The 54,286-nt window shown below is 58.5% G+C and carries 61 protein-coding genes and 4 pseudogenes (2 of these 65 running past the window's edge); 30 read left to right on the top strand and 35 right to left on the bottom strand.

The window, feature by feature from the left end; all coding sequences use genetic code 11:
• Positions 1-348: the start of an SDR family oxidoreductase gene (locus AB3226_RS24790; RefSeq protein WP_367374996.1), read on the bottom strand. Its footprint begins 732 nt before the window's first position; 348 of the gene's 1,080 nt are visible here — the first part of the coding sequence; it begins with the start codon at positions 346-348; its stop codon lies off the left edge, out of view.
• 74 nt (positions 349-422) lie between these two features.
• Here AB3226_RS24790 and AB3226_RS24785 point away from each other — a divergent pair, with 74 nt between their 5' ends.
• A complete protein-coding gene (locus tag AB3226_RS24785; RefSeq protein WP_367374995.1) occupies positions 423-812 on the top strand; it encodes a MerR family transcriptional regulator in 390 nt (129 codons plus the stop codon).
• A gap of 67 nt (positions 813-879) precedes the next feature.
• Here AB3226_RS24785 and AB3226_RS24780 read toward each other — a convergent pair.
• From AB3226_RS24780 to AB3226_RS24765, 4 genes and pseudogenes are all read right to left on the bottom strand, one after another.
• A pseudogene (locus tag AB3226_RS24780) lies at positions 880-1,140 on the bottom strand (hypothetical protein); the annotation flags it as partial.
• A gap of 182 nt (positions 1,141-1,322) precedes the next feature.
• Positions 1,323-2,018 carry a tRNA (adenine(22)-N(1))-methyltransferase TrmK gene (locus AB3226_RS24775; RefSeq protein ID WP_367374994.1) on the bottom strand — a complete coding sequence of 232 codons (696 nt, stop codon included), beginning with the start codon at positions 2,016-2,018 and terminating at the stop codon, positions 1,323-1,325.
• Positions 2,019-2,137: 119 nt separating this feature from the next.
• Positions 2,138-2,379 (bottom strand): annotated as a pseudogene (locus AB3226_RS24770) (helix-turn-helix transcriptional regulator); the annotation flags it as partial.
• A gap of 90 nt (positions 2,380-2,469) precedes the next feature.
• A complete protein-coding gene (locus AB3226_RS24765) occupies positions 2,470-3,477 on the bottom strand; it encodes an aldo/keto reductase (protein ID WP_367374993.1) in 1,008 nt (335 codons plus the stop codon).
• A gap of 92 nt (positions 3,478-3,569) precedes the next feature.
• Here AB3226_RS24765 and AB3226_RS24760 point away from each other — a divergent pair, with 92 nt between their 5' ends.
• Positions 3,570-4,472 (top strand): LysR family transcriptional regulator, encoded by a 903-nt coding sequence (locus AB3226_RS24760; protein ID WP_367374992.1) that lies wholly within the window; start codon positions 3,570-3,572, stop codon positions 4,470-4,472.
• 92 nt (positions 4,473-4,564) lie between these two features.
• On the opposite strand, the gene AB3226_RS24755 is transcribed toward AB3226_RS24760, so the two are convergent.
• Positions 4,565-5,152 carry a TetR/AcrR family transcriptional regulator gene (locus AB3226_RS24755; RefSeq protein ID WP_367374991.1) on the bottom strand — a complete coding sequence of 196 codons (588 nt, stop codon included), beginning with the start codon at positions 5,150-5,152 and terminating at the stop codon, positions 4,565-4,567.
• A gap of 189 nt (positions 5,153-5,341) precedes the next feature.
• On the opposite strand from AB3226_RS24755, the pseudogene AB3226_RS24750 reads away from it, so the two are divergent.
• Positions 5,342-5,941 (top strand): annotated as a pseudogene (locus tag AB3226_RS24750) (alpha/beta fold hydrolase); the annotation flags it as partial.
• Positions 5,942-6,018: 77 nt separating this feature from the next.
• Positions 6,019-7,017, top strand: coding sequence for an NADP-dependent oxidoreductase (locus tag AB3226_RS24745; protein WP_367375843.1), 999 nt, complete (start codon positions 6,019-6,021; stop codon positions 7,015-7,017).
• 228 nt (positions 7,018-7,245) lie between these two features.
• Here the strand turns inward: AB3226_RS24745 and AB3226_RS24740 are convergent, their stop codons facing one another.
• Positions 7,246-8,175, bottom strand: coding sequence for a LysR substrate-binding domain-containing protein (locus AB3226_RS24740; protein ID WP_367374990.1), 930 nt, complete (start codon positions 8,173-8,175; stop codon positions 7,246-7,248).
• Positions 8,176-8,281: 106 nt separating this feature from the next.
• On the opposite strand from AB3226_RS24740, the gene AB3226_RS24735 reads away from it, so the two are divergent.
• The 4 genes from AB3226_RS24735 (at position 8,282) to AB3226_RS24720 (ending at position 10,273) form a co-directional block, all read left to right on the top strand.
• Complete coding sequence (locus AB3226_RS24735) at positions 8,282-8,437, top strand: DUF3077 domain-containing protein (RefSeq protein WP_367374989.1); 156 nt, start codon at positions 8,282-8,284, stop codon at positions 8,435-8,437.
• 106 nt (positions 8,438-8,543) lie between these two features.
• A complete protein-coding gene (locus tag AB3226_RS24730) occupies positions 8,544-8,819 on the top strand; it encodes a hypothetical protein (protein WP_367374988.1) in 276 nt (91 codons plus the stop codon).
• Between the two features lie 135 nt (positions 8,820-8,954).
• Complete coding sequence (locus AB3226_RS24725) at positions 8,955-9,713, top strand: sulfite exporter TauE/SafE family protein (RefSeq protein ID WP_367374987.1); 759 nt, start codon at positions 8,955-8,957, stop codon at positions 9,711-9,713.
• A 254-nt stretch (positions 9,714-9,967) separates the two neighbouring features.
• Positions 9,968-10,273 carry a panthothenate synthetase gene (locus tag AB3226_RS24720; protein ID WP_367374986.1) on the top strand — a complete coding sequence of 102 codons (306 nt, stop codon included), beginning with the start codon at positions 9,968-9,970 and terminating at the stop codon, positions 10,271-10,273.
• Positions 10,274-10,443: 170 nt separating this feature from the next.
• Here AB3226_RS24720 and AB3226_RS24715 read toward each other — a convergent pair whose 3' ends face one another.
• On the bottom strand, positions 10,444-10,833 hold the full coding sequence (locus tag AB3226_RS24715) for a cytochrome c family protein (RefSeq protein ID WP_367374985.1): 390 nt from the start codon (positions 10,831-10,833) through the stop codon (positions 10,444-10,446).
• 133 nt (positions 10,834-10,966) lie between these two features.
• On the opposite strand from AB3226_RS24715, the gene AB3226_RS24710 reads away from it, so the two are divergent.
• Together AB3226_RS24710 and AB3226_RS24705 are read left to right on the top strand one after the other, a co-directional pair.
• Positions 10,967-11,764, top strand: a complete 798-nt coding sequence (locus tag AB3226_RS24710; protein ID WP_367374984.1) for an alpha/beta fold hydrolase — start codon at positions 10,967-10,969, stop codon at positions 11,762-11,764.
• A 171-nt stretch (positions 11,765-11,935) separates the two neighbouring features.
• The gene (locus AB3226_RS24705; protein WP_367374983.1) at positions 11,936-12,406 is read left to right on the top strand and encodes a GNAT family N-acetyltransferase; all 471 of its coding nucleotides are present in this window, start codon (positions 11,936-11,938) and stop codon (positions 12,404-12,406) included.
• Between the two features lie 17 nt (positions 12,407-12,423).
• Here AB3226_RS24705 and yfcF read toward each other — a convergent pair whose 3' ends face one another.
• Both yfcF and AB3226_RS24695 read right to left on the bottom strand, forming a co-directional pair.
• A complete protein-coding gene (gene yfcF / locus AB3226_RS24700; protein ID WP_367374982.1) occupies positions 12,424-13,056 on the bottom strand; it encodes a glutathione transferase in 633 nt (210 codons plus the stop codon).
• Positions 13,057-13,168: 112 nt separating this feature from the next.
• Positions 13,169-14,134 (bottom strand): GlxA family transcriptional regulator, encoded by a 966-nt coding sequence (locus AB3226_RS24695; RefSeq protein ID WP_367374981.1) that lies wholly within the window; start codon positions 14,132-14,134, stop codon positions 13,169-13,171.
• Positions 14,135-14,245: 111 nt separating this feature from the next.
• On the opposite strand from AB3226_RS24695, the gene AB3226_RS24690 reads away from it, so the two are divergent.
• The 3 genes from AB3226_RS24690 to AB3226_RS24680 are packed head-to-tail and all read left to right on the top strand — an operon-like array spanning position 14,246 to position 15,901.
• On the top strand, positions 14,246-14,806 hold the full coding sequence (locus tag AB3226_RS24690) for a thioesterase family protein (RefSeq protein ID WP_367374980.1): 561 nt from the start codon (positions 14,246-14,248) through the stop codon (positions 14,804-14,806).
• Positions 14,807-14,863: 57 nt separating this feature from the next.
• Positions 14,864-15,367 (top strand): SLATT domain-containing protein, encoded by a 504-nt coding sequence (locus tag AB3226_RS24685; protein WP_007904837.1) that lies wholly within the window; start codon positions 14,864-14,866, stop codon positions 15,365-15,367.
• Positions 15,368-15,415: 48 nt separating this feature from the next.
• On the top strand, positions 15,416-15,901 hold the full coding sequence (locus AB3226_RS24680; RefSeq protein WP_253549600.1) for an adenosine-specific kinase: 486 nt from the start codon (positions 15,416-15,418) through the stop codon (positions 15,899-15,901).
• Positions 15,902-16,070: 169 nt separating this feature from the next.
• On the opposite strand, the gene AB3226_RS24675 is transcribed toward AB3226_RS24680, so the two are convergent.
• The 3 genes from AB3226_RS24675 to AB3226_RS24665 all read right to left on the bottom strand — a co-directional run bounded on the left by AB3226_RS24675 (position 16,071) and on the right by AB3226_RS24665 (position 18,550).
• Complete coding sequence (locus AB3226_RS24675) at positions 16,071-16,892, bottom strand: MinD/ParA family protein (protein ID WP_367374979.1); 822 nt, start codon at positions 16,890-16,892, stop codon at positions 16,071-16,073.
• A gap of 368 nt (positions 16,893-17,260) precedes the next feature.
• On the bottom strand, positions 17,261-17,647 hold the full coding sequence (locus tag AB3226_RS24670) for a cupin domain-containing protein (RefSeq protein WP_367374978.1): 387 nt from the start codon (positions 17,645-17,647) through the stop codon (positions 17,261-17,263).
• Positions 17,648-17,737: 90 nt separating this feature from the next.
• Positions 17,738-18,550: an AraC family transcriptional regulator gene (locus AB3226_RS24665; protein WP_367374977.1), complete on the bottom strand. Its 813-nt coding sequence runs from the start codon at positions 18,548-18,550 to the stop codon at positions 17,738-17,740.
• Positions 18,551-18,802: 252 nt separating this feature from the next.
• On the opposite strand from AB3226_RS24665, the gene AB3226_RS24660 reads away from it, so the two are divergent.
• On the top strand, positions 18,803-19,663 hold the full coding sequence (locus AB3226_RS24660) for a CAP domain-containing protein (RefSeq protein ID WP_367374976.1): 861 nt from the start codon (positions 18,803-18,805) through the stop codon (positions 19,661-19,663).
• 435 nt (positions 19,664-20,098) lie between these two features.
• Here the strand turns inward: AB3226_RS24660 and AB3226_RS24655 are convergent, their stop codons facing one another.
• From AB3226_RS24655 to AB3226_RS24645, 3 genes are read right to left on the bottom strand one after another with little or no spacing between them, the layout of a single operon-like run.
• Entirely contained in the window at positions 20,099-21,331 is a 1,233-nt protein-coding gene (locus AB3226_RS24655) for a nucleoside permease (protein WP_367374975.1), read from the bottom strand.
• A gap of 54 nt (positions 21,332-21,385) precedes the next feature.
• Positions 21,386-22,489 (bottom strand): sugar phosphate isomerase/epimerase family protein, encoded by a 1,104-nt coding sequence (locus AB3226_RS24650; RefSeq protein WP_367374974.1) that lies wholly within the window; start codon positions 22,487-22,489, stop codon positions 21,386-21,388.
• Positions 22,486-23,625 carry a Gfo/Idh/MocA family protein gene (locus AB3226_RS24645; protein ID WP_367375842.1) on the bottom strand — a complete coding sequence of 380 codons (1,140 nt, stop codon included), beginning with the start codon at positions 23,623-23,625 and terminating at the stop codon, positions 22,486-22,488. Before AB3226_RS24645 ends, AB3226_RS24650 begins: the two co-directional genes overlap by 4 nt.
• Before the next feature lie 227 nt (positions 23,626-23,852).
• Here AB3226_RS24645 and AB3226_RS24640 point away from each other — a divergent pair, with 227 nt between their 5' ends.
• Complete coding sequence (locus AB3226_RS24640; RefSeq protein WP_367374973.1) at positions 23,853-24,854, top strand: LacI family DNA-binding transcriptional regulator; 1,002 nt, start codon at positions 23,853-23,855, stop codon at positions 24,852-24,854.
• 10 nt (positions 24,855-24,864) lie between these two features.
• Positions 24,865-25,362, top strand: a complete 498-nt coding sequence (locus AB3226_RS24635; RefSeq protein WP_367374972.1) for a heme-degrading domain-containing protein — start codon at positions 24,865-24,867, stop codon at positions 25,360-25,362.
• A 265-nt stretch (positions 25,363-25,627) separates the two neighbouring features.
• Here AB3226_RS24635 and AB3226_RS24630 read toward each other — a convergent pair whose 3' ends face one another.
• The 5 genes from AB3226_RS24630 to AB3226_RS24610 form a co-directional block, all read right to left on the bottom strand.
• On the bottom strand, positions 25,628-26,281 hold the full coding sequence (locus AB3226_RS24630) for a peroxiredoxin (protein ID WP_367374971.1): 654 nt from the start codon (positions 26,279-26,281) through the stop codon (positions 25,628-25,630).
• A gap of 162 nt (positions 26,282-26,443) precedes the next feature.
• Positions 26,444-27,856 carry a cytosine permease gene (locus AB3226_RS24625; protein ID WP_367374970.1) on the bottom strand — a complete coding sequence of 471 codons (1,413 nt, stop codon included), beginning with the start codon at positions 27,854-27,856 and terminating at the stop codon, positions 26,444-26,446.
• 207 nt (positions 27,857-28,063) lie between these two features.
• The gene (locus AB3226_RS24620; protein WP_367374969.1) at positions 28,064-28,804 is read right to left on the bottom strand and encodes a TorF family putative porin; all 741 of its coding nucleotides are present in this window, start codon (positions 28,802-28,804) and stop codon (positions 28,064-28,066) included.
• A 110-nt stretch (positions 28,805-28,914) separates the two neighbouring features.
• Positions 28,915-30,657 (bottom strand): amidohydrolase, encoded by a 1,743-nt coding sequence (locus tag AB3226_RS24615; protein WP_367374968.1) that lies wholly within the window; start codon positions 30,655-30,657, stop codon positions 28,915-28,917.
• Between the two features lie 18 nt (positions 30,658-30,675).
• Entirely contained in the window at positions 30,676-32,544 is a 1,869-nt protein-coding gene (locus AB3226_RS24610) for an amidohydrolase (RefSeq protein ID WP_367374967.1), read from the bottom strand.
• A 575-nt stretch (positions 32,545-33,119) separates the two neighbouring features.
• On the opposite strand from AB3226_RS24610, the gene AB3226_RS24605 reads away from it, so the two are divergent.
• The 3 genes from AB3226_RS24605 to AB3226_RS24595 all read left to right on the top strand — a co-directional run bounded on the left by AB3226_RS24605 (position 33,120) and on the right by AB3226_RS24595 (position 34,685).
• A complete protein-coding gene (locus AB3226_RS24605; RefSeq protein ID WP_367374966.1) occupies positions 33,120-33,479 on the top strand; it encodes a DUF6124 family protein in 360 nt (119 codons plus the stop codon).
• A 133-nt stretch (positions 33,480-33,612) separates the two neighbouring features.
• A complete protein-coding gene (locus AB3226_RS24600; protein ID WP_367374965.1) occupies positions 33,613-34,188 on the top strand; it encodes an antitoxin Xre/MbcA/ParS toxin-binding domain-containing protein in 576 nt (191 codons plus the stop codon).
• A complete protein-coding gene (locus AB3226_RS24595) occupies positions 34,188-34,685 on the top strand; it encodes an RES family NAD+ phosphorylase (protein ID WP_217857131.1) in 498 nt (165 codons plus the stop codon). Before AB3226_RS24600 ends, AB3226_RS24595 begins: the two co-directional genes overlap by 1 nt.
• A gap of 165 nt (positions 34,686-34,850) precedes the next feature.
• On the opposite strand, the gene AB3226_RS24590 is transcribed toward AB3226_RS24595, so the two are convergent.
• From AB3226_RS24590 to ggt, 3 genes and pseudogenes are all read right to left on the bottom strand, one after another.
• Complete coding sequence (locus tag AB3226_RS24590; protein WP_367374964.1) at positions 34,851-35,855, bottom strand: helix-turn-helix transcriptional regulator; 1,005 nt, start codon at positions 35,853-35,855, stop codon at positions 34,851-34,853.
• A gap of 114 nt (positions 35,856-35,969) precedes the next feature.
• Entirely contained in the window at positions 35,970-36,503 is a 534-nt protein-coding gene (locus tag AB3226_RS24585; protein ID WP_367374963.1) for a cysteine hydrolase family protein, read from the bottom strand.
• 136 nt (positions 36,504-36,639) lie between these two features.
• A pseudogene (ggt, locus tag AB3226_RS24580) lies at positions 36,640-38,371 on the bottom strand (gamma-glutamyltransferase).
• A gap of 151 nt (positions 38,372-38,522) precedes the next feature.
• Here ggt and AB3226_RS24575 point away from each other — a divergent pair.
• Entirely contained in the window at positions 38,523-39,038 is a 516-nt protein-coding gene (locus tag AB3226_RS24575) for a methylated-DNA--[protein]-cysteine S-methyltransferase (RefSeq protein ID WP_367375841.1), read from the top strand.
• Between the two features lie 171 nt (positions 39,039-39,209).
• Here AB3226_RS24575 and AB3226_RS24570 read toward each other — a convergent pair whose 3' ends face one another.
• From AB3226_RS24570 to AB3226_RS24555, 4 genes are all read right to left on the bottom strand, one after another.
• Positions 39,210-40,028, bottom strand: coding sequence for a helix-turn-helix transcriptional regulator (locus tag AB3226_RS24570; RefSeq protein WP_367374962.1), 819 nt, complete (start codon positions 40,026-40,028; stop codon positions 39,210-39,212).
• Between the two features lie 5 nt (positions 40,029-40,033).
• Positions 40,034-40,573, bottom strand: coding sequence for a kinase inhibitor (locus tag AB3226_RS24565; protein ID WP_367374961.1), 540 nt, complete (start codon positions 40,571-40,573; stop codon positions 40,034-40,036).
• A gap of 117 nt (positions 40,574-40,690) precedes the next feature.
• Positions 40,691-41,284 (bottom strand): NUDIX domain-containing protein, encoded by a 594-nt coding sequence (locus tag AB3226_RS24560; protein ID WP_367374960.1) that lies wholly within the window; start codon positions 41,282-41,284, stop codon positions 40,691-40,693.
• 277 nt (positions 41,285-41,561) lie between these two features.
• Entirely contained in the window at positions 41,562-41,999 is a 438-nt protein-coding gene (locus tag AB3226_RS24555; RefSeq protein ID WP_367374959.1) for a hemerythrin domain-containing protein, read from the bottom strand.
• A 147-nt stretch (positions 42,000-42,146) separates the two neighbouring features.
• Between AB3226_RS24555 and AB3226_RS24550 the strand changes: the two genes are divergently transcribed.
• Positions 42,147-42,569 (top strand): GNAT family N-acetyltransferase, encoded by a 423-nt coding sequence (locus tag AB3226_RS24550; protein ID WP_367374958.1) that lies wholly within the window; start codon positions 42,147-42,149, stop codon positions 42,567-42,569.
• A 147-nt stretch (positions 42,570-42,716) separates the two neighbouring features.
• On the opposite strand, the gene AB3226_RS24545 is transcribed toward AB3226_RS24550, so the two are convergent.
• A complete protein-coding gene (locus AB3226_RS24545) occupies positions 42,717-43,067 on the bottom strand; it encodes a hypothetical protein (protein WP_007904889.1) in 351 nt (116 codons plus the stop codon).
• A gap of 162 nt (positions 43,068-43,229) precedes the next feature.
• On the opposite strand from AB3226_RS24545, the gene AB3226_RS24540 reads away from it, so the two are divergent.
• The 9 genes from AB3226_RS24540 to AB3226_RS24500 all read left to right on the top strand — a co-directional run bounded on the left by AB3226_RS24540 (position 43,230) and on the right by AB3226_RS24500 (position 48,398).
• Positions 43,230-43,484 (top strand): hypothetical protein, encoded by a 255-nt coding sequence (locus AB3226_RS24540; protein ID WP_008008546.1) that lies wholly within the window; start codon positions 43,230-43,232, stop codon positions 43,482-43,484.
• A 2-nt stretch (positions 43,485-43,486) separates the two neighbouring features.
• Complete coding sequence (locus AB3226_RS24535) at positions 43,487-43,816, top strand: DUF6388 family protein (RefSeq protein WP_367374957.1); 330 nt, start codon at positions 43,487-43,489, stop codon at positions 43,814-43,816.
• A gap of 28 nt (positions 43,817-43,844) precedes the next feature.
• Complete coding sequence (locus tag AB3226_RS24530; protein ID WP_367374956.1) at positions 43,845-44,549, top strand: YoaK family protein; 705 nt, start codon at positions 43,845-43,847, stop codon at positions 44,547-44,549.
• A 374-nt stretch (positions 44,550-44,923) separates the two neighbouring features.
• Positions 44,924-45,316, top strand: coding sequence for a sulfurtransferase complex subunit TusD (tusD, locus tag AB3226_RS24525; RefSeq protein ID WP_367375840.1), 393 nt, complete (start codon positions 44,924-44,926; stop codon positions 45,314-45,316).
• 1 nt (position 45,317) lies between these two features.
• Complete coding sequence (gene tusC, locus AB3226_RS24520) at positions 45,318-45,680, top strand: sulfurtransferase complex subunit TusC (RefSeq protein ID WP_367374955.1); 363 nt, start codon at positions 45,318-45,320, stop codon at positions 45,678-45,680.
• Positions 45,680-45,973 (top strand): sulfurtransferase complex subunit TusB, encoded by a 294-nt coding sequence (gene tusB / locus AB3226_RS24515; protein ID WP_367374954.1) that lies wholly within the window; start codon positions 45,680-45,682, stop codon positions 45,971-45,973. Before tusC ends, tusB begins: the two co-directional genes overlap by 1 nt.
• The gene (locus AB3226_RS24510; protein WP_367374953.1) at positions 45,970-46,305 is read left to right on the top strand and encodes a TusE/DsrC/DsvC family sulfur relay protein; all 336 of its coding nucleotides are present in this window, start codon (positions 45,970-45,972) and stop codon (positions 46,303-46,305) included. The genes tusB and AB3226_RS24510 overlap by 4 nt, the downstream gene beginning before the upstream one ends.
• On the top strand, positions 46,302-47,303 hold the full coding sequence (locus AB3226_RS24505) for a glycosyl transferase family protein (protein WP_367374952.1): 1,002 nt from the start codon (positions 46,302-46,304) through the stop codon (positions 47,301-47,303). The genes AB3226_RS24510 and AB3226_RS24505 overlap by 4 nt, the downstream gene beginning before the upstream one ends.
• 90 nt (positions 47,304-47,393) lie before the next feature.
• Positions 47,394-48,398 carry a glutathione S-transferase family protein gene (locus tag AB3226_RS24500; protein ID WP_367374951.1) on the top strand — a complete coding sequence of 335 codons (1,005 nt, stop codon included), beginning with the start codon at positions 47,394-47,396 and terminating at the stop codon, positions 48,396-48,398.
• Positions 48,399-48,533: 135 nt separating this feature from the next.
• On the opposite strand, the gene cysG is transcribed toward AB3226_RS24500, so the two are convergent.
• The 6 genes from cysG to AB3226_RS24470 form a co-directional block, all read right to left on the bottom strand.
• A complete protein-coding gene (cysG, locus tag AB3226_RS24495) occupies positions 48,534-49,928 on the bottom strand; it encodes a siroheme synthase CysG (protein ID WP_339526181.1) in 1,395 nt (464 codons plus the stop codon).
• Complete coding sequence (gene serS, locus AB3226_RS24490) at positions 49,929-51,209, bottom strand: serine--tRNA ligase (RefSeq protein ID WP_367374950.1); 1,281 nt, start codon at positions 51,207-51,209, stop codon at positions 49,929-49,931.
• A 15-nt stretch (positions 51,210-51,224) separates the two neighbouring features.
• A complete protein-coding gene (crcB, locus tag AB3226_RS24485; protein ID WP_367374949.1) occupies positions 51,225-51,599 on the bottom strand; it encodes a fluoride efflux transporter CrcB in 375 nt (124 codons plus the stop codon).
• The gene (locus AB3226_RS24480; protein ID WP_367375839.1) at positions 51,599-52,921 is read right to left on the bottom strand and encodes a replication-associated recombination protein A; all 1,323 of its coding nucleotides are present in this window, start codon (positions 52,919-52,921) and stop codon (positions 51,599-51,601) included. Before AB3226_RS24480 ends, crcB begins: the two co-directional genes overlap by 1 nt.
• A 180-nt stretch (positions 52,922-53,101) precedes the next feature.
• On the bottom strand, positions 53,102-53,725 hold the full coding sequence (gene lolA, locus AB3226_RS24475; protein ID WP_007904916.1) for an outer membrane lipoprotein chaperone LolA: 624 nt from the start codon (positions 53,723-53,725) through the stop codon (positions 53,102-53,104).
• A 68-nt stretch (positions 53,726-53,793) separates the two neighbouring features.
• A protein-coding gene (locus AB3226_RS24470; protein ID WP_367374948.1) for a DNA translocase FtsK crosses the window boundary here: on the bottom strand, positions 53,794-54,286 show its final stretch. The gene runs 1,913 nt beyond the window's last position; only the last 493 of its 2,406 coding nucleotides appear in the window; the start codon falls outside the window, past its right edge; it ends in the stop codon at positions 53,794-53,796.

The following is a 54,286-nucleotide window of genomic DNA, read 5'->3' as shown; positions in this document are numbered from 1 at the left end:
AGCCGCCAACAGCGCCACGCGCTTTGCCCCTTCCACATTCACCGCACGAGAATGCTCCACTGAAAGTCCCCAAGCGAAGTGAGCGCCCAGGTGGAATATGACTCTGGCGTGCCTTAACACTTCTCGGTCAGCAAGACTCAGCCCGAGGTTGTCCCGTTCCAGATCGCCAGCTACGGCAAATACCCGGGTTGCGCACCCTCCCAAATTATTGACTTGCTCGCGCAACGCAGCCAGTCGCTCCGGGCGACGCATCAACACCCGAATGGTGTGGCCTTTTGCACTCAGGTTCGCCACCAAATGTTGACCGACGAAGCCGGTACCCCCCGTGACAAAGCACTCCACGCTCATTTCCCTGTTCCTTGTTGAAGGTGAGAAATCAAGCGTAAACTATCGACCAAACTCTACAGTCAAGCGGTGTTTTCATGAAAATCGGCGAACTCGAGGCCCGCAGCGGCGCCAGCCGCCATACGCTGCGTTACTACGAGCAAATCGGCCTGATCTCACCGCTGCGGCAAACTAACAACTATCGCGTTTACACAGTGCAAACTCTGCAGGATCTGGACTTTATCCAGCGCGCGCAAAGCATGGGGTTTTCTCTGGGGGAAATAGGCGAGATTCTGGATGCGCAGCGGAACAAGCTGATCGATTGTGTTGACGGCGCGAAGCTGATTGAAAAGAAGATGGCAGAAATCAAACAGAAAATCGCCAACCTCCAAAGCATTTATCGGTATCTGGATGAAGAGCGTGCAACCCTCGAAGCCAGTGCTGCCAAGCAACTTGAGCTTCAGCAGCAGAGCAACTCTTCCAACTGAACTGTCAGCATCGGGGAAACGGTAGCTGCCGCCTGCCTCCATTTTCAAACCCTTCGCTTACGCATTTCTAAAAACTTGTAGCCAGGCCCTGGACGGTAAGCGTCCGCCCAAAAGACCTTGCGTGGTTAAACAGGCGCCCGTCTACGCGGCAGCTACTCGATAATCTCATGCGCATGAGAACATCCTCCAGATACGCGTACAGATTATGACCATTCAGCCGCGCAGACTGGATCGAGTTCATTATCGCCGCCGCTCGTTTGCCGCTGCCTAAGGAGCCGGCGAATAGCCAGTTTGAACGCCCGAAAGCCCATGGCCAGATTTGATTTTCACATCAGTGAATGGCTCCGGATCCTCTAGACACATGATGTCCACTTTGGGTCGATTACTGCCTGTCGCGAAGGGCTGAAAACAACCCTTCGCGGACAACTCGCTAAACGCGCGTTCCACCGACAATGAATGGAATCCGCTGAATCTCCCTCGGGGGTCTCTAAAGCGTCTAACACCGTAAACTCAAGCCAGCAGCTCGCTGATCCACCGGGCCTGTTGGGCGACATCTTGCACCTTCTCTTCGGGCACGGCCTGCCGGGCTTGGGCGAAGTTGGCCAGGGTCTGCTGCTTATGGCGCAGCATGCGCTGCCACTTGGACAGGAACGCCGGGCTGCGTGCCTGCATCTGCAGCGGGCCGAAGTACAGTTCCTCGGCGGTATACATCACCGGCTCGGCGCGCTCGGCGACGATGATTTCGTAGTAGAAGCGATTTTCCCGCAGCAGCTCTTCGCAGAGGATGCGGTAGCCATTTTCCATCAGCCATTGGCGCAGTGGCTGCTCGCCACCGTTGGGCTGCAGGATCAGGCGCTCCTGGCCGTTCAGGCGCGCCTTGCCGCTGTCGAGGATGTCGCGAATCGTCTCACCGCCCATGCCACAGATGCTGATCGCCGTGATCCCGTCTCCTGGTTCGATCGCCGCCAGGCCATTGGCCAGGCGCACGGTGATCCGCCGCTCCAGACCGCTCTCGCGCACGGTGCGTTCGGCCGAGCGGAACGGGGTCGATGCCAGCTCGCCGGCCACTGCCGCCGCGATGGCGCCACGGCGCATCAACGCCACCGGCAGGTAGCCGTGATCCGAGCCGATATCGGCCAGGCGTGCGTCTGCGGGTATATGCGCCGCCACGCGCTCCAGGCGCATGGACAATGTCTGTTCGTTCAACTGCGGTTCCTTTTTTCACCACGAACGTCCGGCACCTTTGGCCGGATTGGGGAGAGATTCTGTCGAGCAACGCCGTGCATTTCAAATTTACGCGACCAGGCGATGACTCGGCCCAACGATTACTGGATCGCTACGTTGGCGCCCTGCTGGAATTCACGGGGGTACAGCCAAACTCGCGGCGGAACACTGTGTGCAGATACTGCGCAGATTTGAAGCCGCAGTTGTACGCAATGTCTGCAATCGCCGAATCGGTGTTTTCCAGCCCGTTGGTCGCTGCCGTCAGTTTGAAGCGCAGGATCTCGTCATGCACGGTGCAGCCTCGTACTTTGCGAAAGTGCGACTCCCGCGATGAGCGCGTCACGCACCCGAACCGGGCGTTATTCGACCAGCCGATGATCGGGCTCATGAACAACAAGACTGGCCGGCGAACGCTCACCTCTGTTCAACAGTGTCAGGCTGCGCCGGGGACATTTGTTCCCATGCCCGACGGCAGGAACGGTCGAATTTCGTCGATTTCCGCGGCGCTAAGGCGCAACGCCGAGGCTGCAATCAGTCCGTCTACTTGTGCTGGGTGGCGGGCTCCGACAATGGCGCCCGTCACTACTGGTTGGCGAAGTACCCAGGCGATGGCGACCGCCGCAGCGCTCACCCCGTGCCTTGCTCCAATGCGTGACATGACGTCAACCAATGTCAGGTTCGCACTCAAACGGGGCTCCTGGAAATCAGCACTTCGGGCCTTGCGCCAATCGTCTTCGGGCAGTTGCGAGATGCGTTCGCGCGTCATGCTGCCGGACAGTAGCCCCGATTGAAGTGTGGAATAGGCAAGGACACCCAACCCGGCCTGCTCACAGAATGGCAGGACGTCTTTCTCGATGTCCCGCATCAAGGCGGAGTACGGCGGCTGAAGCGAAACGATCTCTGTCACCGCCTGCGCCCGCTTGAGTTGAGCGACATCGAAATTCGATACGCCGATCGCGCGAATTTTTCCTTGATCGCGCGCGGCGGCCAAAGCCGAAAGCGCCATTTCAATACCTTCACTGCTTGCGTCCGCAGGAAAGGCAGGCCAGTGGATCTGATAAAGATCGATAGTCTCGACTTGGAGCCTGCGCAAGCTTGCGTCGATCTCGGCGAGCAAGGATTGGGGGGCCAGTGAGTGCGAAATCTGCTTCGTGACCGGGTCCCAGACCAAGCTGCCTTTGGTGAACACCAAAGGACGCCGAGAGACTGGCACCCGACGCAGCAATTGCCCCACTAATTGCTCCGCATGGCCCAAGCCATAAACCGCAGCGGTATCAATCCAGTTCACGCCGCGTTCGACGGCATATTCAAGTGCACTCAGGCTGTCCTTGTCATCCTGCGCTCCCCAACTGTACTCCCAGCCGGTGCCAGCGATTGCCCACGTCCCCAAGCCAATAGGCGAAATCAGAAAATCCGACGATCCAAGACGATTCTTTTGCATAGCGATCTCTCCACAGATGATGTGAGAAGTATCCGGGAGAGATCTGATGGCGATAAGATGGGTAATCGTATTTGAACTACTGAACAGTATTCATGAGTAATCACCCCGATCTCTCTGAACTCGATGCCTTTGCCGCCGTCGCTCGCCATCGCAGCTTCCGTAAGGCGGCCGACGAGCGTGGTGTTTCGGCTTCCGCGTTGAGTCACGCGTTGCGAGCGTTGGAAGCACGCCTGGGCATCAGGCTGCTGAACCGAACCACTCGTAGCGTGACCCCTACCGAGGCCGGCCAACAGCTATTGGCCACGCTGGTACCGACGCTGAACCAGGTTGCCGATGTATTGGCGCAATTGACCTCGATGCAGGAAGTGCCCGCTGGCAAACTTCGCCTTAACGTGGCGCGTCCGGCGGCTCGTATCGTTTTTGCAAAAGTGCTCGCGCCCTTCGTGGCCAGGTATCCCCGTATCCAGTTGGACCTGATCACCGACGATGGATTGACCGATATCGTGAACGACGGATTTGACGCTGGAGTCCGCTTTGGTGAAAGCCTGGCCGGTGACATGATCGCAGTCCCTGTCGGCGCACCTCAATCGTTCGTGACCGTTGCTTCGGATGCCTATCTGGCCGCAAAGGGGATCGCGCACGCCCCCCGCGACTTGCTCGAGCATTCGTGCATTGCCAGGCGTTTTCCCAGCGGCAAACTTTACGCTTGGGAGTATCAAGCAGACGGTCAACCGATACGGTTATCCGTCACAGGCCCGCTCATTCTGGAAGACGATGCGCTGATGATCCAGGCGGCGAAAGATGGCGCTGGGATTGCCTATGTCTACGAGGAGCTGGCGCGTGACGAAATCCGCAAAGGGCATCTCAGAGAGATACTCCAGGAATGGAAAGCACCGCCAAGCCGATTCTTTCTTTATTACTCCAGCCGACGCCATGTGCCGCCGGCCTTGAACGCCCTCATCGAATTCATCAGAGTGGGCGACTTGCGAACCTGATTCAGAACCATCGCGACTGGCAGTCTCGATGACTGCCTCGGGTTGAATCCGTCGAAAGCGGCTCTATTTTGTGGCGCAAATCACCCTCCACCCTACGGTTCACTGGCTGACTGCACAGGCAATGAGGCAGTCATCTGAGCGTGGCAAACCTCGAGTATTTCATCGGCCAGAGACGAGTCATCCGGGCAAGCACGCGATAACACGATCGCGCCGACAGCATGCGCCAACATGTCGATCATCTTCACTCTCGCGTCCCCAGGTGCCGCATCTGGCCCCGATGGATACTTTTCCCCCAGCGTTTGCAGCGTGCGCTCGATACCTTCGGCAAACGCCGCCTTCAGCTCGCAAGGCTGGCGCGCAGCGTCGCCACTCAAAGCAGCCATCGTGCATCCGCTGCCGCGCCCGTCCCGGTGATCCCTCGACACATACAAATCGATAAACCCCTGAATATCGAGCGCTTCAGCACTGGCTAGCGATCGGGAAAGGCTGTGGGCGGAGGCTTCAGCCATCAAATCAGCCTTCGAGCCGAAATGTTTGTAGAAACCTCCATGGGTGAATCCGGCAGCCGCCATGAGGTCCGCCACGCCTACACCGTCAAAACCTCGCTCACGAAACAATACAGAGGCCGTCTCGACGATGTGCTCGCGATTGGCCTGTGCCTGGGCCTTGGTCACTCTCACGTGCAATACCTCGTTTGCGCTTGGAAATCATGCGCCCATGGTACATAGATGTTGAACGCAATCAAATTCATTGACAGCTTAGATTTCGATCATCATCCTAATCCCGAACAACAGCGCTATTCATCAACGGGCAGGGAAGAAACACCACATGACCGACCAGAATCTGTTCACTCCCTACACGCTGGGCTCCCTGACGCTATCGAACCGAATCGTCCTCGCTCCGTTGACGCGCAACCGTGCAGGCGAAGGCTGCTCGGTTTTTCACTCGGCGGATTCGTCGCTCAGGACATCGCCCTGAAGGCTCCCGGACTGGTGCGCAGAATGATTCTCGCCGGGACCGGACCTGCCGGTGGCGCAGGTATCGACAGGGTCGGTTCAGTGGCATGGCCATTGATGATCAAAGGCTTGTTGACGCAGCGAGGTCCCAAGTTCTACCTGTTCTTTACCTCGACGGCCAACGGCCGCCAAGCCGCATCGGAGTTTTTGAAACGTCTGAAAGAACGCCAGAAAGATCGAGACAAAGGCCCAACGCCCACCGCTTTTCTACGGCCGTTGAGAGCCATCGTCGCAGGAGGCAAACAGGCGCCACAAGACCTCGGCCGCCTGCGAATCCCGGTACTGATAGCCAACGGGGACAAAGACCTCATGGTGCCCACAGTCAACTCGATCGCGCTGGCAAACCGCATTCCCAACGCACAATTGATCATTTACGAAGATGCCGGGCACGGCGGAATTTTCCAACATCATGTTGATTTTGTGGAAAAGACTTTGGCGTTCCTCGATGCCTGACAGCAATGAGTTTTATCGCACCAACTTTGCAGGGAACCCTTCCCTCCCTCATTCGAACTGACGAGAGCAGCATCATCATGAAGGCATTTTTTATCGATCGCTACGGCAAACAGAATGGGCATATAGGCGAAGTGCCCGACCCTTCGGTAGGTGTCCATGACGTCCTGGTTCAAGTGCATGCCGCAAGCGTGAACCAGTTGGACTCGAAGATCCGCACTGGCGAATTCAAACTGATCCTGCCCTATTCATTTCCGCTGGTGCTGGGCAATGATCTGGCCGGAATCGTGGTTGGGACAGGCTCGGCGGTGAAGCGATTCAAGCCAGGAGACGAAGTCTATGCACGCCCGCCTGAGGGACGGATCGGGACTTTTGCTGAACTGATTGCGGTGAACGAAAACGCGCTCGCGCTGAAACCCTCAAATATCAACATGGCTGAAGCCGCGTCCATCCCCTTGGTCGCTCTGACGGCCTGGCAGGCGCTGGTTGAAACCGGTCACTTGAAAAAGGGCCAGAAGATATTGATTCACGCCGGATCCGGCGGTGTCGGCACCATTGCCATCCAACTCGCCAAACACCTCGGAGCCTTTGTTGCGACCACCACGAGCACCCCGAATGTCGAGTGGGTGAAGGCACTGGGGGCGGACGTGGTCATCGATTACAAACAGCAGAACTTCGAAAGCGAGTTGCACGATTATGACGTGGTATTGAACAGCCTGGGCGCCGATGTACTGGAGAAATCGCTCAAGGTTCTGAAGCCTGGCGGCCAGCTCATTTCCATTTCGGGACCGCCGACGGCGCAGTTCGCCCAAGAGCAGGGATTGTCCTGGGGGTTGAGGCAAATCATGCGCCTGTTGAGCAGCGGTATTCGAAGAAAGGCACGCAAGCAGGGTGTCGGCTATTCATTTTTGTTTATGCGCGCAAATGGCACGCAACTACAAGAAATCACCACGCTCATCGAAGCAGGCGTTATCAAACCGGTCATTGATCGATCCTTTCCCTTTGAATTAACGGCAGATGCTTTGAGGTATGTCGAACAGGGCAGATCAAAAGGCAAGGTCACCGTTAAGATCAAATAAGTACTTACATAAAATGCCAGTAGACAAAGCGCATCCTGCCAAGCATCAGAATCCGTCACCGGAACCCATTGAGCCGGCCCCGCAAAACCCCAATAAAAAGGAACAGCTGCAACCGAACGTCACGCCTGTAGAACCGCAGACAATCATTTGGCGTAGCTTGATGCTTGAGCAGTAATGAGAAATGGTACGGGCTTCGCCGTTGAACAGGTATTGCAGGGGGTAGTTGCGCTAAAACGTCACCGCATGCTTTCGATCAAGACTGTCGCCAAAGCCACGGATCACTTCCAACAACGACTTCACCCGCAGCGGCAGATTCCCGGCCGGGTACACCGCGTGCATCTGCGGGCTCTCACCGCTGCTGGAGGTGAGCTTGTACTCGGGACACACCCGCAGCAGGCGCCCCGCTTTCACTTCGGGCTCCGCCATCCAGTCCGCCAGGCGGGCGATCCCGACGCCCGCCAGGGCCGCCTGGAATACCGCCAAACCGGAGCTGAAACGAAACTTTGGATGAACCCGAAAGCTGATGGCCTGCTCTTCACTGCGGAAATTCCACTCCTTGAGAATCCGCGGCGCCGTATGCAGGATCAGCGAGTGCGATTCCAGCGCCTCGATGGAGTCGGGCATCCCGCGCCGCTCCAGATACCCGGGGCTGGCATACAGGTAACGTGAATAATTCCAGAGCGGATAGCCGATCAGGTCACTGGATTGCGCAAACGCGCCGCGAATCGAGAAGTCCAGCTTGCTCTTGGCCGGGTCGATGGTCTCATCGGTGAAAATCACATCGACGTTCACGTCTGGATAACGCTCGCTGTACTGCGCGATCAATCGGGGCAATACCCCGTGTCCGAGAAACTCGGGGGCGGAAAAGCGGATCCAGCCATAGGCCAGGCCGCTGAGACCGGCCAGGTCTTCATCCGCCTCACGTTGCAGATCCAGCATTTTGTAAGCGTGAGGCATCAAGCGCTCACCCGCTTCGGTCAAGCTCACGACATTGGAGGAGCGATTGAATAACTTGACCCCGACACTTTCCTCCAGGGCTTGAACGGCACGGGTCAGCGCACTGGGGGAGCGCCCCAGAGTACGTGCCGCCGCGATGAAGCTGCGCTTGCGAGCCACCGTCGCGAAGGCTTCAAGTTCCCCCAACATATTCAATGCCACCGACCACCTCATTGCACTTTTCACAACGTGGCATTGCAACACAAAAAAAGCGCTTCCGTTAACCTTCCCGCTCAACTCACAAGGATGTAAGTGACAGGGGCAGAAAATGACCGAGCAAGCAGGCGCAGCTTTCGCAAGAGACACCGACCGACATGCCTGGGCAGCGCATGATTTAACGGCAATGGGTAAGGCGGCGATTGATGATGGGGAGAAGGCGGTTACGCCAAGACCTGCTCAAACGAAGGATGAAGCCGGGATTTAACATCCATTAACCCTGATATGAGCCCCGCGCTTTCGGAACATCCTGATCTCCATGAGGGTCACTTCCCATGGCGCCGGTGCGGCAAACCCAGGATGGGGCTGAGCCGTTGAGCATTCTCACCGAAGAGTTTTCTGCAAAGCTGGCAGCCTTCAATGCCCTGACTCGCGACATGCGTGAGGCGGGAATTGCAATTAAGGCGTTGGTGCTTGCCGATAACAAAATTTTCGTCGATCAACGAAATGTCGAGCTGTTATCGCTGCAGTTTGGGCACGAGCTTCGCGCAATGCGCTGCAGCGCCGATGGGCGCTTTGCCCGAAATATGGCAAAGATCCGTGGCGTTGGCGTGGTCTGGTTCACTTTGATTAAGGAGCAGAACGATTGACCCAATCTCTCGACGACTCAATTGAGGCTTTACGGGAGGCGGCAGGGTGCGACCAACTGACCCTGATTTGGGCGCTATGAAACACGTTGAAACCGCTGGACCCTCACCACCCTTTCATCATCAGAGCCTGATTTCATGGTCGATATTGTCATCCTTTGCGTATTCGCCTTCGCCGCCGGCCTGATCGATGCAGCGGTGGGCGGCGGCGGACTGATCCAGATACCCGCGCTGTTCAACGTGCTGCCCACGGCGCAACCGGCGGCGCTGTTAGGTACCAATAAGGTTGCGGCAGCGTGCGGCACCGCATTCGCGGCTCGGTCCTTCGTGCGCAAGGTGGTGATCGACTGGGGGCTGGTGATCCCGGCCGCCTGTGCAGCCTTTGTCATGGCCTTCTTCGGAGCGGCCACGGTGTCGTTTGTACCCCAGTCGATGATCCGGCCGGCGGTGCTGGTATTGATCGTGCTCATGGCGATCTACACCTTCTGGAAAAAGGACTTCGGCGCCCTGCACAAGCCCATGCGCATCGGTACCAAGGAAAAACTGCTGGCGATCGTCATCGGCGGTGCCATCGGCTTCTACGACGGACTGTTCGGTCCCGGCACTGGCAGCTTCCTGATCTTCCTGTTTATCCGCTGCTTCGCCTTCGACTTCCTTCATGCCTCGGCGTCAGCCAAGCTAGTGAACATCGCGACCAACGTAGCGGCGCTGATGTTCTTCATTCCGACGGGTAACGTGCTCTACCTGATCGCAATTCCCATGGCGGCATTCAACATCCTGGGCGCACTGACCGGCACCTGGCTGGCGGTTCATAAAGGCGTGCCCTTTGTCCGGGCTCTGTTCCTGGTGTTGCTGGTGATCCTGATCGGCAAACTGTCCTACGACCTGTTCCTGTAAACCTGAGGAAGCATCGGGAAAAATTCTTCAGCCCGCAGACGGAGTTCCGTCTAAGCGTTCAAGACGGATTGCGAGGAGCTGCGAACTCGAAACAGGGGAGAATAACCGTCCGTAACTCTGCCCCGGCAACCTCGAACCCTTCGCTATTCTTAACCACACACCACCGTTGGCACGGCTGAATGCACGGCTGCGGCATCATCGTCAGGAGTAAGGATCCGGGTAAGGAGCACGCCACCTCAACAGAGTATCGAATAATGAAAATGCTACTGATGGTCGAGTTTCCCCATGAACCCTTCAACGCACTTGTCAGGTCCGGAAAAATCGGCGAAATCATGAACCGCGTGCTGGAAACCATTAAGCCGGAGACGGCTTATTTCACTGAGCAGGATGGAATGCGAAGTGGGATTTTTCTGATCGATGTAGAGGACCCGTCCGAAATTCCCGGCTATGCCGAACCCTTCTTTCTCAACTTTCAGGCCAACTGCAAATTCCGAGTGGTCATGAGTGCGCAGAACCTGCAAGACGCGGGTCTGGAGGAGCTCGGAAAAGCCTGGGGATAAGGTGCGATCAATGAATGAAGAACCTGTGGCGAGGGAGCTTGCTCCCGCTTGAGTGCGTAGCACTCACAAAAATCGGCAATTGCTGTCGGATTTTGGGGGCCGCTACGCAGCCCGGCGCAAGCAAGCTCGCTCGCCACACGGCATTCCAAAAACAGGTTGATAAGCACAGATTATTGCGGCTGAAATGTCTGAAGGTAGGCCAACAGGTTTTCGACCTTCTGCGGATCGCTGAGGCCCCAGAAAATCATCCGGGTTCCGGGGACTACTTCTTTTGGCGCTTCGATATAGGCGGTGAGTGTTTCGCGGGTCCAGATGATGCCTGATGATTTCATCGCGGTTGAGTACTGGTAGTCCGTCGTGCTTCCCGCAGGGCGCCCGAAGATCGCATTGAGCTGCGGCCCAAAAGAACCCCGAGCCGAAGTCCCTACTTGATGACAGCCGCCGCAGATACGGTTAAATAGCTTCTGACCGGCTTCAGCATCCCCCGCCGCTTCTGCTTGCAGGCTGAAGAACCCGGTACTGAGCATCAAGGCGAAGATAAGGATGGCGGCGTTTTTCATGTGGTGCTCCAAATCAGGTGTTGCTGACAGCAAAAACGGGCGGCTATTTCATCATGACTGGCTGCTACACCGAAGCCTTGAAGTTAATCTACAACTCTCTTCGTCCCTTTAACGTCATTGCAGGAGAGCCAGTATGAAACCCGTCGAACCCTTTTATCGGGACGCTGGCGTGGGCCCGGGCGTTGTCTGCTTTCACGCCAATGCGAGTCACTCGGTGCAGTGGCGTGGACTGCAAGATCACCTGGCTGCAAAGTTTCGGGTTATGGCGCTCGATTCGTTTGGCGCCGGCAAGAGCCCGGCCTGGCCCACCGATCGAATCGTCACCCTCAGTGAAGAAGCGCGCTTCGCCGAGCCGGTGCTCGCCCGCGCCGGCGAACCGCTCATTCTGGTCGGTCACTCTTATGGGGGGGCGGTGGCGTTGATCGCGGCGTTGCAGAACCCCGGCCGGGTGCGCGCCATGGTTTTATATGAGCCAACATTATTTGCCCTGCTCGACGCCGAATCGCCGCCACCCAATGAAGCGGATGCCATTCGTGAAGTCGTCGCAGACGCCGGGTTGGCACTTAAGGCGGGTAACCTGGACGCAGCAGCCCAGCACTTCATTGACTACTGGATGGGTGCTGGGGCTTGGGCGCAAACCCCGGAACAACGCAAACCCTCCATCGCTGCCGCGGTGGCCAATGTGCAGGGCTGGGCTCACGCGCTATTGAACGAGCCGACGCCATTACAGGCCTTCCGTTCGCTCAACCTGCCGGTGCTTTTCATGGTCGGCAAAGACTCACCTGCATCGTCACGGGCAGTGGCGCGGCTGCTGACCGGCGCACTGCCGAACGTTGAAGTGGTGGAACTCGAGGGGCTCGGTCATATGGGGCCGATTACGCATCCTGAGGTCGTCAATCAGGTCATCGTGCAATTTATTGAGCGCAGTTGATGTAAGCCATGAATTTCTTATACATCCCGGGCTTCAACGCCAAGACACGTGTTGGGGGTAGCCCTGTATCGGACGTTTTTCGCTATGCTGAATCGACTCTGAAACCAAACCGGAAGCGACGTATCTGGCGCTCTATACTGATTCCCCGTGATGATAATTAGAGCGCAGACGATGCCCGTCATACCTGATCAAAATCCTCCAGTCATCCTGGTCGCGGCTCAACAAAGCGATTTGGACAATCTTGTGGCCATTCGAATTGAGGCCATGCGCGAAAGTCTGGAACGCATTGGGCGATTTGATCCTGTGCGTGCCCGTGAGCGCTTTCTCAACGGTTTTGATTCCCGCAACACGCGTCACATCGAGGTGGCCGGTGAGCGGATCGGTTTTGTTGTGGTCAGGCATCACCTGAAAGAACTGCTGCTTGACCACTTGTATGTGAGACCGGGTGCTCAGGGATCAGGAGTAGGTTCTGCAGTCCTCATGCAGATTTTCAAAGAAGCGGACGCTGCCGCGCGCCCTATCAGGGTAGGCGCTCTCAAAGAGAGCGCTTCGAATCGGTTTTACATCCGTCATGGCTTCCAATTCATCGAAAGCGGCGAGTTCGACAATTACTATGTTCGTCCAGTCGCTCCTGCGACTTAAAACAACGCCTACGCCGACTACAGCGCAGGACGCTGCAGTTTGACCCATTCCTGCACCGTAGGCCGCTGCCATTGACGCTGCGCGTATTCCACCAGCGCGGATGGCACGGCGTCGCCGTTGAGTATCAGCCGGTTGAGCATCAAGGCCAGGTCCACATCGGCGATCGACCATTGCCCGAACAGGTACTCGCGACCGTCAGCCAGCAGCGCTTGTGCAGCACTTATCAGCTTGCGCGCGGCCGATTCGGCTGCGGGCGACAAGGGCGCTGATTTGAGGCCATAAAACACCACCAGTGTGGATCGTTCCTGCCGAATGGGCAGCAGGTCACTGCGCAGCCACGCCTGGACTTGTCGTGCCTTCGCACGCTGCATCAACTCTTGCGGGTAGACCGGCGTCTGGGGGAAAACGTCTTCCAGGTATTCAGTGATCGCCGACGATTCAGACAAGGCAAAGTCGCCATGCACCAGCGTCGGTACGCGCTGGGTCAGTGAGAGGCTGGCATAGTCTTCTGACTGGTTTTCGAACGCGTCGAGATCCAGCGGGCTCAGTTCGAATTCGATGCCCTTTTCGCGAAGGGCCACGAAAACCGACATGGCATAAGGGCTGGTGAATTGAGCATCAACGTACAGGCGCAGGCGGGAATCATTCACGGCGGTCATCTCCATATGGTGAGCAGACACGCTACGAGATCCGATGCCATAAAGAAAATGCATGATTTTTATGGGGGCATTCCTGAGCGGAATACCTGCGATTGACAGCAGCTCAGCTCGTACCCGGTTGAAACTTCTTCCGGTAAGCCGCCGGAAGCAGGCCCACTCGCTGCCGAAAAAGCCTGCGAAAGGAATTGCCATCCTCGTAACCGACTTTGTAAGTGATGCTGTCCAGCGTCATTCGTGTTGATTCAAGAAGCTGCTTTGCCCTCTCCACGCGTAGCGCTTGCAGGTAGGTCAGCGGCGTGTACCCAGTGGCTTCCTTGAAACGCCTTTTGAAGTTCCTGACGCCGAACCCGAATCGCTGGGCCACGTCATTGATCAATAGCGGCTGATGAAAGTTATCCTCCAGCCAATCTTGAACGCGCAGGATATCGCCATCCCCATGGTTCTTCGGCAGTGACCACATGACATAGACCGATTGTTCGCTGCGCACGTTGTCGACCAGCAAGTATTTGCCACACTTCTGCGCCAGCTCCAGTGAAGCGAACCGGCGGATGAGGTGCAGCAAAAGATCCATGGCCGCACTCGCGCCCCCGCAGGTGATGACGCGATTGTCCTCGCAAAGGATTTGCTCCTCCTCCAGACAGACCGCGGTATACCGACGGCGAAAAAGATCGGCAAAGGCCCAGTGCGTGGTGGCACGAATACCGTCCAGCATTCTCGCCTCGGCCAGCATGAACGTCGCCGTACACATTGAAGCCACGACGGCACCTTGCGCATGCTGTTGGCGCAGCCACGGCCCATAACCTGCAAATGCAGGCAAGGCATCCTTCAGGGTGAAGAGGAACCCCGGGATTACCACCAGATCGGTTTGGCAGATTTCGGCGATGGATCGGTCTACGCGTAGCGTCTGCCCGCCCCACGCGGCGACATCACCGCCATCCAATGAGGCGACGACCACATCAAATGGCGTGCTGGTGGTGTCGGCGAACAGGTTGGCGGCACTGAGCACCTCCAGCGCCAAGGTGGCGCTGGCGGCGGAACATTGATCAGCCAGTAGCAGAGTAACGTGCATGAATGAATGATCCGGATTGCGCTTTTCGCATGAAAAAAGTCATTTGTGCACCTACCTTATCCGATTTCTCCGCCCTAAAGTGCACCGCTCTACTCAGCCCTCGGCGTACTTATGAATCTCTGGTTTCGACTGTTCCTGATGCTGTTTCGTCGCCCATGGCGCAAGCCGGTTGATGGGCTGGCCACTACCGTCATCCGCATGCGCGTCTGGCCACTCGATCTTGACCTCAACCGGCACGTCACCAATGGCCGTTATTTCACTATGGCCGACATAGGCCGCATGGACTTCGTCCTGCGCAGCGGTGCCTATCGAGTGGCCCTGCGCCATAGAGCGGTGCCGATTGTTGGGGATACCTGGGGCAAGTTTCGGCGGGAGCTGAAGCTGTTCGAATCGTTTGAGATTCATACCCGCATACTCGGCTGGGACGATAAGTGGAGCTTTATGGAACACCGCTTCGTGAGCAAAGGACGCGTGATTGGCGTCGTCATCATGCGGGGGCTGTTCCGCGCGGCCAAAGGCACGGTCTCACCTGCCGAGTTTGTCCGGGAGCTGGGATTGGCTGAACGGTCACCCGAGATGTCGCCATGGCTGACAGCCTGGTCGCAGAGCTGCGACGACATGAGCCGCCAACTCCGAGAGGAAGAAGGCCTGGCGACTGTCTCTGCCCCCTAACAAGCGGCCAAATAGAAGCTAATATTCCTCTGAATCCCCCTGCCAAGGACTGCAACCATGAGCCGGCTCGAGCTACTGACCAAATGGAATCGCATGATTGTTCGGTTGCAGATTGAACACGAAATCAGTGCCCGGGATTTCGAGAAATTCAGCTGGAAACTGGGCATCCCCTGCGTGGTGCTGTCGGCGATCGTCAGCGCCAGTGTCTTTGGCTCCATCAGTGACTCCTCGCCCGTATGGCTCCAATACGTAGCCGGCGTGCTGTCACTCCTGACCCTGGTGTTGAGTTCGGTTCAGACCTTCCTGAACTTTGACACCCGGGCCGCCGGGCACAAAGACACCGCCGAAAAACTCGGAGCGATATCTCGTGAGATTCAGGACGAAATCGCCAGCGGCAAAGACGAGGCTATCCTGGGCCCAATCGTTTTGGACATCCGCAAGCGCATTGATTCGATTCTGCTTGATGCCCCGACCTTGCCCAAGTCGACGATCAGAAAACTGGGAGATGTCCGCGTCCACACAGAGACACCGCCCGCTGAGCAAGACACCGTGCCGGCTTGATTAGAGGCCAGACTCTGGTTCGCAGCATCGTGAAAGGAGGCGTTTGAAATGCAACTCATCACGTTGAAAATCGACAAGCCGCAAGAGACGAACTTCATTTTGGGTCAGACGCACTTCATCAAGTCCGTCGAGGATATTCATGAAGCGTTGGTCAACGCCGTGCCAGGTATCCAGTTTGGCGTGGCCTTTTGTGAAGCCTCCGGCAAATGCCTGGTGCGATGGTCCGGCACCGATACCGCCATGATCGAACTTGCGCAGAAAAATGCGCAAGCCATTGCCGCGGGCCATAGCTTCATCATTTTCCTGGGCGACGGTTTCTATCCACTGAACGTGTTGAACACCGTCAAAATGGTTCCAGAGGTGTGTCGTATCTTTTGTGCAACGGCCAATCCAACTGAGGTGATTGTTGCTGAGACGGAACAGGGGCGCGGGATTTTGGGCGTGGTGGATGGCTTCTGTGCCAAAGACATAGAAGGCGATGAAGACATTCTGTGGCGCAAGAATTTGTTGCGGCAGATCGGCTACAAGTTGTGACTTTAGTGTTTTTGTGGCGAGCGAGCTTGCTCGCGCTGGGCTGCGGAGCGGCCCCAAAGATCTGATAAGCGCCGATTTTTTGTGAGTGCTACGCACTCAAGCGGGAGCAAGCTCCCTCGCCACAGGTTTATCTCTGACTGAAGATTTTCTTAAAGGCAGGCCTTGAGACTCACCTCCCCGAATTCTGCACGAGTTGCTCAACAAAAAACTCCACATGCCCTCTCGGATGAGTCGGCAAAGGCCAGGTGTCGACGTTGTGAGCCAGGGCCTGGAAGGCGAGAGCGCATTTGGAACGGGGAAAGGCTTCAAACACCGCACGCCCCTTCTGCACGGCTTTGTGCGCACATTCATCGTTGGGTATCGCGCCGACGTATTGCAGCGAGACATCCAGGAACATTTCGGTAATTTTTTCCAGCTTGGCAAACAGATTGCGGCCTTCTGCCGGACTTCCTGTCATGTTGACCAACACCCGAAAACGATGCAGACCGTAGTTCAGGTTGAGCAGTTTGATCAGTCCGTAGGCGCCGCTGATCGAGGTGGGTTCATCGCACACAACCAACATCACTTCCTGCGCCGCGCGGATGAAGTTGACCACTGAGCCACCGATACCGGCGGCCGTATCGATCACCAGCACATCCAGCTTATCGCCAATATCGCTAAAGGACTGGATCAGCGCACGGTATTGCGCAGGCTCCAGATGAATCATGCTCTGCAAGCCCGAAGAGGCCGGGGCAACACGAATGCCTCCAGGCCCAGGCAACAGCACCTCGGACAGCTCGCAACGCCCTTCGATGACATCGGCCAGTGTGTAGCGCGGGGTCAGCCCCAACAGAATATCGATATTCGCCAGGCCGAGATCAGCGTCCAGCAATACGACGCGCCGCCCCATTTTTGCCAGCGCCAACGAAAGGTTAACCGCCACCGTTGTCTTGCCCACGCCACCTTTACCGCCAGTCACAGCGATAACCTGCACGCAATGCACATCATCCATTTTGTCTTCCCTTCCTTGCGCATCGTGTGCCAGTACGTCATGGCCACCGTCCAGATGCCGCAAGAATAGCTGAAAAGCGCGAAATAGCCGCGTTGTCTTCCGACGAGAGGCACTTCGCCACCTGTCATCGAGCCTTTTCAACGAAAACGCCGCTAATTCGTTGATTCAGAGAATGACACTGCGTTCCTGAATGCTTGCTGGCAGATGTACCGATAGAGCCTCAAAGCCCTCATCGATGATGCACTTCGCTGGGCCAGATCAAGGGTGAACACCTGTCCTTCTACAGCAATCTGTTCGGCAGCTATTTTGCCGTTAAAGGCGCCTGAGCCCTGCTCACCCATACAAACATGGAGAAAATACTGAAGCGTCTAAATCCAGACGTCATTGATTGCGGTTCTTTCTCCTTCCTGATCGCCGGTATTCAGCACGCCACGCGGCTCGATCAGTAACATCTTCACCTCTCGCTCGGCGTAAGGCTTGTGTTCGACGCCCTTGGGGACAACGTACATTTCTCCCTGCCTGACCACGACCGCTCCCTCTCGAAGATCAATGCGAAGCTCGCCTTCGAGGACGATGAAGGTTTCATCGGTGTCGGCGTGGGAATGCCAGACAAAGTCGCCTTCGATTTTCACCACCTTGAACTGGTAGTCGTTCATTTCGGCAATGACCTTGGGCGCCCATTGCTCGCTGAACAAAGCCAGTTTTTCGGCAAAGTTAATCGCGGTGCAGGTTGTCACGCCGGGTTGGGAATGCATTTGAGTCGCCCTCACTAGCCAAGTTATCGAGGTCTGACTTTAGGAGAGGCTCGCCGTCGCGTATTGCATGATTGTGCAAGTCGAACGCCCTTAAACCAGGCCCAGCCTTTTCATCCACCGGCCGGGTGAGACGCCGTAGGTCTGGACGAATTGACGCGTCATGTGGCTTTGATCGAAAAAGCCTGCGCAGACGGCCGCCTCCGCCATCGAGTGGCCCCCGAACATCAGTGCTCTTGCCAGATCGAGACGTCGTTGCGTCATGTATCGATAGGGGCTCGTACCGTACAGCGCACGAAAATCACGGCTCAGGCTCCAGCGATCTCGACCACTCGCCTGTGCTAACTCCTCCAGGGTAATGACTCGATCCAGCGACTCATGAATCAGCGCACGCGCGCGTTCGGCCGCGGCGAAATCAAACGACTTGCGCCGCCCGCGCTGCCCCGAATTCGCATCCAGCGCCTGCGCGAGATCGTAAATGGCATCGTCTTCTTCCAGGGGCTCGATGCAAGCGTCGAGGTTCTGCAGCAGCACCTGGGTCGCGGCATAAAGCCGTGGATCGCTGGATATACCACCCTCGATAAAGGGCAAGGGCTTGCCGCCTAATACTTGCTGAATCAAGGCGGGTTCGATGTAAATCATCCGATAATGAAAACCCGCCTCAGTGCCGGCTTCACCGTCATGCACCTCGTCCGGATGCAAAACGATAGTTTTCCCGGGCAGGCTATGACGCTGGGTGTTGCGGTACTGGAAGCTTTGTACACCCGACAGCGTTCGTCCGATGGCGTACGTGTCGTGGCGATGCGGGGTAAACCCATGGCCGCCAAAAAAGGCTTCGATGCGCTCCATCTTCAACGGCTGAGCCGAGCGCTTTACCCAGTCTTTGTCACCCCTGGTTTTCGTCATGTCCCTGTACCCCCTGAATGATGTCAGTACGGTACCAGTCAGCGTGGCTGATGTCCCCGGCGGACTGACCCGTGCAAGCCTGAATAGGCCCCCACGGCGGCGCCGTTAAATTTGTCTCTTCCCCTCGTGAACCAGTCTTCAGAGCCGCAGTCTTAGCCGTGCCGTAAAAGAAGCTCACCCAACGAAGCGCTCCTACGGTCATTGCTCGTTCCTACCCCCCTATCGTCGTCATCTCATCAGAGCTGTCCGTTCATGCGCCCAATCGTCCGCTGCTGTCGCTTTGTTTCTCTGTGCCTGATGCCTTTGCTCCCGCTACTCGCCAGCCCCGCCCATGCCAGTGGGGAACGGCAACTGGTGGAAGTCATCAACGACTACCGCGCCGATCCCGATCGTTGTGCGGGGCGTACGGTCAAGCCGTTGCGGCCGCTGTCGCTGAAATCGAACCTGGCGTTACCGGTCGGCTATGGCGGCGGTTTGCGGGGCGCCTTGAAAGCTAAGGGCTATCAAGCAGTGACGGTGCGCACCATTCGCGTGGTCGGCGCGCAAGATGCCGATGAGGCGTTTGACATGCTTGAGAGCGACTATTGCGGGGCGCTGCTCGATACCCAGTTCGCCGATATCGGCGTCACTCGCTCCCGTAGCGAATGGCAGGTGGTGCTGGCGCAACCGGTGCTCGACGGACGTGTCGGTGATTCGCGAGAAGCGGGCAAGGCGTTGCTGGCACAGGTCAATGCGGCACGGGCCAGGCCGCGCCTGTGCGGGCGCCAACGCTTTGCCGCCGCACGACCGTTGACCTGGAATGCCGCTCTGGGGGCCGCCGCGCAAGGCCACAGCAAGGCAATGGCCTACGGCAATTACTTCGCCCATCGCGATCCCGACGGTGATATGCCATTGGATCGGGCCAAAGCCGCCGGCTATCGAGGCCGGCAGATTGGCGAAAACATCGCCGCTGGGCAAAGCTCACCGAACAAAGCGATGGCCGGCTGGCTGGCCAGTCCCGGGCATTGCGCCAATCTGATGAACCCGATGTTTACCCAAGTAGGCGCAGCCTATGCCGCCGATTCGCGCAGCGATGAGGGTGTTTATTGGACGATGCTGTTTGGCGCGCCTTGAGTGAAGCGCGTTCCATAACCCCTGAAATGCCAGTCAGCTAATCGCAGATCACCCTGTGTGCGGGCTTGCTCGCGATGAGGTCAGCAGACTCAACACCAATGTCGCCTGACATACCGCCATCGCGGGCAAGCCCGCTCCCATAAGGATCTGAGCCGAACACCAAATGGGTGGACCACTGAGATCAAACGGTGGGAGCGAGCCTGCTCGCGATGAGTCCATATCAGCCGCCATCCCAGGCAAGCCTGCTCCCACAAAGGGACTGGCGACGTACGCCAATTTTGCAAACAACACCGACCACTGTGGGAGCGGGCTTGCCCGCGATGGCGTCGGCACAGTCGATAATGATGCAAGTTGACCCACCACTTTCGCGAGCAGGATCGCTCCCACAGGTTGTGCACCTTTACTGACGGGTGTTCTTCAGACTTGGGTGATGATTCAAATACTCGACGGCGCTGCCACGCTTTGCCGCCCTTTGAAGGCCAGCGAAAAACAGAAAAATATCGCCAACGCGAACCCTGCCGGGAACAGCCAGATGCTTTTCCAGTCATGGCTCTCAGCCGACGCATAGTGATCGGTGACCGCCCCGGCCACCCAAAAGCCAATCAGCATGCCCAAGCCATACGTCGCGAGCGTGATCAACCCTTGCGCGGAGCTTCTGAAACGCTCCGACGCTTTGGCATCGGTGTAGATCTGCCCCGAAACAAAGAAGAAGTCGTAACAGATGCCGTGCAAGGCGATGCCGGTGAACAACATGAAGGCGAGGTCCCCGTTGTTGCCGTAGGCGAACAGCAGATAGCGCAACGCCCACGCCAGCATCCCCACCAGCAGCGCGATCTTGATGCCGAAACGCTGAATGAACAGCGGCAGCAGCAACATGAACAGCACTTCCGAGACTTGCCCGATCGCCATCTTGGCGGTTGGATTGGTCACGCCGATTTCCGCCAGGAACGGGTTGGCATTCTGATAATAAAACGCCAACGGAATGCAGATCAAAATGGAGGCGATGAAGAACACCAGGTAACTGCGATCCTTCAACAAACCCAAGGCGTCCAGCCCCAGCATTTGCTTTAAGCCGACACTGCCCGGCTCAGGTTTGAGCGGCGCGGTGCGCGGCAGGCTGAAGCTGTAGAGCCCGAGCACGAGGGAGGCGATGGCCGACATCAGAAACGTGTTGCGCAAACCACCGGAGGAGATCGCTTGTTGCGAATCCCAGGCAAATACAAAACTGATCACCACGCCCGCCACGATCCAGCCGATGGTGCCCCACACTCTGATCCGCGAGAACTCCAGGGCCGGGTCGCGCATCTGCCGGAACGCCACCGAATTCACCAATGCCAGCGTCGGCATGTAAATCATCATGTAGGCCAGCACGAACGGGTAAAACGCACTGAAGTCAGGCGCTCGATAGAGTTGCAATAGCAACACCGCGCCGATCAGATGCAACACCGCGAGGATGCGCTCGGCATTGAAGTAGCGGTCGGCAATCAAACCGATCACAAAGGGCGCGATGATCGCGCCCCAGGACTGCGTCGAGAACGCCATGCCAATCTGCCCGCCGCTGGCCCCCAGATTACTGGAGAGGAAGGTGCCGAGGGTCACGAACCATCCGCCCCAGATAAAGAACTGCAAGAACATCATTACGCTTAATCGCGCAGTCATCGTGGTCATATCAGTCACCGTCTTATTGTTTTTTTGCGGAGAGAGGAACGAACAAGGTTGTATTCAGGCGTCGGGCAAACCCAGCAGTCGACGATTGAAACCTTCGTCGGACGTCACGCTGGCGAAATCATCAAATGCCTTTCGGGTTTTGCTGATCATGTGCTGCCGGATGAAGGCCGCGCCTTCTGCGGCACCCTGCTCCGAATCCTTCAGGCAACACTCCCATTCCAGAACCGCCCAGCCGGTAAAGTCGTACTGCGTCAATTTGCTGAAGATCGATTTGAAATCGATCTGCCCATCGCCCAAAGAGCGGAAGCGGCCAGGCCGCTCGACCCAACCTTGATAACCGCCGTAGACACCCGAGCGAGCATCGGGCCGGAACTCGGCGTCCTTGACGTGGAACATGCGGATGCGCTCGTGGTAGCGATCGATGAAGCCCAGATAGTCCATTTGCTGAAGCAGCAAATGACTCGGGTCGTAGAGGATCGCGGCGCGCGGATGGTGATCGACGGCCTCAAGGAAACGCTCGAACGAGGCGCCGTCGTGCAAGTCTTCGCCGGGATGGATCTCGTAGCAGAGGTCGACGCCGGCTTGCTCGAAACAATCGAGGATCGGCAACCAGCGCCTGGCCAGTTCGGCAAAACCCTGCTCGACCAGACCGCTCGGGCGTTGCGGCCACGGGTAGACATAGGGCCACAGCAGCGCACCGGAAAACGTCGCGTGCGCCTTCAGCCCCAAGCGTTGGCTGGCGCGCGCGGCGAGCTTCAACTGATCGATGGCCCACTCGGTGCGTGCCTGAGGCTGGCCGCGTAAATGCGCGGGGGCGAAGTCATCGAACAACGTATCGAACGCCGGATGCACCGCCACCAGTTGGCCCTGCAAATGCGTCGACAGCTCGCTGATTTCGACACCTGCCTGGGCGCAGACGGCTTTCAACTCATCACAGTAATCCTGACTGTCGGCGGCGCGCGCCAGGTCGATGTACTGCGTGCCCAAGGTCGGCAATTGAATGGCTTTGTAACCCTGCGCCGCAGCCCAATGAGCAATGTTGGCGAGCGTGTCGAAGGGCGCTTCGGCGGACATGAACTGCGCGAGGAAAATTCCCGGGCCGCGCAGGCCTGCCGGTGTTGGGGAGGTGTGGTTCACGGGAGGGTTCTCCGGATTCATGGGTTGCAGACCAGTTCTGTCCACTTCGCGTCGCCGCGATGATTGGCGACCACCGCTTCGATGAACGCCATGCCACGCAACCCGACGTCGATGCCCGGCACGCCGGGGGCATCGTTGCCTTCCACGTTGCAGCGGATCGCGGTGGCGAAATCACCATAGAGATTGGCCATGGCCTCGAGATAACCTTCGGGATGCCCGGCAGGCAAACGCATGCGCTGGCTGGCGGCCTCGCACAACCAGGGCTGGCCGACACCGGAACGAAGGATGCTCAACGGTTGATCGAGGGAACGATGGATCAGGCTCGCAGGCTCTTCCTGACGCCACTCCAGCCCGCCCTTATCGCCATAGACGCGAATCTTCAACGGGTTCTCTTCGCCGGCGCAGACCTGGCTGGCGATCAACACCCCGCTGGCCCCGGCGGCCATCTTGAACAGCATCGCCGCGTCATCGTCCAGTTGCCGCCCGGCAATGTGCGAACCCAAGGTTGCACACACCTGCTCGATGGGTTGGTCTGCGACGAATTCGGCCAGTGAAAAGGCATGGGTGCCGATGTCGCCTATGCAGCCGCCCAGCCCGGACTGCTCGGGCTGATCGCGCCAACTCGCCTGCTTGTTGCCCTGCCCGGCCACATCCCGACTCAGCCAGCCCTGCGGGTACTCGACGATGACCTTGCGCACAGCGCCGATCACGCCGGTACGTACCATCTTGCGCGCCTGCCAGACCATTGGATAACCCAGATACGTGTGGGCCAGTCCATAGAGGCGATCGCTGCTTTTCACCACTGCCTTGAGCGCCAGCAGCTCGGACAGGTTCAGTGCCGCGGGCTTTTCGCTGAACACATGAAAACCCGCGCTCAATGCCTGGCTGGCGATCGGCGCGTGCAAGTGATTGGGCGTGACGATGACCAACAGCTCCATGCGCTGATCGGCAGGCAGTGCGCGCTCGCTATCGAGCATCCGCTGCCAGTCGCTGTAGCAGCGTGAGGCGGACAATCCCAGCGCGGCACCGGTGTCCTGATTGTTGCGGGCGTCTCGGCTGAATGCACCGCACACCAGTTCAAAACGACCATCGAGGCCGGCGGCCTGGCGGTGGGCTTTGCCGATGAAAGCACCCTCGCCGCCCCCGACAAACCCCATTCTTATTTTTGCCGTTGCAACATTCATCGCGAATTTTCTCTTGTTCGGGGCGGGCTAACGCTCAGGTTTGACTATGATGTAACCGGTTACATACTGCCGGAAATTTAAGCTCAGTTACTTCAGGTGTCAAACCCGGGATTAACAATGCAGGTCATTTCAGCGCACGGCCGGACTGCGGTAAGCTCGCCGGCCATGCTTACATCTGCCGGTTCGATAACGAGGTTGTCTTGTCCAATATCCGTGAAGTAGCCCGGCTGGCCGGCGTTTCGGTGGCCACTGTGTCCAGAACGCTGAAGTCGCCCGAGCGCGTACTCCCCGAAACCCGGGACAAGGTCAACGCAGCCGTGGAACAGGCCGGCTACCGGCCGAACCTCATGGCTGTGCAGTTTCGTTCGCGCAGAACCGGCAATCTGGTGATTCTGGTCCCGGCCATCGCCAACACGTTTTTCGCACGGGTCATTAGCGGCGCTCAACAGGCGGCACAGGCCGCCGGTTACCGACTGCTGCTGTGCGACACCCAGGGTCGCGAGGAAATCGAACGGGAATTTGCCGCGCTGGTGTACGCCCACCAGGCCGACGGCGTGATTCAGTTGCGCGCCTACGACCCGTTTGAATCGCCCTCCCCACACGGCGAATCACTGCCCTTGGTCAACGCCTGTGAGGTGATTCAAGGCGGGCGGCATCCGACGATCAGCCTCGACAACCGGGCAGCGGCCAAGGCCATGACGGAGCATCTGATCGATCTGGGCCATCGCCGGATCGGTCTGATAAAAGGCCCGAAAAGCAGCCCGCTCACACGCGACCGCGTGGCCGGTTATCAAGATGCATTGCACCAGGCCGGTATCGAGTCAGATCCACAATTGATCTGCCACGGGGACTTCACGTTGCAGGCCGGTTTTGATGGCGCGGGAATGCTGCTGGAACTGCCCGACCGTCCGACCGCGTTCTTTTGCGAAAACGATGAAATGGCAATCGGTGCATTGAAGCGCATCAAACAGCAGGGTTTGCAGGTACCCGAAGATATTTCGTTGGTCGGTTTCGATGACATTCCGTTCGCGGCCTACTGTGATCCAGCGTTGACAACCATTGCGCAACCCGCCGAAATCTTTGGCCAAAAAGCCGTTGAAATGCTGATCGCCCTCATTGAAAAAAAGCCCATTCCGGACCGCCATGTGGTGCTGCCGTTCACATTAACCGTGCGTAACAGTACGACCGCCCGAAAGGGATGAGGGAGAAATCATGGACATCAAAACCGACCTGCAACGCATCGCGCTCCAGGAAGAAACCCTGAAGTTTGAGCGCTTCGACAAAGCCACGGCCTGGGACTTGGGCATCCGTTTGAAAACCGCCTGCGAGGAGCAAGGCGTGTCCGCCACGATTGAGGTCAGGCTGGCGCGGGATACGGTGTTTTTCTACTCGATGCCAGGAACCTCCGCCAGCAATGCCGACTGGGCACGACGCAAGCGAAATGTCGTGGAACTGATGGAACTCAGCTCATACCGCGTAGGCCTGTCCTTTAAGCTTCAGGGCGATTCACTCGAAAGTTTGATGGGGTTGCCGCTGCGTGATTACGCCGATCATGGCGGCAGCTTCCCGGTGTCGGTCAAGGGCGTGGGGTGCATCGGCGCCGTCACCGTTTCAGGGCTGCCCCAGCGTGAGGATCATGCCCTGGTGGTTCAAGTGTTGGCACAGATGTGTGGGGCCGACCCGAGCGAACTCGCGCTTGAGGGCGAATAACCTGCAGTCGCTGGATCTCTTACGATCTCCCGAATCTTATCCATCAATGCCCGCGCAGCAGACTGTGGGAGCGAGCCTGCTCTAGTGCCAGTCAGTTTAGAGATAGAACAAGCGATGAGTAACCTGTGGCGAGGGAGCTTGCTCCCGCTGGGTCGCGAAGCGGCCCCGCTTATCCCCAAAAAGAGGGGGGCTGCTTCGCAGTCCAACGGGAGCAAGCTCCCTCGCCACAAGTTCAGTATCACGCTTGACTGACTGGACGGATCGGTTACTTCGGTTGCGCCACCGTGCGCAAATAAGGTTTCACCGTTTTGAAGCCATCCGGATATTTCTTCCTGGCGTCCTCATCCGAGACGGAAGTGGGAATGATCACGTCCTCGCCCGGACGCCAGTTCACCGGGGTAGCAACGGTGTGCTTGGCGTTCAATTGCAGAGAGTCGAGCAGACGCAGCACTTCATCGAAGTTGCGCCCCGCACTCATCGGGTAGATCAGCATCGCCTTGACCTTTTTGTCCGGGCCGATGATGAACACTGAACGCACCGTAGCGTTGTCCACGGCAGTCCGTGCGCCGCCACTGGCATTCGGATGAATCATGTCGTAGAGCTTCGCCACCACCAGGTTATCGTCCCCGATCATGGGATAGTTGACCGCATGCCCCTGGGTCTCTTCGATGTCTTTGGCCCAGGTCTGGTGGTTACTGACAGGGTCGACGCTGAGCCCGACGATCTTGGTGTTGCGCTTATCGAACTCTGGCTTGAGCCCTGCCATGTAGCCGAGCTCAGTGGTGCACACCGGGGTGAAGTCCTTGGGATGGGAAAACAGGATCGCCCACTTGTCGCCGATCCACTCGTGGAAATGCAGCGGGCCTTCGGTGCTTTCGACGGTAAAGTCCGGTGCTTCGTCGCCAATACGGATTGCCATGTTCGTTCTCCTTACTGTTGATTCGTAGGGAAGCCGCTGGCTGCTGTTCCAACGGCCTTCAGGATCTGCGTTGAACCTGTCAACGCGGATCAGTATAGGAGACGCTTGAATACAAGGTAGCTATCGCCGCGCCCGCTCTGCAGCCCTTTATCGACGGGGCCTTCAAGCCTTCGAGTCACCTTCGATCGACACGGCAAGCGCGGATGCCCTGGCCACCCAGTAGTAGAGAATGCCCGGCACCACCAGCCCGACGATCCAGGAAATATCGACACCGCCAAGCTGCGCGACCATCGGTCCGGAATAGAAGTGAGTGTCGACAAAAGGCAGCTGAACCAGCACACCAAAGACATACACGCTGATCCCCAACACATTCCAGCGGCCATAACGCCCCGTCGGGTCGGACAACGCGGGAATGTCATAACGCTCTTTGTTGATGAAGTAATAATCCACCAGGTTGATCGCGCTCCACGGCGTGAAGAAGGTCAACAAAAACAGAATGAAGTATTTGAACGTCGTGAGAAACGAGTGCTGCCCCAACAGTGCAAGCGCGGTGGACGCCCCGACAATCGCCAGCACAAACAGCATGCGTTTACCGGCGGATATCTCGAAACCACGACGAAAGCCACTGATGATGGTGGCCACACACATGAAGCTGCCATAAGCGTTGAGGGTCGACACCGTGACCTTGCCGAACACCACGCTCAAATACAGCAAGGAAGCGATCACGCCGGTGCTGCCCAGCCCGACGATGGTGGCGACTTCATGCCCGCGAAAACCCGTGCCCGCCAACGCAGCGGCGAACACTCCCAGCACCATGGACGCTTGAGCGCCCAGCACCGTTCCCAGGCCTACGGCGGTGAACGTCTTCCAGGATGAAGTCTTGCTCGGCAGGTAGCGTGAGTAGTCGGCCACATAAGGGCCAAACGCGATCTGCCAGGACGCGGAAAGGGATACCGCCAGCAGGAAAGTGCTCCAGCCAAAATGACGATTTTGCAGCAGCAGACCGATGTCGTTGAGCGTCATCAACCGGGTAAACAGATAGACGAAGGCAATGATGCCCAGCACGCTGGCCACCCGTCCGACCAAGTGAATGACCCGATAACCGAAGATCGTCAGAAACGCGATGCAGGAAGCGAAAATCAGGATGCCGGCGCTGTCGCTGACATTCATCAGCTGGGCAATGGCCTGCCCCGACAGTACCGCGCCGGTGGCACTGAAGCCGAGGTACATCAGGCACACCAGCACAATCGGGATCGCCGCCCCATAGACGCCGAACTGCACGCGACTGGAGATCATCTGCGGCAACCCGAGCTTCGGTCCTTGTGCCGCATGCAGGGCAACCACCGCACCGCCGAGCAACTGGCCGATCAGCAAACCCATCAGTGACCAGAACACATCGCCACCCAGCACCACGGCCAAAGCGCCGGTGACGATCGCGGTGATCTGCAGGTTGGCGCCGAGCCACAGGGTGAACTGGCTGTAGAGGCTGCCATGACGCTCGGCCTCGGGAATGTAATCGATCGAACGTGTCTCGATCAGGGGACTTCGCTGCTGACTATCGCTGACCTTGGTCATTGCGGTGTTCTCTTCTGAGGGGGCAGACGGGTAAAGGTGTTTTTGTGGCGAGCGAGCTTGCTCGCGCTGGGCTGCGAAGCGGCCCCAAAATTCTGACAACAATGCGATTTTGCGACTGCTGCGCAGTCGAGCGGGAGCAAGCTCCCTCGCCACAATGGATCGCTCGACCCTGGATTTTTGTTAGCTGACTGGCAGGGTTTTTGACGCTTAGAAGGCCTTGCTGGCACTGGCTACCACGGTGGCAGTGCATAGATCGCCATAGCCGTACCAGCTCGCGCATTCGCTTTTCGACAGGTCGGTATCGATGTAGCTGAGTCCCCAGGTCACGCCGACGAAATCGCGGGTCAGTTTGGCTTCCCACTCGGTGTAGGCATCACGGCTTTCACCGTTGGCGGACCAGAAAGCCGGGTCTTTGACATCATTGCGACCCACGCGCAGGTTCAGGCCGATCTCGGCCGGCAATTCGATTTTGTAGCTGAGGTAGGTGTAAAGCGTGTCCTGATCCTCGCCAAAGAAGTTCGGCGTATCGTTTGAGTAATTGACGCCGAGCTTCACGCCATAAACGTCAAGGATGGCGTAGACCTCACTCATGTTGAATTGGCCTTCCTTTGGATAGTCGTACTTGAGGTACCCCAGATCGAGACTGATTGCCTCGGTCGCCTGCCAGTAGTAGCCCGCGTAGTAATCAAGTTCCTGCCGGGTCTTGTAGGGGCCGCCGAAATCGACATTCGAGGTCCAGGCGCCAATGTACAAGCCGCTGCTGTGGACCAGAGTGGCGCCGGCCTGAACCGCCGGATCCCCCAGGGCTTGCGAAATGCCACGCGTGCGGTAGTCGCTGACAACGCCCAGGGTCATGTCCAGGCTGAAGTTGTCGTTAAGTGTCAGCGCCTGGCTGGTCAGGGGAGCCAATACAAGGCTGGCAAGGGTCAATGCTGAGCGTACGTTCATACAAGTCTCTTATTTTTATGGATCAGCGGGTGATTTCGGGCACGGCTTTGCCCTGCCCCTCGCAATACGAGGAGCAGGAGCATTTTTTGGCTGCTGCCGGCGGGTAGTCGTCAGGACGCGGGGGCGTAAACCTGCTTGCCAGCGAAGAAAGTCTTCAGGACCTTGGTGTCGAACAGCGCGTCGTCGCTGACCTTGAACACATCGCGGTCGAGGATGATCAGATCGGCCTGTTTGCCGGGCACCAGCGAGCCAATCTGTTTCTCCAGCCGCAGGACTTTGGCGGCATTGAGGGTGTAGGCGTAGAACATGGTCTGGCGATCAATGCTTTCTTTGGCATTCAACACCCCCAACGGCCCTTTGCGAGTGCTGGCCTGAGCGATGGCATTCCACGGGTTGGGGCTGGACACTGGCCAGTCACTGCCACCGGCGATGACCGCACCGGCGTCATGCAGGGACCTGGCGGGATACTGATAACCGTAAGCGAACGCGCTGATATACGGTTTGACCAACTCCACCGTGTAAGACTCGCCGGTAGCCCACAGCAGTTGCATGGAAGCGATCACGCCAAGTTGCTTGAAGCGCGGGAATTCCTTTGGATTGACCAGTTGCAGGTGGGTAATGCTGTGGGCCATCGGAGTCGGATTGAGCTTGCGCGCGTATTCAAAGCCATTGAGTGACTCACGTACGGCACGGTCGCCGACCGCATGTATGTGCACAATCCAGTCACGCTTTTCCGCCGCGACCACCAGTTCACCAAAGTGTGCCGGGTCGATCAGCAACTGACCGTTTTTGTGACTGTTGGTGAACGGAACAATCACCGCTGCCGTCTGCCCCGGAAACTCCAGAACGCCGTCAGCGAAGACCTTTATACCCGGGAAGCTCAAGTTGGGCACGCCCTCGAATTTCTTCATCACCTTGGCCAGCACCTCCAAGTCCGCCGGCCGGCTTTTTGGGTTGGCCAGCAGCAGAGCCGCGACGTGGGCGTTGAGCTCGCCCTTCTCTGCCAGTTCGCGGTAAAGCGGTAGAACACCGTAACTCTGCTCGGTGGCCCGGAAATCGAACAGCGAATCACCACTTCCAGCATTCGCTGCCGCGTCCATCCAGGCGGTAACGCCATATTGATTATTGACCTTCACCGCCTCGCGGGCAGCCTTGAGCATGACCTCGTTGCCGGGCGCAGGGATCTGACTGCGTACCTTGTCCCAGCGCGATTCGGCGAACAGCCCATTGGGAGTGAAGTCCGCTGCGTGCCCGACGAAGCTGCGGTCCTGTTCCGACAGACCTTTTACCAATGCTGCGTCGATTTTCAGACGTTTGAGCATCGCGTTGTTGGCCCAGCCGGTATGCCCGTCAATCCCGCTGAGGACCACCGGTTGGTCCGCCCAGCGTCCCTGATTGAAGCGCTGACCGAGCTCGCGGCTTTTCTCCCAATAGGCCGAACTCACCCCGGCAATGCTGATCACGTCACCGGCCCGTGCACGCCCCGCGTCATCCTGCTCGATCACCCATTGCTCGAGTTCCGGCAACGGCTTTACTTCATCCAGCAGGTTGGCCCCCTGGCTGTTGAAGGCCGCAACCACCGGGTGACTATGGGTATCAATCATTCCAGGCATCAGCACTTTGCCCGCCAGATCGATTCGTTGCGTCTGGGCATCGGCCAAGGCGTTGATCTCGGCATTGCTGCCCACTTTTAGAATTTTGCCGTCTTGCACCGCCACGGCCTGAACCAGTGCTTGACCGGGTTCGGCGGTAAAAACCTTGCCGTTGAACAGCACAAGATCAGCGGCGGCCATGGCCTGCACCGAGGAAAGGGCCAGGGCTGCGGCCAACAGGTTGGGAATGAATCGTTGCATCGGAACACTCTCTTGTTTTTATTGGGCGGTTCGGGATGTGGACGCTTGTGACAACACCTTCGGATCAAGTCCAACGAACGGCGCCTTGGCCCACACGACCTTGCCGCCGACCACCGTCAACAGCACGTCGTTTCGGCCCAGCTCATCCTCCGGCACCTGCATGAAGTTCTTGTCCAGCACGATCAAGTCAGCGAACTTTCCAACCTCGACCGAACCGACGACAGCGTCCAGTTTCAGTTGCTCGGCGGCGTTCATGGTGATGGTGCGCAGCACATCAGTGCGCGACAACGCCGGGTCGGCATTCAACCTGCCCGCATACTTGGGGCCGTAGCTGTGCGGGTTCAGCGGATCGCCTGAGCGGGTGACCCCGATCTTCAGCGCCAGGAACTCATCGAGCGGGTCGACAGGCCAGTCGCTGCCATAAGCAACCCGACCGCCAGCGCGGCTGATGCTGCCCGATGGTTCCATGCGGGCAAAACGTGCAGGCCCCAGATGATCGCTGGTGCCGTCGACCGTGGACGGCGCCTGCTGGGCCCACTGGAACGACATGTTGGCGGTCACATCGAGCGTCTTGAAACGTGAGTAGTCGGCGGGGTCCACCGATTCGGCGTGAGTAATGGCTGGACGAAAACCGTTGCCAGGCAGTTGCTGGCGCACGTATTCGATACCGTTCAACGAGTCACGCACCGCTCGGTCCCCGGTGGCGTGAAGGTGCGGATCGAGGCCGGCCTGCACCGCGTGCAACAGCAGCGGATTGAGCACTTGCGACGGGAAATACAGCTCACCGATATTCTTGCCAGGTGCCCACTTGGGCGCGGCATCCGTGCCGGCATTGCGCAGGTACGGCGTCAACATTGCCCCGGTATCCGCTGGCGCGTTGATGATGCCGTCCATGAACAATTTGACGTGACGCATACTCACGCCCGGCGCCACTTTGGCTTCGCCCTGGTCATAGGTGTTGGCCAAGGCCTTGGCCTCGGCAATGGTTTTCGCCGGGTCTGCAGCGGCGGCGGCAGGGTCGAGTTTGATCGCCAGCAAGGCCCGTGCGGTCAGCTCGCCCGACTGTTGCAGGGTGGTAAACGCTTTACCATTTTCAGGCCCCGACAAGGCATCGAAAAAACTGGTGATGCCTTGCTGGCGCATGGCATCGAGCGCCGCGCGGGTCTGCTTGAGTTTTTCTGCATCGCTGGCCGGCGGCACCACGGCGGCCATGGCATCAGCGGCACCGTCTTCGCAGATACCGGTCGGGTTGCCGGCGCTGTCGCGCACGTACTTGCCATCTCCCGGATTGGCCGTGTGCTTATTGATGCCAGCCACGGCCAGGCCGCGAGAGTTTGTCAGCACGGTATGGAAGTCGGTGGAACGGACCTGAATCGGGCGATGGGTCTTGAGTGCATCCAGCGTCGACTTGTCGGGATCGCCATCGAGCCCGGTCATGCCCATGCGATCCCAGCTGCCCACTTCAAGCCAGACATCGGGGCCCTTGCCCTTGTCGGCATCCAGACAAGCCTGAATGGTTTCCTGGAAAACCTTGCGGGTCATCGTCTGGTATTTCAGGTCGCACAACGTCATGGCGCGACCGCCGTCCCCCGGATGCATGTGCGCATCGACGAAGCCGGGCATCAACATGCGCCCCGCCAGATCGATCAGCTGGGTCTGCGTGCCGATGTACGAAGCAACGCCTTCATCGCTGCCGACATAAACGATCTTCCCGCCCGTGACGGCGATCGCCTGCTGCACGGAGTTCTTGCCATCGACGGTGTAGACATAGCCGTTGCGCATCACCATGTCAGCCGGTGTCGAACCCTGTGTCTGACACCCCACCAGCGCCATGCAGGAAAATGCCGTTGTCGACGCAACGGCGATAAACAGCCTGGAAAATTTCAACTGCCTCACCTCTGTTTTTATAGTTTTGGAAGTGGCCCGAACAGACGGCCGCAAGCCTCTGATATGCAGGCATACCCTATAGGGCGCGGGCGTCGGATGGACCTCTACAAATGAGGAGGGGTGAGGTAATTAAATGACAGGCGTCCGATCTGGTGTAGCGGCGGAACCTGTGGGAGTGGGCTTGCTCGCGAAGACGGCGGCACAGTCAACATTGATCGAAGAGGCTTGTTTAAAAGACCTTAAAGTTACTTCCTGAAAGCTACAAAACCTTGCGCCATTGCCTACAGCTGCACCAGAATCCGCCGGCTTGTGCGGCTATGGGGCGGGCTATATCGTTTCCCTGTCACTGAAAAACAGTGATCGGGTTTGGTAGCCCGCCTTGTAACAGCCGTATGGCAACACCTTATGCCGTCTCTTTTTTGGGACTCTGCTTTTATGGTGGTCATGCGTGGGGCTCCTTTGTGAGCGCCGGGTTTCCTGTTGCAGCCGGTCTACCAACCCGCGTATGGCCGCCACTCTTCGTTTGGTAGCGAGGGTGATGGCTCCTTAAAATCTGCAACAAGGAGTTTTCATCTATGTTCAAAGTCACACCCAACCCGCCGGTCACAGACCCGGCCTCCCCCTACGAATCTCTCGATTCAAAAAAGCTCAACGAGGCCGCCGAACGCGCCCTCAACTTCCACTTCCCGTCGAATGCCGACATCAAAGCTACCGCGCGTACACCCAGCACTATGCTTTCCGTGAACCCAGAAGCCACAACCGAAACCCTGGCGGTTTTTTTGGTCGAGACGCTGGCCTCGGTCGATGTGATGGTCCATCAGTTGGTGGATCATCTGGAGGGTGAATCGCGCTACGCCCTGCTGGGCATTTCAAACAGCATCATGGTGGCGGAGATCACAGCGAACCGGGTGCTGGATAAAATCGATACCCCTTAGAAACGTGAGCTCCATTCCTCTGTAGGAGCGAGCGGTGCGGCGATCCTACAGGGGGTGCGTTGTAGCTGGATTAGGTCTTCTTTGCCATTTGGCACTATAGTTCATGCCAGATGACAAAGCGGCGGAGGCTGCCATGAGCGCCAAGAAAAAAAATGTTGTAGTCGACGAGGCTGTCAAAGATGCCAGCCAAAAAAGAAAGGTTAAACCACGCGAATCCAATGTTGCCGTAACCGTCTTGAGTAATGGCGAGCGTGCGGTGAAGGTGAAAATGCCGGGGTCGAGTCGCGTGCCCCCAATGGTTGCGGTCTTGCTTTCTGGAAAAAATAGCGATGATCGTATGGAGATTTACAGGGCCGTTAAAAACGGTTTTCCGCTGCAGTCGGTGCTCGACATGATCGAAAACAGCGAGGTGTATAAGCAACGCGGCGTGCTGTCGAAAATCGTTGGTGCATCTGATCGCACGCTTGCGCGGCGGTTGAAAACGCCCAATGAAGCGTTGACCGCGGAGCAAAGCACGCGAGCGCTCAACTATGCAGAGGTCTTGGAAAAGGCAACGGATGTGCTGGGTTCGCGTGAGCTTGCCGAGCAGTGGATGGTCAAACCTGCTCGGGGTCTGGATGGTGAGGTGCCCATCGACCTGATTTCAAATTCGGTCGGGTATGAGTTGGTGACTGACTTTCTGACGCGCATTGAGTACGGGGTCTATTGATGGCTAAAGACCCTTTGAGCAGTGAGATTCACTTCTGGCGCCTTGATCCTGCTGAGCATGCCCCCACCTGGAATTCGGGCGTAGGGGCTGAAAAAGTCGGTGGGCGCTGGAACCCTAAAGGTATGGCCACGGTTTATGCAGCCCTGGATGCCTCTACGGCCATCCTTGAAGTCGCGGTGCATAAAAATTTCGACGCGCTGGATTGCAAGCCCCATCGTCTTACGCAGGCCCGAGTGCTGAACCCGTCCAGGATTTATGTGGTGCAGCCCGACAGCATTGCAAACTCTAATTGGCTGGTACCGGGCACCCCAAGTCGCAGCCAGCAACAGTTCGGTGCGGACCTGTTAAGTGTGTACCCCTTTGTGTTGGTCCCTTCTAGTGTCTCGCCGCATAGCTGGAATTTGTTGATGAACCCGCAATTGGCTAATGGGTTGTACGAGTTGGTGTTGCAAGAGCCTTTTGCCCTTGATGGGCGGCTTAATAAGCCTTCGTCTTAAAGGTGCCTTCGCGGGCAAGCCTCCATGCCAGTCAGTTAAGCCGCGGAACCTGTGGGAGCGGCGGTGCGACGATTCGACTTGCTCGCGAAGACGGCGGCACGGTCAACATTGATGTTGCCTGACCCACCGCTTTCGCGAGCAAGCCCGCTCCCACAGGGATTGCGCTCAACTGACTGGCATCGCTGAACGCAGCACAGAACCCAGTTCCACCTTGCTCTTCACGCCCAGTTGCAGGTAGCAGTTGCGCAGATAGGTGCGTACTGTCGCAGGACTCAATTCAAGTATTTTGGCAATCTCCTTGTAGGAATGGCCAGCGGCAAACAGCATCGCTGCCGTCCGCTCGCGTGGTGCAAGCATCGCCCCGCGCGACTGGGTTTCGAGCGACAGGATGACGTGCTCGGCGTTAGGGCTCAGTGTCAGGGCGCAGCGGCCCAGGCGCATGACGCAGGGTGCCTTTTGCAGTTGCGCGATCACCTGCGCGGGAAGCATTGAACCGTTCCAGCCGGGTAACTCACGTTCGATGGCAGCACACAGCGTTGCCCCCACGTACAGCAAACTGCCGTCCATGCGCGCGACGCCAAAGTCCGACGCCCCGTTGCCCGTGTCGGAGCGGATCATGTCCTGCACCTGGAATCGCCACAGCTGCAACAGATGGTCGCAGAAGGCCGAAAACAGATCGGCCTCGTTGTCGTTGAAAGCCGAGGCATCAATACCTCGGTAGAGACAGACGAAGAACATCAAGCCGCTTTCGGGTAACTCGAAGGTGATGCACATCAGGTAGTAGAGGTCGTGGCGCCGAGCGAATGCATTCACTTCTTCATTGGGGTCAGTGAAGCCACTGTCGCGCACGACCTCACCGGGTCGACTCATGGTGTCATGGGAGAATTTGTCGTTGCGCGCACACGTGTGCCACTCGGCGGCAAAGGACTCGGGCAGATTGATTCGCCCGTGCATCCAGTTTCTTGGCGAAACATCGACGCCTGACGCGGACATCTCGCCCCACCAGGCCGAAGCGAAGGGCACCAGTTGGCTAAATTCCAGCAAGCCGTCGGTGATAAACCGGGACGCACCGCGATCTCGGGCAAGACGCCCCAGGCGCAATACGCAAAGATTGAATGCCTGCAATGTTGCCATCGACGCTTTGGCGCCAACCTCATCACCCTCCTCCATCGTTCTGATCCCGTTCGCTACATGGCGTATTATTTTTTTGACCATGCCATAGGCGCAGCGATTGCGTCCAGCACCAGGCGAGCAAACTCGCTCGCCACGGGGCTGGCGTTGTTTTCAGAGACTGATTTCACTGGCCGGCATAACATCGATCCGTGCCACGGAGCCGGTCAGGTGCGCCAGATCCTTGTTGTGTTCGGCGATGATGTCTTCGGCGCTCATCGTGCCGTTGTCGATAGTGGAATGGGCGTCGGCCACCAGCACGACGTCGTAACCCAGCGACAGAGCCTGGCGGACGGTGGCGTTGACGCAGTAGTCGGTTTGCAGGCCGCAGATGATCAGGCGGTCGAAGTCATCTTTCGGCACCAGTTTCTGCAGGTAGGTCTGGTAGAACGAATCCGGGGTGGTTTTGCGCACGCGCAGGTCTTGGGGTGAAGTCTTCAGACCGTCGGCCAGTTGCCAGCCTTTGGCACCGTATTTCAGCAAATCGCCCTCTTCTTCGTGCTGGATGAGGATGACCGGGATATTGGCAGCTCGGGCTCTGGTGCTGAGATCGTTGATGGTGTCGATGACGCGCTTGATGTCGAAGCATTCATACTCGCCGGTGCACAGCGCGTGCTGGACATCAATGATCAGGAGTGCGGTGCTCATGGCTTCCTTCCTTAGAGAGGTCGGTAGAACGATGGATTACAACTCCCTTTCTGGCCTGTAGCAGCTGTCGAGGCTGCGTTCGAGGATCGGGGATCAGGGCCACCCGGGGAGTTCAGGTGGCCGCTGATCGCCTGTTTCAGTAACCGAGTGACAACCCGGTATTACGCCGTGGATCGTTCGCTCCATAGAAGCGGTTCTTGCCCACTGGCTTGCCTTCCAGCGAAGGCAGGCGCACCTACCAGAATAGCTGCGATATGGTTGGGGTCCTGCGGACCGGCAAACTTGTGCCCCCAACTTTCGAGCATCTTCTTGGTGTCCGGGCTGGTGGCGAAGTTCTCCAGGTTGGTTTCTTCCGGCAGCCATTGCTGGTGGAAACGCGGCGCATCTACTGCTTCCTGGATGTTCATGCCGTAGTCGATCACGTTGAGGATGGTCAGCAGGGTGGCGGTGATGATGCGGCTGCCACCGGGAGTGCCGACAACCATGACGACTTTGCCGTCCTTGGTGACGATGGTCGGGCTCATGGACGACAGCGGTGCCTTGCCGGGGGCGATGGCGTTGGCTTCGCCCTGCACCAGACCGTACATGTTCGGCACGCCGATTTTCGAGGTGAAGTCATCCATTTCATCGTTGAGGATGACCCCGGTTTTGCTCGCCATGACGCCGGCGCCGAACCAGTCGTTGAGGGTGTAGGTCACCGACACCGCGTTGCCCCATTTGTCGACGATCGAGTAATGGGTGGTGTTGCTGCCTTCGTGGGGCGCGACGCCGGGTTTGATCTCGCGGGATACGCCGGCCTTCTGCGGATCGATGACTTCGCGGATTTTGGTCGCGTAGTTTTTATCCAGCAGATGGGCGATCGGATTTTTCACGAAGTCCGGGTCGCCGAGGTAGCTGTTGCGGTCCACATACGCGTGACGCATCGCTTCGATCTGGTAGTGCATCGCCTGGGCCGAGCGGAAGCCCAGGTCTTTCATCGGGTAGCCGTCGAGGATGTTCATGATTTCGCAGATCACCACGCCACCGGAACTTGGCGGTGGCGCCGAGACCACGTGATAGCCACGGTAATCGCACTCGATCGGCGCCAGTTCGCGGGTCTGGTATTTGTCGAGGTCGGCCTGGGTGATGATGCCCTTGTTGGCCTGACTGGAGGTGACGATGGCGTCGGCCACCCAGCCTTTATAGAAACCGTCGGCGCCCTTTTCGGAAATTTCCCGCAGGGTTTTGCTCAAGTCTTTTTGTACGAGTTTCTGGCCGACCTGCATCGGCTCGCCATTGCTCAGGAAGATCGAGCCCGAGTCGCGCATGTCTTTTTTGAAGACATCGGTGGCGTACTCCAGCAAGTCGACATCGCCCTGCTCCAGCACAAAACCGTCTTCGGCAAGCTTTATCGCGGGAGCGATCACTTCCTTGCGGGGTTTGGTACCGTATTTCTTCAGGGCCAGTTCCATGCCCGAGACGGTGCCCGGCACGCCAACGGCAAGATGGCCGCGGGTACTCAGGTCCGGGACGACGTTGCCTGCTTTGTCGAGGTACATGTCGGGGGTCGCGGCCAGCGGGGCTTTTTCACGGAAGTCGAGGAAGGTCTTGCGCCCGTCCGCCAATTGAATCGTCATGAAACCACCACCGCCCAGGTTGCCCGCCGCGGGGTACACCACCGCCAGCGCATAACCTACCGCAACGGCGGCATCGACGGCGTTGCCGCCATTCTTGAGCACGTCGACGCCGACGTGGCTGGCCAGATGCTGCGCGGTGACGACCATGCCGTTTTCGGCCGCGACCGGGGCGACAGAGGCGGCGTGGGCGGTCAGGCAACTCAGCGCCAATGTGGTTGCCACGAGCGATTTGGTAAAAGGTTCGAACTTCATGAGTCGGTCTCTTTTTGTTTTTAGGCTCTGTCAAAAACAGAGGGAACGGTTCAAGAGCAGTAGGCAAGTATGGCTGGGATTGCGTATTGCGCCTCCCCGACGAGGCAGTATGCTGGGCCCCCTGTTCAGCACCTTTACGGAGTCCGCCGGCATGTCCTACACCTTCACCACCCTGGCGTCTCCGGTCGGCGAATTGAAACTGGTGGCGAAAGGCGCACGACTGGCGGCCATCCTCTGGGAAAACGACAAACCGGGCCGGGTAAGGCTGGGGCCGATGACTGAAGCGGCGGACAACCCGATCCTGGTGCGCACCGCACAGCAACTGCGGGAATACTTCGCCGGCACACGTAACCGTTTCGAGCTGGAACTGGATTTTGCCGGGACGGAATTTCAGCAGAAGGTGTGGCAGGCGCTGCTGACCATTCCGTTTGGCGAAACGCGCAGCTACAGCGAGATTGCCCGGCAGATCGGCAATCCCAGCGCAGTTCGTGCGGTAGGGGCGGCTAATGGCAAGAATCCGATTTCGATTGTCGCGCCGTGTCATCGAGTGATCGGTGCGTCGGGGAAACTGACGGGGTTTGCCGGTGGGCTTGAGGCTAAGGAACGGCTGCTGACGCTGGAAGGTTGCGAATGGTCCGGGGCCGCCAGGATGGATGATTTGTTTTGAGCGAATAAGCCCTTGTGGCGAGGGAGCTTGCTCCCGCTCCAGTGCGTAGCGCTGGCAAAATCTTCGACAAGGGGCGTTTCACGCCCAGCGTCGGAACGCCGCCCGGAACAAGCTCGCTCGCCACAGAATGCACAGCTTCAAAAAGACAAGGAACATCTCGCAGGGATTTACCTAAATCGTCGCCCGCAACTCCCGTGGCGACAAGCCATAGTGCGAGCGAAAGCGCACTGCAAAACGTGAGGCCGAGGCGTAACCGCTGGCACCGGCAATTTCACCGATGGGGCGAGAAGTGGTTTGCAACCATTGCAGCGCTGTAGCCAGTCGAACACTTTCCAGAATATTCCTGAAACTGCCCCCTTCATTGGCCAGTTGGCGACGCAGAGTCGACTCGCCAAGGTTCAGGTGTTGTGCAACGTGCGCAACAGTCCAGTCTCTTTCCGGGCTACCCATTACCAACTGCTGCACCCGTTCGCACAGTGGATCGTTGCGATCCATCAGCAGCGGTCCGGCCTGACCGCCAAGGCACAGGCTCAGCAGAACCGCTTCCCCATAGTGGGTGCGTAATGCATCCGGAGCTTCCGCATTGATGGAGGCCAACAACTGATCCCATGCCTGTGTTGTATGCCTGTCCAGAGGGACACATAGATCGGTCTTCGGGGCACGGCGATGGCTCACGATCTGCTGGCCATATCGGCTGCTGAAATTACGCAGAGTCGAACCGGGAAAGGTCACCACATCGGCGATGTAGTGACCGTGAAGGCCGGGGAAGTTTGAGATGCCAAGCTCGCGCCCGGCCGGCATCAGAATCAGATGTTGCGGCCCGGCACGCATCTGCCGGTCATCCCATTGCAGGAGTTTTTCCCCCTGTCGCACTCGACACAAGGCCGTAGCGAATATTGGCACCCGTTGCAATGTATGGGGCTGTCGCGCCCGTATCACACAAGCATCGATAATATTTTCCCGGTGCTGTATGCCGAAACAAGGGCGCATCGTTCTTAACGTCCGTAAGTTGAAGTAATGGTCGCTTTGGCCAAGGCGTTGGCATTGAGCATATAGCCCACCAAGGCTCCGCTGGCCTGGTTGTCGAGGGGTAGCTTATCGACTTTCAATGCCCATACGGTGAATTGATAGCGATGCGGCTTATCCCCTACAGGAGGGCAAGCCCCGCCAAAACCCGGTTGGCCATAATCGGTTCGCCCTTGTACGGCACCGGCGGGCAGGTTCGAGCCGACCCCTCTTGGCAAACTGCTGGTTGAAGCGGGTAAGTTGACCACCGTCCAATGCCACCAGCCACTGCCGGTGGGCGCATCAGGATCGTAGACGGTGACCGCGTAACTTTTGGTGCCCGCCGGGGCGTTGCGCCAGGAAAGTTCGGGAGAAGTATTACCCCCTTCGCAACCGAAACCCTGGAACACCTCGCGACTGGTTAGCGGGCGGTTTTCAGCAATATCCTGGCTCGTCAGCGAGAAGTCGGCAGCGTGTCCCGTGAGGACGACCCCCATGGACAATGCGGATAGGATGATTCTGATGTTCATCGTGACCTCATCTGAGTGTTGGCGTGAGGCACGAGTTTAGAGAGAGCAAAGGCAGGTTACTGTGCCGAAATGCTCGACCATTGTGCCTGAACGCTCTCTCGAATCAGACGAACCGGCTCAAACCGCTCCGAAGACATCCTTCATCGCCGCATACTGCAGCAGCATGATGGTCTTGGCATCGCAGATCTCCCCGCGATAGAACGCCGCCAGCGCGTCGTCGAACGTCCACTCCAGCACTTCCAGTTCTTCGGTTTCTTCCTCCAGCCCGCCGCCATCGCTGACTTTCGAAGAGGCGTCGTACTCGGCGATGAAGAAATGCAGCTTTTCAGTCACTGAACCGGGGCTCATGTAAGCCTCGAAAACCTTCTGCACATGGTGGACGCGATAGCCGGTTTCCTCTTCGGCCTCGGCGCGAATACGCTCTTCAGGCGCAGCGCCTTCCAGAAGCCCCGCCGCCACTTCAATCAGCAAACCATCGTGGCCGTTGACGAACACCGGCAGCCTGAACTGACGGGTCAGCACGACGGTTTTCTTCTCACGATTGAACAGTAGAATCGCCGCGCCATTACCCCGGTCGTAGACCTCGCGAGTCTGACGCTGCCAGTCGCCGTTATTGCGCAAATAATCGAAGGTAATTTTTTTCAGCAGATACCAGTCGTGGGACAGCACCTGGGACTCGATGATGTTGACCCGCTCGGCTGTGTTCGACATGACAATCCCATCCTTATGTTCGTCAGAAAGCGTCCATGTTAGGCGAAAACAGAAAAGCCCGGCGACTGCCGTAGTGCTGTTCATTTAGACGAGACTCTTCAGTCATGCCGACCTTTGTGGCGAGCGAGCTTGCTCGCGTTGGGCTGCGTAGCGGCCCCAAAATCTGACAACCATTGCCGATTTTTGTGAGTGCTACGCACTCAAGCGGGAGCAAGCTCCCTCGCCACAGGTTTCTCTGACTCAAGACTCTCTAAAGTGAACAGCATTGCGGCGCCCCTCATGAAAGTTGCGCCTTGTATTCTTTCTGATACTGCCCGGCGAGGGTTTCTTTCTGTTGGTCATCGAGTAACTTGCCGGCCATCTGAAAGAACTTCTGCTCCTCCTCTTTGAGGTGGTGATGGACCTTCTCCGAGAGCTTTTTCGCCGTTGCCAACCAGGACGGACTGGACATTTCGGTCGCATCCAGCGCTTCCATCATCTCGTCCATTTCGTGGTGTTCGGAGATGGCGTGACGGCTAAGATCCACGCCGTTGTCGAACTCCATCAGCGGCATGTAGAAATGGCGTTCTTCAGCGGTTGCGTGGGCCTGAAGCTCGGATTTGAGCCGTTTGTAAGCCTCGACCCGTTCCGGGGTGTCGCCACGGGTTTGAATCAGTGCATCGGCATAGCGGCGCTGACGGTCGTGGCTTTCGCGCAAGGCTTCAAAAATGTTCACGGGCGGTCCTCACTGGGTGCGCTCAGCAATGATGCTGTTCAGGCTAGACATTACCGGGGCCCCGGGGGTTCCTTGGGCTTCGGGGGATAGAACAATCACCGCAACCGGGATAGGCTCCGTGTTCACTGCCATAAGGATGTGTTGCCTATGACCTTGCGAATCGAATTGTCGAAAAACGCCACTCAGGAGGAGCGCGAAGCGATCCTCACACCGCTGCGCGCCTACAACGCCTCAAAGGCCGGGGCCACGGTGTCGGAGCAGATTGCTTTGCTGGTACGCAATGACAGCGACGAGATTCTCGGCGGGCTATATGGCCGAGTGTTTTACCAGTGGTTTTTCATTGAGTTGTTGTCGGTGCCAGAGCTGGCCCGAGGACAAGGGATGGGCTCGAAGCTGATGCAGATGGCCGAAGACCTGGCGCGGGAAAAGGAATGCGTGGGGATCTGGCTGGATACCTTCGACTTCCAGGCGCCGGAGTTTTACAAGAAGCACGGCTACAGCGAGTTGGGGCACATCACCGATTACCCGCCGGGCCACAAGCGCTTCTTTTTCCAGAAGCGTTTGGGCTGATTAAAACGCAAAACCTTGTGGGAGCGAGCTTGCTCGCGATAGCGGCGGGTCAGTCGATATCAATGTCGAATGACAAACCGCTATCGCGAGCAAGCTCGCTCCCACAGGAACTGCATCTGCCCAACAACCGGTGCACGAGGTGCCTGCTTACAAACAGGTCGCCAACGCCGCCAATCGGCGCTTGGCGACAAAATCATCGTGCTGCGCGTAGTAGCTCAATGCTGTACCGGAGGCATCGGTAGTCACGTCCACGAAGGACTCGGCCGAACGGGTGTAGACCGTCGAGCCACCCTTTTTGCCCGGCTGCAAATACGCGCCCGCATCGACGCCGAACACCGCTTCGTCCTGCCAGGCAAATTGCACGCACTGGGCGACAACTTTTTCCGGTTTGTCCGAGGTCAGGGTTTTGTACGGGGTTTTGGTGCGGGCGTCATTCATCGCCGATCCGGCACAGCCCGCCAGCAAGGTTGCGGCCAGCGCCACCATCAGAATTCGCATTGCGTTCGCTCATCAAGAAAAAGCGGACTGTATCACCGCGGCGCGGCGTATCGTTCTGCTTTACTTCATTTATACCGCGACACCGCGCAACGATTCGCGCACCCTGTCGCGCCATTAACGCCGCATCGCCCATTTTTCCGGGCACATTTTTCTGGAAAGGTCATGACACCCAACGCCGAATACTACAAACCGACCGCTGAATACGCCGACAAGCTGATCAGCCAGATCGGTCAGACGCCTTCCTGGATCGCCAAGCGAATTGGCGTCACCGACAAGCGGATTCGCTACATTCTCGATGGCGAAAGAACCGTCAAAGGCGAAACCACGCCGATCCAGATGACCTACCCCGAGCAATTTGCTCTGGAGTGTCTGGCCGCAGCCGCCAAGGCGAGCAAAAAGCAGTCTTCCAAGGAGTGACCATGGCGGCAACCGAACAGCAACACGAGCAGGCGCTGAAGAAGTTTCTCGATGAACGTCCTGAGCTGCGCGTCGAACTGGATAACCTGAATCCACTGTTGGCCCAGGCCAAGGGTGTGACGGTGGCGCAGTACCGCGACGAGCGTTTGCATGAGGCGTTCGAAGCCGAGGCCGAGCGCCTGGGTTTGTTTGCCTGGGAGCTGACGCTGCAACTGACTGCCGCCACACCTGAGGACTACCAGGCCCAACGCCTGGAGGTGCATAGGGAAGTCGCGGAGATGGCCGGCATGGACTGGCTGGAGTATTGCGAGTTATATGGGTTAGCCAAATAATCATCGCTGCTCAAGGAAGCTTTCGTCGATGCTGCCTTCGCCCTTAAGTACCCGGGCCACACCGGGCCATTTGCATACCCATAAATGGCGCGGGCGCATCGGCCTGTCGCTGGTCGCCAGTTTGTCGGTGCTCGCCGGCATGACCGATGCCATCGGCTTCATGGCCAGCGGCGACTTCGTGTCCTTCATGAGCGGCAACACCACCCGTCTGGCCGTGGCGATCAGCGATGGCGACCTCGGGCTGACCCTGCGCCTGATAATCCTCGTGGCCACATTTGTCGCCGGCAACGCCTTGGGCATTGTGGTCAGCCGTTTCGGTGGTCGTCGGGCGTTGCCGTTACTGCTGTGCATCGCCACCCTGCTCTGCGGCGCTGCGGCCTGGCCCTACGAAACGCAATTGCCGGCGCTGCTGGCGACGATCATCGCCATGGGCATGCTCAATGCCGCCGTGGAAGAAGTGAACGGCCTGCCGGTCGGGCTGACCTACGTCACCGGCGCGTTGTCGCGGTTTGGTCGCGGGCTGGGGCGGTGGATGCTTGGCGAGCGGCGCAATGGCTGGCGAGTGCAATTGATCCCGTGGGCCGGGATGTTTTTCGGCGCGGTACTTGGTGCCGTGCTGGAACATCATCTTGGGCTCAAGGCGCTGTTTGTCAGCGGGCTGCTGGCCGGGGTGCTGGGGTTGCTGTCGTTGAAGATTCCGCGGCGTTGGCAGTTGGGGTATATGCCGCGCTGAATCTTGCATTGACTGTTCGGGCCTCATCGCGGGCAAGCCCGCTCCCACAAGGACTTGTGTGATGCCAAAGATTGCAGCTTCGCTACATAACCTGTGGGAGCGGGCTTCTGACGGGGGTGCTGGGTTGCTGTCGTTGAAGATTCCACGGCGTTGGCAGTTGGGGTATATGCCGCGCTGAATCTTGCATTGACTGTTCGGGCCTCATCGCGGGCAAGCCCGCTCCCACAAGGACTTGTGTGATGCCAAAGATTGCAGCTTCGCTACATAACCTGTGGGAGCGGGCTTGCCCGCGATGGCGGTCTACAAGTAAACGCCCTTCGCCGCCCCGCCGATAAAGCTTTATCATGGCCGCAGTTTTGCTGATCGAGTCCGTCATGAAGTTTGCCATTGCGCTGTTTTCCGCCGCCCATGCGCCCTCCTCGCGCCGTGCCTTGTTGTTCGCCCAGGCAGCGCTGGCCGGCGGGCATGAGATTGTCCGGCTGTTTTTCTATCAGGATGGCGTCTACAACGCATCTGGCAGCGTGGTCACGCCTCAGGACGAGCAGGATTTGCCCAAGCAATGGCGCAACTTTGTCACTGAGCAACAACTCGATGGCGTGGTCTGTATCGCCGCCGCCCTGCGCCGTGGGGTGTTGAACGAGGAAGAAGCCCAGCGCTATCAGCGTGAAGCGGTAGCGGTGGGTGCGCCGTGGGAATTGTCCGGCCTCGGCCAGTTGCATGACGCGGTGCAGGACGCTGACCGCTTGATCTGTTTCGGAGGCGCTTGAGATGGCTAAATCCTTGCTGATTATCAGCCGTCAGGCGCCATGGTCCGGGCCGAATGCGCGGGAAGCGCTGGATATCGTGCTGGCCGGTGGCGCCTTCGATCTGCCGATCGGCCTGCTGTTTCTCGATGACGGCGTGTTCCAGCTCGCTGCTAAACAGGACGCCAAGGCGTTGCAACAGAAAGACCTGAGCGCCAACCTGCAAGCCTTGCCGATGTTTGGTGTCGAAGACCTGTTTGTGTGCGCTGAAAGCGCCGCGGCTCGTGGTCTGGACCCAAATGGTCTGTCGCTTGAAGAAGCCCAGGTGTTGGCCACCCAGGAAATCACCGCCCTTATTGACCGTTACGACCAAGTGATCACCCTCTGATGTCGACTTTGCATGTGTTGTCTCATTCCCCTTTCGGCGACGACCGCCTGAGCAGTTGCCTGCGCGTGATCGGCGCCAACGATGCGCTGCTGCTGAGTGGCGATGCTGCTTATGCCTTGCAGCCAGGCACCGCACCGTTCAGCGCGCTGCAGGCTCGCAGCCTGAAACTGTTCGTGCTGGCCGAAGATGCTCAAGCACGGGCTCTGCAAGTCCCGGGCTGGGCCAAGGCCATCGATTACCCGGCCTTCGTCGAACTGTCGATTCACTACGACAAGGTCAACAGCTGGCTATGAAATCCCTGACGGTCGGCGCCCGCGCCATTGAACTGGACAAGGACGGTTTCCTGGTCGAACTGAATGACTGGTCTGCCGAGGTGGCCGCCGCCCTCGCCGCTGCCGAAGACATCGAGTTGAGCCCGGAACACTGGGAGATTCTCGAACTGCTGCGCCGTTTCTACGACGAGTTCCAGCTGTCCCCGGCGACCCGCCCGCTGATCAAGTACACCGCACTGAAACTCGGCCCCGACAAGGGCAACAGCCTGCACCTGAACCGACTGTTCAAAGGCACCCCTGCCAAACTCGCCGCGAAACTGGCGGGCCTGCCCAAACCGACGAATTGCTTATGACCGACTATCCAGCATTAACCCTCGAAACGCCCGCCGAGCACCCGTTCGCCCAGTTCGTGCGGATTCTTGGCAAGGGCAAACGTGGCGCCCGCGACCTGACCCGAGAAGAAGCCCGCGAGGCCATGGGCATGGTGCTCGACGACAAGGTTGAAGACACCCAGCTCGGCGCGTTCCTGATGCTGTTGCGACACAAGGAAGAAAGCGCCGAGGAAATGGCCGGGTTCACCGAGGCTTTGCGTAAACGCCTGAACCCACCGGCGCTGGCGGTCGATCTGGACTGGCCGACGTATGCCGGCAAGAAGCGTCACCTGCCGTGGTATCTGCTGGCGGCCAAGTGCCTGGCGCAGAACGGTGTGCGCATCTTCATGCATGGCGGCGGCGCGCACACGGCCGGTCGGCTGTACAGCGAACAATTGCTTGAGACGCTGAACATTCCGTTGTGCCGTAATTGGCAGCAGGTCGGTGTGGCACTCGATCAGGGCGGCCTGGCATTCATGCCACTGATCGATTGGGCACCGCAGTTGCAACGGATGATCGACCTACGTAACACCTTGGGCCTGCGCTCGCCGATCCATTCCTTGGCGCGGATTCTCAACCCGCTGGGCGCTCGTTGCGGCCTGCAAAGCATTTTCCACCCCGGCTACCAGGCCGTGCACCGCGATGCCAGCGGTCTGCTCGGGGACACAGCGATCGTCATCAAGGGCGATGGTGGTGAAATCGAGATCAACCCGGACGCCGACAGCCACTTGTATGGCACCACCGGCGGCGAAAGCTGGGATGAAGAATGGCCACAACTGTCGACCCAGCGCCACGTCAAACCGGCGAGCCTGGACCCGGAGCACTTGAAAACGGTGTGGCGTGGTGACGTGGTCGACAGCTACCCGCAAATGGCGCTGATCTCGACCATGGCCCTGGCGTTGCGCGGCCTCGGCCAGACCCGCGAGCAAGCGTTCGAAACCGCCCAGCAGTATTGGGATGCAAGGGACCGATCGATTTAACCGATCATAAACGCCCAACCTTTGCGCTTTTTGTTCGAACCTATGCGCATAGACTCCTCTCCAACGCTTATTGGTTGAGGAGTTTTGAACATGGGTTTGTTAGTCGAAGGTCGCTGGCAAGATCAGTGGTACGAAAGCAAGGACGGCACGTTCCAGCGTGAACAAGCACAGCGTCGCAACTGGCTGACCGCCGACGGCAAGCCAGGCCCGACCGGTGTCGGTGGTTTTGCCGCCGAGGCTGGTCGCTATCACCTCTACGTATCCCTCGCCTGCCCATGGGCTCATCGCACGCTGATCCTGCGTAAGCTCAAAGGGTTGGAAAACCTGATCGATGTGTCGGTGGTCAGTTGGTTGATGCTGGAAAACGGCTGGACCTTCGATAAAAACCTGGGCTCGACCGGCGACAAGCTCGATCACTTCAATTTTCTGCACCAGCGCTACACCACCGATACCGCCGACTACACCGGCCGCGTCACTGTGCCGGTGCTCTGGGACAAACAGACAAATCGCATCGTCAATAATGAATCGGCGGAGATCATCCGCATGTTCAACAGTGCGTTCGATGACTTGACCGGCAATGATCTGGATTTCTACCCGGCGCCATTGCGGACCGAGATCGATGCGTTGAACGAGCGGATTTATCCAGCGGTGAATAACGGCGTCTATCGCGCAGGGTTTGCCACGTCGCAGCAGGCTTATGAAGAAGCGTTCGATGAACTGTTTGGTGAGCTGGATCGGCTGGAGCAATTGCTGGGCGCGAACCGGTACCTGACGGGTGAATACCTGACGGAAGCGGATATTCGGCTGTTCACCACCCTGATTCGTTTTGATGCGGTGTATTACGGGCACTTCAAGTGCAACCTGCGGCGGATTGCCGATTATCCGAATCTGTCGAACTGGCTACGGGAGATGTATCAGTGGCCGGGGATTGCCGAGACGGTGAGTTTTGAGCACATCAAGAATCACTACTACGGCAGCCACAAGACCATCAATCCGACCGGGATCGTGCCTAAAGGGCCGGCGCAGGATTTCACTGCGGCTCATGATCGGGCGCGGTTGAATGGGAAAGGGGTTTGGCGCAAGGCCGAGTTCTGATCTGAAGCAAGGGTGGTTTTTAGGGCCCCATCGCGGGCAAGCCCGCTCCCACAGGTTTGTGGTGAAGCTGCAATCTTTCGCATCACACAAATCACTGTGGGAGCGGGCTTGCCCGCGATGGAGGCGACTCGGTGTTCAGACCTGCGCCTGAGCCCCCTCAAACCACGCCAATTTCTCGCGCAATTGCACCACCTCCCCAACAATCACCAGCGTCGGCGCATGTACTTCATGCTCCGCCACCAGCCGTGGAAGGTCAGCCAAAGTACCGGTAAACACCCGCTGATTGACCGTGGTGCCCTGCTGGATCAACGCCGCCGGGGTATCGGCCGCGCGACCGTGCTTGATCAACTGCTCGCAGATAATCGGCAAGCCCACCAACCCCATGTAAAACACCAGGGTTTGTGCCGGCGCGACCAGGTCGGCCCACGGCAAATCGGTGGAACCGTCCTTGAGGTGCCCGGTGACGAATCGCACCGACTGCGCGTAATCGCGGTGAGTCAGCGGAATACCGGCATACGCCGCGCAACCGCTGGCTGCAGTAATGCCCGGCACGACCTGGAACGGGATGCCATGGGCCGCCAGTTCTTCGATCTCTTCACCGCCGCGCCCGAAGATAAACGGATCGCCGCCCTTCAACCGCACCACGCGCTTGCCGGCCTTGGCCAGATCCACCAGATGCTGGTTGATCTGCTCCTGAGGCACGGCGTGATCGGCGCGGCGCTTGCCGACGTAGACCCGCTCGGCATCGCGACGGCACAAATCCAGAATCGCCGGCGCCACCAGACGGTCATACAGCACCACATCTGCTTGCTGCATCAGACGCAAGGCGCGGAAGGTCAACAGGTCGGGGTCACCCGGCCCGGCGCCCACCAGATAAACCTCGCCGGTAGCGACAGGTGCTTCGCCATTGATTTTCGCCAGCATCAAGCGCTCGGCCTCAGCGCCCTGCCCGGCCAGTTGCCGGTCGGCAATCGGGCCCTGAAATACATCCTCCCAGAACGCCCGGCGCTGCTGCACATCCGGAAACAGGCCTTTGACCTGAGTGCGGAAACGCGCCGCCAGACCGGCCAGTTGACCGTAGGTGGAAGGAATCCAGGTTTCCAGCTTGGCGCGAATCAAGCGCGCCAGCACCGGCGCATCGCCGCCGCTGGACACCGCAATGATCAATGGGGAACGGTCGACGATCGCCGGGAAGATCACGCTGCACAGAGCCGGCGCGTCCACCACGTTGACCGGCACGCAACGCCGATGGGCATCGGCGGAGACTTGCGCGTTCAGCGGTTCGTCGTCGGTGGCGGCGATAATCAGCCCGCAGCCGTCCAGATCCGTTTCGGCGTAGCCACGCACCAGGCACTCGCCACCGCTGCCGACCACTAGCTCGCGCAGTTGCGGTTCGATTTCAGGCGCGACCACCCGCAGCAGCGCACCGGCTTCGGCCAGCAGGCGGGATTTGCGCAAGGCAATCTCCCCTCCGCCGACGACCAATACACGACTGCCGCGAAGGTTATGAAACAGCGGCAGATAGTCCATTTAGCCGATGACCTCAAGGCCACCCATGTACGGCTTGAGCACCTCAGGCACACGGATCGAACCGTCGGCCTGCTGGTAGTTCTCAAGCACCGCCACCAGGGTACGACCGACCGCCAGGCCGGAACCGTTCAGGGTGTGAACCAGCTCAGGCTTGCCGGTTTCCGGATTGCGGAAACGCGCTTGCATGCGGCGGGCCTGGAAATCGCCGCAGTTGGAGCACGACGAAATTTCGCGGTATTTGTCCTGGCTCGGAATCCACACTTCCAGGTCGTAAGTCTTGACCGCGCTGAAGCCCATGTCGCCGGTGCACAGCGCCAGGGTGCGATACGGCAGTTCCAGCAGTTGCAGGACTTTCTCGGCGTTGGCGGTCAGGCCTTCCAGCGCTTGCATCGAGGTCGATGGTTCAACGATCTGGACCATCTCGACCTTGTCGAACTGGTGCTGACGGATCATGCCGCGAGTGTCGCGACCCGATGCACCGGCCTCGCTGCGGAAGCACGGCGTGTGCGCCACGAACTTGATCGGCAGCAGTTTCGAATCGACGATCTCGCCAGCAACGATGTTGGTCAGTGACACTTCAGCGGTCGGGATCAGGTACAGATCGGCCTCGCCTTCGCGGCTGATCTTGAACAGGTCTTCTTCGAACTTCGGCAGCTGACCGGTGCCCTGCAATGCAGGCGCCTGCACCAGGTACGGGGTGTAAGCCTCTTCGTAACCGTGTTCGTTGATGTGCAGGTTGATCATGAACTGTGCCAGCGCACGGTGCAGACGGGCGATCGGGCCGCGCAGCAGGGCGAAACGGGCACCGGACAGCTTGGCGGCGGTTTCGAAGTCCAGCCAGCCGAACTTCTCGCCCAGGGCCACGTGGTCCTGAACCGGGAAATCGAAGGCCTTCGGCGTGCCCCAGCGGCGCACTTCAACGTTGCCTTCTTCGTCATCGCCGACCGGCACCGATTCGTGCGGCAGGTTCGGGATGCCCAGCAGGATCGAATCCAGCTCGGTCTGAATTGCGTCCAGCTCGACTTTACCGGCGCTCAATTCGCCCGCCATGCGCTCGACGTCCGCCATCAACGGCGCGATGTCTTCGCCGCGCTGCTTGGCCTGACCGATGGATTTGGAGCGCGCGTTACGTTCAGCCTGCAGTGCCTCGGTACGGGTCTGGACGGTCTTGCGCTGTTCTTCCAGCGCTTCGATGCGCGCAACATCCAGCGTGTAGCCACGGGATGCCAGGCGGTCCGCTACGTCCTGAAGGTTGCTACGTAACAGTTTGGAATCGAGCATGTCGGTTTCTCGTTATCAAAGTTTGGTCAAGGACAGGCCGGCCCAAGTGGCGAACAGCCCGCCGAATACGCTGATGGCCGCATAACCCAAGGCCAGCGGCACTTGCCCGGTTTCGAGCAGGCGCACCGTATCCAGTGAAAAGGATGAAAAAGTCGTCAGCCCCCCGAGGAAGCCGACCATCAACCCGGCGCGCACCGCAAACGGCACCTCCGGGCGCATCAAAAACAGACCGTATAGAACGCCGATCAGCAAACAGCCCACGATATTAACGGCCAGCGTCGCGGTATAGAAGTGCCGCGGCCAATTCGCGTTGATCCAGTTACCGGTGGCGAAGCGCAATAGCGTACCGGCGATACCGCCGACAGAAACGGCAACGATCAATGGAATCACTATTTTCTCCGCTGCCGTGGGCTTAGACGATCAAGCTGCGCGAGATGGTTAAGCTTTTCGCCAATCTTCAACTCCAGGCCGCGAGGCACTGGTTGATAGAACCGTTGTGGTTCTAGCTCGTCCGGGAAGTAGTCTTCGCCAGCGGCGTAGGCATCCGGTTCATCGTGGGCGTAACGGTATTCGTCACCATAGCCCAATTGCTTCATCAGCTTGGTCGGCGCGTTGCGCAAGTGCAGCGGCACTTCGAGCGAACCGTGTTCGGTGGCGCAGCGCATCGCGGCTTTGAAACCCATGTATACCGCGTTACTTTTCGGCGCGCAGGCCAGATACGTAATGGCCTGTGCCACCGCCAACTCGCCTTCGGGGCTGCCGAGGCGCTCCTGCACTTCCCACGCCGCCAGGCACAGGCTCAGGGCGCGAGGGTCGGCGTTACCAATGTCTTCGCTGGCCATGCGCACCACGCGCCGGGCCAGGTACAGCGGGTCGCAACCGCCGTCGATCATCCGCGCAAACCAATACAGCGCGCCATCGGGATTGGAGCCGCGCACCGATTTATGCAGCGCGGAGATCTGGTCGTAAAAGGCTTCGCCGCCCTTGTCGAAGCGTCGACGGGTATCACCGAGCAGACTTTGCAGCAGATCGACGCCGATTTCGCTGTTGTCTTCGGCCAGGTCCGAGGCGTTTTCCAGCAGATTGAGCAGACGCCGGCCATCGCCATCGGCGGCGGACAACAGCATCTGGAAACCTTCATCGCTGAGCGTCAGTTGCCGCTTGCCCAACCCACGTTCTTCGCTCAATGCGCGATGCACCAGCTTGCGCAGGGCCGCTTCGTCGAGGCTTTTGAGCACATAGACGCGAGCCCGGGACAGGAGCGCGTTATTGAGTTCGAACGAGGGGTTTTCGGTGGTCGCACCGATGAAGATCAGCGTGCCGTCTTCAACGTACGGCAGGAACGCATCTTGCTGGGACTTGTTGAAGCGATGCACTTCGTCGACGAACAGGATGGTGCGCTTACCGTACTGCCCGGCCTGTTGCTTGGCGACTTCCACCGCCTGACGGATTTCCTTCACGCCGGCCAGTACCGCCGAAACCGTTTCGAAGTGCGCATCAGAGACTTCCGCGAGCAGCCGCGCCAGAGTGGTTTTACCCACCCCCGGCGGCCCCCAGAAAATCATCGAATGCAGGGCACCCTGCTCCAGCGCTTCGCGCAAAGGCTTGCCGCGAGCGAGCAGGTGTTCCTGACCGACGTACTCGTCCAGATTGGTCGCGCGCAGGCGTGCGGCCAAGGGCTGAGCGATCGGGGCACTGCGAAACAGGTCCATCACGTGCGGTTGAAACCTCGCTTTATTACGCAGTTCTCAAGTCTGGCGAAATCCTGTGGCGAAGGAGCTTGCTCCCGCTGGACTGCGCAGCAGTCCCATTTTTGGGGGCGCTTCGCGCCCCAGCGGGAGCAAGCTCCCTCGCCACACAAGCCCGCTCCCACAGGTTCTATGTTCTGCTCTTTATTCCTGGATCACGTCGGCACCCTTGGGGATGTCGAACTTGAATTTGGACGCAGGAATCGGCTCGTTGGCCTTCACGCCAGTAAACAAAATATTGGTGCGCTGACCGACGCTGTCAATCAGTTGCATGTCATTGACCAGACCGTTGCGGAACGACAGACGCAGGCTGTCGAACAGGGTGTCTTTGGTTTTCGGCTTCAGGGTGAAGTCGATCACGCCGCCGGCTTCCTTGGCGCTGATGTCGAAGCTCTGGCTGATCTTGGACACGTCACCGGACAACAGCAGCGCAGGAGTCTGGGTCAGGCGCTGGTCGAGGGTCTTGATGGTGACCTGCTCCAGGTCCGGGTCCCACAGGGAAACCTTCTTGCCATCGGACACCATCAGCTGCTCTTGCGGCGCATCGGTGTGCCAGTAGAACAGGCCTGGGCGCTGCAAGGACATTTGACCGGCGGTTTCCTGCAACTGGGTGCCGCTGCCGTCGAGGGTCAGCTGGGAGAAACGCGCGGTCAGGGTCTGGGATTTTTCCAGCAGTTGAGTCAGACGCGCCACGTCCTTGTCATCGGCGTGGGCCGAGAGCGTGGTCAAAGCCAGTACCGGCAGCAACAACATGCGGATAAGACGCATGGGAGTCCTCATAAACATTCGTGGGAGTGCGGGCGGCGTCTCAAGACACCGCCCCTTTCAAAACCGGATCAGTCGCGCACCGGGCCAGGGGCCAGGACTTCACGCGAACCGTTGGTGTTCATGGACGTCACGACCCCGGCCATTTCCATGGCTTCGATCATGCGCGCCGCGCGGTTGTAGCCGATTTTCAGCTTGCGCTGAACCGCGGAGATGGACGCGCGACGGCTTTCCAGTACGAACTGCACCGCTTCGTCGTAGAGCGCATCGGTTTCGGCATCATCGTCACCGCCACCACCGCCGTTTTCAAAACCGCTACCGGCCTCTTCGACACCGGCGAGGATGTCATCGTTGTACTCCGGTGCGCCGCGCAGTTTCCAGGCTTCAACCACCCGGTGAACCTCGTCATCGGACACGAACGCACCGTGAACACGAATCGGCAGACTGGTGCCCGGAGGCATGTACAACATATCACCGTGGCCTAGCAGTTGTTCGGCGCCGCCCTGGTCGATGATGGTCCGCGAATCGATCTTGCTCGATACCTGGAACGCCATACGGGTCGGA

It is taken from the genome of Pseudomonas lini (assembly GCF_964063345.1).
Classification (GTDB): Bacteria; Pseudomonadota; Gammaproteobacteria; order Pseudomonadales; family Pseudomonadaceae; genus Aquipseudomonas; species Aquipseudomonas lini_B.
Note: the sequence above shows the minus strand (reverse complement) of the source record. Positions and strands in the feature narration are given on the sequence as shown.

Bases quoted from the DNA above. Each gene is read 5' to 3' on its own strand.
- AB3226_RS24785 (WP_367374995.1), top strand. From the start codon at position 423: ATGAAAATCGGCGAACTCGAGGCCCGCAGCGGCGCCAGCCGCCATACG.
- AB3226_RS24765 (WP_367374993.1), bottom strand. From the start codon at position 3,477: ATGCAAAAGAATCGTCTTGGATCGTCGGATTTTCTGATTTCGCCTATT.
- AB3226_RS24760 (WP_367374992.1), top strand. From the start codon at position 3,570: ATGAGTAATCACCCCGATCTCTCTGAACTCGATGCCTTTGCCGCCGTC.
- AB3226_RS24745 (WP_367375843.1), top strand. From the start codon at position 6,019: ATGAAGGCATTTTTTATCGATCGCTACGGCAAACAGAATGGGCATATA.
- AB3226_RS24735 (WP_367374989.1), top strand. From the start codon at position 8,282: ATGACCGAGCAAGCAGGCGCAGCTTTCGCAAGAGACACCGACCGACAT.
- AB3226_RS24725 (WP_367374987.1), top strand. From the start codon at position 8,955: ATGGTCGATATTGTCATCCTTTGCGTATTCGCCTTCGCCGCCGGCCTG.
- AB3226_RS24720 (WP_367374986.1), top strand. From the start codon at position 9,968: ATGAAAATGCTACTGATGGTCGAGTTTCCCCATGAACCCTTCAACGCA.
- AB3226_RS24715 (WP_367374985.1), bottom strand. From the start codon at position 10,833: ATGAAAAACGCCGCCATCCTTATCTTCGCCTTGATGCTCAGTACCGGG.
- AB3226_RS24710 (WP_367374984.1), top strand. From the start codon at position 10,967: ATGAAACCCGTCGAACCCTTTTATCGGGACGCTGGCGTGGGCCCGGGC.
- AB3226_RS24705 (WP_367374983.1), top strand. From the start codon at position 11,936: ATGCCCGTCATACCTGATCAAAATCCTCCAGTCATCCTGGTCGCGGCT.
- AB3226_RS24695 (WP_367374981.1), bottom strand. From the start codon at position 14,134: ATGCACGTTACTCTGCTACTGGCTGATCAATGTTCCGCCGCCAGCGCC.
- AB3226_RS24690 (WP_367374980.1), top strand. From the start codon at position 14,246: ATGAATCTCTGGTTTCGACTGTTCCTGATGCTGTTTCGTCGCCCATGG.
- AB3226_RS24685 (WP_007904837.1), top strand. From the start codon at position 14,864: ATGAGCCGGCTCGAGCTACTGACCAAATGGAATCGCATGATTGTTCGG.
- AB3226_RS24680 (WP_253549600.1), top strand. From the start codon at position 15,416: ATGCAACTCATCACGTTGAAAATCGACAAGCCGCAAGAGACGAACTTC.
- AB3226_RS24675 (WP_367374979.1), bottom strand. From the start codon at position 16,892: ATGGATGATGTGCATTGCGTGCAGGTTATCGCTGTGACTGGCGGTAAA.
- AB3226_RS24670 (WP_367374978.1), bottom strand. From the start codon at position 17,647: ATGCATTCCCAACCCGGCGTGACAACCTGCACCGCGATTAACTTTGCC.
- AB3226_RS24665 (WP_367374977.1), bottom strand. From the start codon at position 18,550: ATGACGAAAACCAGGGGTGACAAAGACTGGGTAAAGCGCTCGGCTCAG.
- AB3226_RS24660 (WP_367374976.1), top strand. From the start codon at position 18,803: ATGCGCCCAATCGTCCGCTGCTGTCGCTTTGTTTCTCTGTGCCTGATG.
- AB3226_RS24655 (WP_367374975.1), bottom strand. From the start codon at position 21,331: ATGACCACGATGACTGCGCGATTAAGCGTAATGATGTTCTTGCAGTTC.
- AB3226_RS24650 (WP_367374974.1), bottom strand. From the start codon at position 22,489: ATGAATCCGGAGAACCCTCCCGTGAACCACACCTCCCCAACACCGGCA.
- AB3226_RS24645 (WP_367375842.1), bottom strand. From the start codon at position 23,625: ATGGGGTTTGTCGGGGGCGGCGAGGGTGCTTTCATCGGCAAAGCCCAC.
- AB3226_RS24635 (WP_367374972.1), top strand. From the start codon at position 24,865: ATGGACATCAAAACCGACCTGCAACGCATCGCGCTCCAGGAAGAAACC.
- AB3226_RS24630 (WP_367374971.1), bottom strand. From the start codon at position 26,281: ATGGCAATCCGTATTGGCGACGAAGCACCGGACTTTACCGTCGAAAGC.
- AB3226_RS24625 (WP_367374970.1), bottom strand. From the start codon at position 27,856: ATGACCAAGGTCAGCGATAGTCAGCAGCGAAGTCCCCTGATCGAGACA.
- AB3226_RS24620 (WP_367374969.1), bottom strand. From the start codon at position 28,804: ATGAACGTACGCTCAGCATTGACCCTTGCCAGCCTTGTATTGGCTCCC.
- AB3226_RS24615 (WP_367374968.1), bottom strand. From the start codon at position 30,657: ATGCAACGATTCATTCCCAACCTGTTGGCCGCAGCCCTGGCCCTTTCC.
- AB3226_RS24605 (WP_367374966.1), top strand. From the start codon at position 33,120: ATGTTCAAAGTCACACCCAACCCGCCGGTCACAGACCCGGCCTCCCCC.
- AB3226_RS24600 (WP_367374965.1), top strand. From the start codon at position 33,613: ATGAGCGCCAAGAAAAAAAATGTTGTAGTCGACGAGGCTGTCAAAGAT.
- AB3226_RS24595 (WP_217857131.1), top strand. From the start codon at position 34,188: ATGGCTAAAGACCCTTTGAGCAGTGAGATTCACTTCTGGCGCCTTGAT.
- AB3226_RS24590 (WP_367374964.1), bottom strand. From the start codon at position 35,855: ATGGAGGAGGGTGATGAGGTTGGCGCCAAAGCGTCGATGGCAACATTG.
- AB3226_RS24585 (WP_367374963.1), bottom strand. From the start codon at position 36,503: ATGAGCACCGCACTCCTGATCATTGATGTCCAGCACGCGCTGTGCACC.
- AB3226_RS24575 (WP_367375841.1), top strand. From the start codon at position 38,523: ATGTCCTACACCTTCACCACCCTGGCGTCTCCGGTCGGCGAATTGAAA.
- AB3226_RS24570 (WP_367374962.1), bottom strand. From the start codon at position 40,028: ATGCGCCCTTGTTTCGGCATACAGCACCGGGAAAATATTATCGATGCT.
- AB3226_RS24565 (WP_367374961.1), bottom strand. From the start codon at position 40,573: ATGAACATCAGAATCATCCTATCCGCATTGTCCATGGGGGTCGTCCTC.
- AB3226_RS24560 (WP_367374960.1), bottom strand. From the start codon at position 41,284: ATGTCGAACACAGCCGAGCGGGTCAACATCATCGAGTCCCAGGTGCTG.
- AB3226_RS24550 (WP_367374958.1), top strand. From the start codon at position 42,147: ATGACCTTGCGAATCGAATTGTCGAAAAACGCCACTCAGGAGGAGCGC.
- AB3226_RS24545 (WP_007904889.1), bottom strand. From the start codon at position 43,067: ATGCGAATTCTGATGGTGGCGCTGGCCGCAACCTTGCTGGCGGGCTGT.
- AB3226_RS24540 (WP_008008546.1), top strand. From the start codon at position 43,230: ATGACACCCAACGCCGAATACTACAAACCGACCGCTGAATACGCCGAC.
- AB3226_RS24535 (WP_367374957.1), top strand. From the start codon at position 43,487: ATGGCGGCAACCGAACAGCAACACGAGCAGGCGCTGAAGAAGTTTCTC.
- AB3226_RS24530 (WP_367374956.1), top strand. From the start codon at position 43,845: ATGCTGCCTTCGCCCTTAAGTACCCGGGCCACACCGGGCCATTTGCAT.
- tusD (WP_367375840.1), top strand. From the start codon at position 44,924: ATGAAGTTTGCCATTGCGCTGTTTTCCGCCGCCCATGCGCCCTCCTCG.
- tusC (WP_367374955.1), top strand. From the start codon at position 45,318: ATGGCTAAATCCTTGCTGATTATCAGCCGTCAGGCGCCATGGTCCGGG.
- tusB (WP_367374954.1), top strand. From the start codon at position 45,680: ATGTCGACTTTGCATGTGTTGTCTCATTCCCCTTTCGGCGACGACCGC.
- AB3226_RS24510 (WP_367374953.1), top strand. From the start codon at position 45,970: ATGAAATCCCTGACGGTCGGCGCCCGCGCCATTGAACTGGACAAGGAC.
- AB3226_RS24505 (WP_367374952.1), top strand. From the start codon at position 46,302: ATGACCGACTATCCAGCATTAACCCTCGAAACGCCCGCCGAGCACCCG.
- AB3226_RS24500 (WP_367374951.1), top strand. From the start codon at position 47,394: ATGGGTTTGTTAGTCGAAGGTCGCTGGCAAGATCAGTGGTACGAAAGC.
- cysG (WP_339526181.1), bottom strand. From the start codon at position 49,928: ATGGACTATCTGCCGCTGTTTCATAACCTTCGCGGCAGTCGTGTATTG.
- serS (WP_367374950.1), bottom strand. From the start codon at position 51,209: ATGCTCGATTCCAAACTGTTACGTAGCAACCTTCAGGACGTAGCGGAC.
- AB3226_RS24480 (WP_367375839.1), bottom strand. From the start codon at position 52,921: ATGGACCTGTTTCGCAGTGCCCCGATCGCTCAGCCCTTGGCCGCACGC.
- lolA (WP_007904916.1), bottom strand. From the start codon at position 53,725: ATGCGTCTTATCCGCATGTTGTTGCTGCCGGTACTGGCTTTGACCACG.